We start from the raw sequence: 57671 nt of genomic DNA on the forward strand, positions 1-57671 counted from the left end.
GCGCCTCTAACGGCAGGCTACCGCCAACACCCATCACCTATTCGCAAAATTACCACGCTTTTGGTACGGTTAAACCGACTCCTTGGAAAGGAATAACCTGTTAGATTGGTTGACATGAATATATAATTGTCAGTTAAATCCAATACAACATAGTTTATTGATTATTCCAGTCACAAATACCGCAATTAATAGTGGTAATCAAGGAGATAAATCGTGAATAACCAGCCAAAACGAGTCTCAGAATTTTTTGATAGTGAGTCCGAAACCAGCAATTTACTATGGCAGTATGTTAAATCATTGACTCCAGAAACAGTTAACCAACTATCTAAACCCACTTCCCCTGAAGTTTTTCAGGTGATGGAACGAAATATTATGGGACTTTTGGGCAACCTGCCTCCTGAACACTTTGGTGTCACTATTACCACCAGTCGGGAAAATTTAGGTCGGCTACTAGCCTCTGCTATGGTTAGCGGTTACTTTTTGCGTAACGCTGAACAAAGAATGAGTTTTGATACAGCTTTGCAAGGAACTGAAATCAATAACAGTGATGTTGCTGACTAAAGTAATTAATTAACGCCAGTTAAATAAATTCTGTACCCAAATTTGTTATCTCAATAGCAGAATTTTATTAATTGGTGTTTTTTTTAATTTAATAAATGTTAAAATTTTGTATTGCAAATTTACTAAAAGTGCAAGCTCGACATAAAGAAAATTAGTTTGTCGAGTTTTTTATTAGTTATTAATTATTGAATTTTACTGAATTCCATGCATGAAATATCTACAGTACCTCATAAAATTATTGGTGTTGCCGTTATTTGGAACAACCAAGAGCAAATTTTAATTGATCGTCGTCTTCCTGGAGGGACAATGGGCGGTTTATGGGAATTTCCTGGGGGCAAAATTGAGATAGGTGAAACTATCCAAGAGTGTATTCAAAGAGAAATTTATGAAGAACTGGGTATAGAAATTAAAGTTGGAGAACATCTGATTACGATTGATCATACTTACAAACATTTGCGAGTTACTTTGACTGTGCATCACTGTTACCATTTAACAGGTGTTCCCCAAGCAATAGAATGTGATGAAATCCGTTGGGTAACATGGGATAAATTAGATCAATTTACTTTTCCTGAAGCAAATGTAGAAATTATTGCAGCACTGAAACAATATAAAGATGGCAATTTTTGAGCCTATTCTGCAAGTAACGATGTATGAACCTTATGCAATTGTTACCCACAATTTTCTACAATAATTAATAAAGACTTTTATAAAAGGTGTAAGTAAAAAAATGTCTAAAACCGTTGCTGACGTGATGAGCAGTGATCCTATTGTCGTTCGTCCGGAAACTCCTTTAAAAGAAGCTATCCGAATCTTGGCAGAAAAACGAATTAGTGGTTTACCTGTGATTGATGATGCTGGTAAATTGGTAGGTATTATATCAGAAACAGACTTAATGTGGCAAGAAACTGGTGTGACTCCACCTGCATACATTATGTTTTTGGATAGTGTGATTTATTTACAAAACCCTGGTGCTTATGAACGAGATTTACATAAGGCTTTGGGACAAACTGTGGGAGAGGTAATGAGCAAAAATCCTGTGACTATTTCTCCTGATAAATCCCTCAAAGAAGCTGCAAAAATAATCCAAGAACATAAAGTTCATCGTCTCCCAGTGCTTGACAGTACGGGTAAAGTTATTGGTATTCTGACTCGTGGAGACATTATTCGCGCTATGGCCGCAGAGTAGAAGATTAGGTGACAGGTGACAGTACCTCATGTACCTCGTTCCCAGTCTCTGACTGGGAATGCCATCAAGAGGTTCTACCTCTAAATAGAAGGCAGAGCCTTCTAAAATTCATTCCCATACAGAGTATGGGAACGAGAGAAAAAGATTCGGGAGAGGAGTTTTACCAATTACCAATTACCAATTACCAATTACCAATTTGACAATTTAGGATAATTAAAAATGAGTATTTCTGCTGAATCTGTGAAAGAATTACTTAGTTCTGAGAATTTAAGCGATCGCTTGCGTGCTGTCAATCAAATTCGGGAACTAGAACCGAAAGCAGCTTTGGAACTAATTAAAATTGGCGTTACTGATAGTAATTCCCGTGTCCGTTACTCGGCTGTCAGTCAGATGGATACATTGGGAACCCAGGATTTAGATTTATCTTTGCATATGTTGCGGGATTTACTTAATGATCCGGAAGCGGATGTCCAAGCAGCAGCAGCAGATTGTTTAGGTGCGCTAAAACTACAAGCTGCTTTTGAAGATTTACAGCAGCTTTACCATACAACCCCAGAATGGCTCGTACAATTTAGTATCATCGCTACATTAGGAGAGTTGGGTGATCCTCGTAGCTTTGAACTCCTCAAAGAAGCACTTTCCTCAGATAATGGGTTAATTCAAACTGCTGCTATTAGTTCCCTTGGTGAATTGGGAGATGTAGAAGCAGTTTCCCTCTTAGTTCCTTATGTGACTAATTCAGATTGGCAAGTGCGTTACAGAGTTGTCCAAGCTTTAGCTCGTTTGGGTGGTGCGGAAGCTAAATCTATTTTAGAAACTCTGGTGAATGACGATGTAGAAGCTATTAGTAAAGAAGCGAAAAAAGCTTTGGAATGAATGAAAGGTCAAGATACCCGACTTCTTAAAGAAGTCGGGTATCTTGTTCAAAAAGACCTGGTTGGTAAAATGCTGCACTCCAACCAGATAGAAAATTAAGGTTTTGATATTAGAAACAGTCTTTCAAACTACGCTGTTACAGCTTTGCGACGACGAGCTACGGTCATACCAGCAGCTACTAAACCTAAACCTAACATTGTTGTGGGTTCGGGAGTAGACTTAGCTGTGAAGGCAGCACCAGAGAAGGTCAAACCACTACCCGAAGCACTAGTTAATGTTTCACCATTGTTAAGAAGAGTATTTACAGCGAGAACCGTCGTATTATTTTTTTGGAAAGTTATGTTTCCTGCTCCCTTAGATATCTCCCCAGTAGCACTAGTAAAGAAACCCCACAGTTCAACGTTTATACTAACGTTAGCACCGCTTTGTTCCACCTTATAATCAGAAGATTTTAGAGTAAAGGTATTCAGGCTATCTGTTAAAGAAGCAGTACTCTCAGCTGGTAATATAAGGCCAGGTATAGTAAGGTTTCCGAAGTCTAAAAATGGGTTATCAGCAGTATCACCACTGAAGGAGATGATATTACCTATGTTAGCTGAATTGAAACTCGAAAAGTTGCCGCTCTGAGAGGCAATAGCAACTGGGGTAATTGGCTGAGGCTCAAAGTAGAGAGCATCTTTTGTCAACTTAACTGTACTGCTCGCAAATGGATTAACTGTTGTACCACCATTGAAGCTAAAATCACCTACAAGTGCAGCAGCTTGAGCAGAACCAGCGGAGGTAAATAAACCAGCCGCAGCAATAGGTAATACAGCAGCAGCGCCTAAAAGTTGAGATTTGAAGTTAAACATTGTAATCTAAGGCTCCTATCAAAAATTTACTTACAAAACCGAACATATTTTTTACCGCACAGCAATCCTGAAATTATTTAACAGTTCAGGAAATACCCTTAAGCCCTAAGTGGGAATCATCTTTAATGTAGAAAGTAGAGTGGGATTGCTGTCTTGAATAACACATTAAGTAGTGTTACCGCTTTTTTTGTTCATCTTGCATTCCCTACACTGTGATAATTACATAATTACTTAGAGTATGCAAGATATACTGAAGCATCTTGATAGAATCTTCATTATTAGTCTGGGTGTTTTTGCTTCCTGAGCCTAAGTTATAAGTGTGTAATTTTATGGTAATGTCCTTGCATCTTGGGAGTTTCAAGTCAGTAGAGAGAACCTATCACTGATTGACATTTTTTCAGCCAACAGTTGCTATTACACATTGCCAGAAGAAAAATAAAAAAGGATAGAAGGCTTATTGTATTTGCTTTCTATCCTTTTATTAGGTTTTAGTTATTGCTGCTGTACCGTACTAGCTTGCCTATTTTATAAACCTATGATTTTTGTATGAACTTATGATGAAGATGTATTCCTTGGCAGCAGGAGTACGGAACTAAATTCTAACCACCGTATACCTGAGGCCATGTTGTCCACACAAAAACTATCACTGCACTAACAGCGAGAATACCTTGAATTAAATTCCCTACCAGCGTTCCTACTGTAATTCCTATCCCAGCTTTCACCGCAAGTCCTAAGTCACGACAGTAAATATACTCACCAATAATTGCACCTAAAAGTGGTCCCAGTAGAATTCCTAATAATGGACCGCCAAAGGGTAACGCTGGTAATAATCCGAAAAATCCCAGTAACAATCCCACCACAGCGCCAATTTGCCCCCATTTACTAGCGCCGGCTTGTTTTGCTCCCAAGTAACCAGCTAAGAAGTCTACTCCCATACTCAAAAGTAGAACAATAATTGTGACTATCAGGGGAATTTTAATCGCTGCAAAGGAACTGCTGACAATTCCCCAAATAATAATGGCAATTAAAATCAAGCTGCTTCCAGGGATAGCGGGAACTACAGCACCAATAATACCTACAACCATGACGGCTACTAGCAGCCAGTAAATAATTTGCATAATTTGTAATTGCGCGTAGTCAGGACTTTAGTCCTTATTTTCTCAGCACTAAAGTGCTTACTACAAAACCTGAAAACTAACTACTCCCGAAGTGTAACAGCTAATTTATCGGCAATACCCGCAATCCATTTCTCATCTTGCTTTGTATAACTACGGGGAGCATTTGCACCTAAAATCAATACACCTTGAGCGCCGATAGGTTGACAAATTACACCTTGTGTGTTTTCTGGTAAATAATCAAATTCTATTTTGCCTGGATAGACATACAAAGCAACTAAATAAATTGGCTTTTGTGTTTCCAGGACTCTTTTTAAGATAGCTCCTGGTATAACTTCAGATTTAGGAGCCAGAATACCGCGACGTAACAGAACTTTACCTTGATAGTAAACGATGAGCGATCGCGTCACTGTATTAGTTAATAATAAATGCGATGCCCAAGCTAGTTCTGTTTTCACGGTTTCTGGTAAATCTGCCGCTAAGAAAAAACCTTCTTCTCCAATCAGTTCTACTGTATCAGGTGTACGAGGCTGTACCTGTTGCCAAATTAAACCCGTTAAAATTAACACCGCACTCAGAATCACCCCCAGCACATCACCACGCGCTTGGGAATTAGTGAGTTCTGGTGTCAAAAACCGATTAATCAACAAAAGTACAGCGCCTAAACCCCCAACGACTAGGGGTAAACGCCGCAAAACTCGATTGGGATCAGATTTAGTCATTAGTCATTAGTCATTGGTCATTAGTCATTAGCCATTGGGGAAGAATATTTATTTTTCCCCCTGCCCCCTGCCCCCTGCCCTAGTTGATCCCGCTACAGTTTTGATTGGAGAAGTAGGGTTAGGTGGACAAGTGCGATCAGTGTCCCAAATGGAATTGCGGTTAAAAGAAGCAGCCAAATTAGGCTTTAAAAGAGCGATCGTTCCCAAAGGAACAAAATTCCCCGATTTGAATATCGAGATTTTGCCAGTATCCAAAGTAATAGATGCGATCATCGCCGCTATCCCCCATCAGGAACTGACAGAAGAAGATTTAGAACCAGATGAAGAGGATGAGTAACCGCAGATGCACTCCCAGCGATCACAATGGATCAGACATGATAAATTATACAAAATAATGATGAGTATAAAACCTTGTGTGTAACAGCTTACCATCGGCCGCAGGAAAGACGGTTTACCATTCAGTATATTCTTATGCCTGATGATGACCGTCGTTCCATTCTACCCAAGCCCAAAGACAGACCTTAAGAAGATCCCTGCTTTTCTCTGTCACCTGTCACCTGTCACCTTCTTCACTCTTCTCCTGCTTCCAGTATGCGTTGAAAGAGATAACCAGTACCTCTGGCTGTGAGAATCAATTCTGGGTTACTGGGATCATCTTCCAATTTTGCCCGCAACCGGGAGATATGCACATCTACCACGCGAGTATCTACGTGACGTTCGGGTGTGTATCCCCAAACTTCTTGCAAAATTTCTGAACGGGAAAAAGCTTCTCCAGAGCGACTTACTAACAACTCTAATAAGCTAAATTCCATACCAGTCAAGCGAATGCGCTCGTCACCTTTGTAGACTTGGCGTTTATTGGTATCAATTCTGATATTCCCAACATGAATTACCCCAGAACTGGGAATACCAGTGGCACCGGTTTTGTCTACCCGTCGCAACACTGAACGAATTCGCGCTTCTAGCTCTTTAGGGGAGAATGGTTTAACTACATAGTCATCAGCACCTAATTCCAATCCCGTGATCCGATCGGCTACATCTCCCAAAGCTGTTAGCATGATAATGGGGACATCTGATTCCTTACGTAATTCTTGACAAACACCATAGCCATCCAGCTTTGGCATCATCACGTCCAATACTACTAAGTCTGGTTCAGTTTTGCGAAAAGTTTCTAAAGCTTCTTCACCGTCGCCAGCAGTTACTACATCGTAGCCAATCATGGAAAGGCGCGTTTCCAAAATCCGGCGAATGCTGGCTTCGTCGTCTACTACCAGGATTTTTTCTTTATGACTTTCCAAGTTTCCCTAGGCTCCCTAACTAAAATCTTACATGATGAATTTTTAATACCATAATATTAAGATATCATTCCATCAACTGATTAAAAAAAAGCCGTAACTACTACTATGATTGAACTTCTGTTTTTTATAAAACTTAAGGAACAATTAAGATTTTTTAAGAAAAATTAAGCATGGCAAAGCCAAAAACCATTTTCATTTGCAGTAATTGTGCATCAGAGTTCTCCCAATGGTTTGGAAAGTGTTCTAATTGTGACACTTATGACTCTTTGATAGAACAAAATGCCAGCCCTTTTGGGGTAGATGTACCTAATCGGGGGGGAGTTGGTAATTGGCACGCTGCTCAAACTCATGCTAAATCTACTAACAAATCAGCTAAACCAGCTAAAGCAAGAGCCTCGCTGACTTTCGATCAAATTAGCGATCGCCAAATTGCTCGTTGGGAATCTGGTTATGGAGAATTAGATCGGGTACTGGGTGGTGGGGTTGTCCCTGGTTCGATGGTGCTTATTGGCGGTGATCCAGGAATTGGTAAATCGACTCTGTTATTACAAGTATCCAATCAATTGGCGCAAAAATACCGCATCCTCTACGTCACTGGGGAAGAATCAGGACAGCAAGTAAAATTACGTGCTTCGCGTTTGGGAATGTCAAAACCCTTAACTGTAATTACTGAGGAAAAGCAAAGTGAAGAAACAGGGGAAACAGAAACTAAAGATTTAAAGGAAATTACTGAAGTAGAAATCGATCCCGACAGTATTGGTGCAGACTTATATGTCTTACCAGAAACGGATTTAGAAGAAATATTGCGGGAAATAGACTCTCTCAAACCGAATGTGGCAGTGATTGATAGTATCCAAACTGTATTTTTTCCAGCTTTGACATCTGCACCAGGTTCAGTGGCACAGGTAAGGGAATGTACCGCAGCCTTGATGAAAGTGGCAAAACATGAAGATGTCACCATGTTAATTGTCGGACACGTCACCAAAGAAGGCGCGATCGCAGGGCCAAAAGTTTTAGAACATTTAGTTGATACAGTATTGTATTTTGAAGGCGATCGCTTTGCCTCCCACCGATTATTAAGAACAGTAAAAAATCGTTTCGGAGCAACACACGAAATTGGTATATTTGAAATGGTATCTGAAGGATTAAGAGAAGTAGCCAATCCTTCCGAGCTATTTTTAGGCAATCGTGATGACCCCGCACCTGGTACAGCCATAGTCGTAGCTTGCGAAGGAACGCGGCCGATAGTTGTAGAATTACAAGCTTTAGTCAGTCCTACTAGTTACCCTTCTCCCCGTCGGGCTGGAACCGGCGTAGATTATAACCGCTTAGTGCAAATTCTCGCCGTACTTGAAAAGCGAGTAGGAATACCAATGTCGAAATTAGATTCTTATGTAGCATCTGCTGGGGGTTTGAATGTAGAAGAACCGGCAGTAGACTTAGGAATAGCGATCGCTATTGTTGCTAGTTTCCGAGACAGAATAGTTGATCCCGCTACAGTTTTGATTGGAGAAGTAGGGTTAGGTGGACAAGTGCGATCAGTGTCCCAAATGGAATTGCGGTTAAAAGAAGCAGCCAAATTAGGCTTTAAAAGAGCGATCGTTCCCAAAGGAACAAAATTCCCCGATTTGAATATCGAGATTTTGCCAGTATCCAAAGTAATAGATGCGATCATCGCCGCTATCCCCCATCAGGAACTGACAGAAGAAGATTTAGAACCAGATGAAGAGGATGAGTAACCGCAGATGCACTCCCAGCGATCACAATGGATCAGACATGATAAATTATACAAAATAATGATGAGTATAAAACCTTGTGTGTAACAGCTTACCATCGGCCGCAGGAAAGACGGTTTACCATTCAGTATATTCTTATGCCTGATGATGACCGTCGTTCCATTCTACCCAAGCCCAAAGACAGACCTTAAGAAGAAATAAATCAGCAGCTTAGGGGGTTGGTGTTGTTGTTGGTGTAGCAGTTGGTGTTGGTGTAGCAGTTGGTGTTGGTGTATCAGTTGGTGTTGGTGTAGCAGTTGGTGTTGGTGTAGCAGTTGGTGTTGGTGTAGCAGTTGGTGTTGGTGTAGCAGTTGGTGTTGGTGTAGCAGTTGGTGTTGGTGTAGCAGTTGGTGTTGGTGTAGCAGTTGGTGTTGGTGTAGCAGTTGGTGTTGGTGTAGCAGTTGGTGTTGGTGTAGCAGTTGGTGTTGGTGTAGCAGTTGGTTTAACTGTTGGTCTAATCAACGTCCACCAGTTTTGCGGGTAGATATTCGTAATCCTCAACAGGATACTGGTTTAGATGATTGTGAGCGGATGAGCCGTGCTTTAGAAGCCGAATTAGATGTGGCCGAGATCATTCCAGATGCTTATATGTTAGAAGTATCCAGCCCTGGTATTTCGCGGGAACTGGTAACTGACAGGGAATTTATTTCCTTTAAGGGATTTCCTGTAGTTATCTCCACTTCTCCACCCCACAACGGACAACAAGAGTGGATTGGTCACTTAATTCGCCGAGATGAAACAACAGTTTACTTAAACCAAAAAGGTCGTGTAATTGGAATTCCCCGTTCCCTAATTACCAGGGTTTAACTGTTGGTTTAGCAGTCGGTTTAACTGTTGGTGTTGTTGGTAGGCCGATAACTGTCTTAGCCTCTTCATTCAACTTTTGACGAAGTGCTAAATCAGCAATACCAGTTTCCGTTAATTGATTTTTTTTCTGATACTCCTTCACTAATTCTTCCAGCCGAGTGCTGTAAAATTGATCGCGGGTCAGAAGAGGATTAGGCTTCAGCACAGCATTCAAATTCCCTTGAAGAATTTGCACAATGTTAGCTGCAAAAGCCTGGGTTTGTGGGCCTGCTTTACCATCAACATTTAACTTGTAACCTTTTTGAAACTCGCTAATTGCTTTTTTAGTTTCCTCATCGGTCAATGAATCATTTGTTACTTTGACCTTATAGCCCAAGCCACGCAATACAGCCCGAAATTCCTGCGGCTTGTAATTACGCTGAAGGACAGCAAACGCTGTACCTGAAATCACAGTGCTAACTGTTAAGACACAGATAACAGCAATAGTTGCCTTTGATTTTCCCAAATCACACCACATTTTCATAACTCCTTTGGATGAAATCAGCAAAATAGAAATACTAACAGAAGTATCTTAAGTTTCTATAAGCTGTTATTTTTCAAATATTCATGAATTTTGATTAATTAGAATCTGATTGATTATGAACAACTATGAATCAATTTTTGTTTGACATCTATCAATAGTCGGATATTTTATTGGCAGCGCTAAAAAAATAAAGATCGTGAGTTGTCTATACTTAGTAAATATAAATGCGTAAATTAAAATCCCCCAAGCAACGGAATCTATGGTTTGAAAGGTTAATGGCAATTACTGCCACGGTTAACTTAGGTTTAGTTTTGTTTGATTTAAGTTACGTACAATGGAGGGATTTCTATTACCGAAGAATTCCCCAAATTACTCAGATTTATGACCCTATTAAAGGTATTGAACCCCATCGAGACACAAAAAAATATCTGGAAACAGTAGCTGTATTAGAAAAACAGATCAGCCAAACTGGGCTAAACTCACCTGAGGTAAAAATCCAGCTAGAGGAAATAACCCGTCTTAGCAGGGAGATGATTGATAGTAATCCCTTTTTGGGTGCAGGTAAGAGTGGATCTCTGGAAAAAATTAAAAACCGGATGCGGGAACGTATCGGCCAGGAATCTGCAAAACGAGCCTTTGCTACTTTTTGGAGTCCGGGGTATTTATCTAAAAATGGTTGGATTCAAGAAATTAGTTTTTTCAACCAGCAAATTCGCCCTTCAATGGCTACTAATTATTACCGTAAAATTGAGGAAAATGGGGATTTTTCAGATGCTTTTTGGTTAATTGATTTACCGTTTGTAGTAATATTTGGCTTGGAATTGCTAGGACGTACTTTTTATATCAAGCGTCAAAATCCGCATTTAAGCCTGTTAGAAGCGATTTTGTGGCGTTGGTACGATTTATTTTTACTAATTCCTGTTTGGCGCTGGTTGCGAGTTTTACCAGTAATAATTCGTCTAGATCAAGCCCAGTTAATTGATCTACATTTAGTGAGGCGACAAATCCATCAAGGTATAGTGGCCAATTTTGCTGAAGAAATCACAGAAATAGTGGTGGTACGAGTAATAAATCAAGTCCAGGGTTCAATTCAGCGGGGTGATCTTACTCGGTGGCTTTTGCAGCCAGAAAAAGAGCGTGCCTACATAGATATTAATAATATAAATGAAGTGGAAGCGATCGCTGGACTTTTGGTACAAACCATCGTCAATCAAGTATTACCCAAAATTCAGCCAGAAATTAATGCCATTTTGCGTCACAACATCGAAACCGCTTTCCAGCAAGTACCGCTTTATCGTAATCTGCTGATGCTGCCAGGAGTCACACAGGCACAAACCCAGCTAAGTGAGCAACTAGCAACTCAGATCACCACTAATCTATATATAGCCTTAGTTAGTGCCATTAAAGATCCAGTAGCATCCAAACTTTCAAGTCAGTTAATAGAAAAATTTACTACTGTTCTTGGCTCTGAAATCAAGGAAAAACACGTACTCAGAGAAATGCAAAGTTTACTTAATGACTTTTTAGAGGAAGTCAAAATTAACTACGTTCAACGCTTATCCCAAGAAGATATTGACCAAATTATCGAGCAAACACGACAAATGCGATGCCTGCGGCCTTAGCCTTGCGATCGCCAGCATCTGTTCAGACAACTGATAACTGATAACTGAAAAAAATACGCTACACTCATGTTAGGGGCGAACCAACATTGGTTCGTCACAAGACTTCTTGGAAGATATCCCTATCGCAGGAAGTGGGTCGAAGCCCACTTTTTTTATTGAATTCTCGCATGACTCATCCCTTAGTACCACAAATTATTGACCTGGCCACACCAGTAGCAGAAGAACTCGGATTGGAAATTGTAGGCGTAGTTTTTCACACTAATCAACGTCCACCAGTTTTGCGGGTAGATATTCGTAATCCTCAACAGGATACTGGTTTAGATGATTGTGAGCGGATGAGCCGTGCTTTAGAAGCCGAATTAGATGTGGCCGAGATCATTCCAGATGCTTATATGTTAGAAGTATCCAGCCCTGGTATTTCGCGGGAACTGGTAACTGACAGGGAATTTATTTCCTTTAAGGGATTTCCTGTAGTTATCTCCACTTCTCCACCCCACAACGGACAACAAGAGTGGATTGGTCACTTAATTCGCCGAGATGAAACAACAGTTTACTTAAACCAAAAAGGTCGTGTAATTGGAATTCCCCGTTCCCTAATTACCAGGGTGCAGATTGATGAGCGTGAGTAATCAATTTTAGATTTTAGCTTAGGGGTTTTAGATAAAAATGTAAGAGGATATTTTAAAAGTTATTGGTGATGTATCAAATACTTTTAACTTCCCTGAAATCCTTTTAAAAAGGGTGATAAGGAGAAGATTATTACCCCTTGATAAAAGGGGGTTTACTGGGATATTGATACAACTTAATACTGTATAAACATCCTTGTAAAAAGCAAAATCTAAAATCCAAAATTGTCCTGGTTACTTACATGAAAATTAAGGAGCTTGCTTATGTCAATGGTCACTTTACCTGGATTAAAAGATTTAATTGAAAAAATTAGCCAAGATCGAAATTTACCTCGTTTGGCAGTTCAATCAGCTATTAGAGAAGCACTACTTAAAGGTTATGAACGCTATCGTCGCGCCCAAAATTTAGAGCGCAAACAATTCGATGAAGACTATTTTGATAATTTTGAAGTAGAACTTGATATTGATGGAGAAGGATTTCGCGTTCTTTCTACTAAAACCATCGTTGAAGCAGTTAACAACTCCGACCATCAAATTTCCCTAGAAGAAGTACAACAAGTAGCTCCAGAAGCTCAATCAGGAGACTCAGTTGTACTGGATGTCACCCCAGACCAAGGAGAATTTGGGCGCATGGCAGCCATGCAAACCAAGCAAGTATTGGCACAAAAATTGCGAGATCAACAGCGCCAAATGGTGCAAGAAGAGTTCCAAGATTTGGAAGGAACCGTTTTGCAAGCCAGAGTGCTGCGGTTTGAGCGCCAATCTGTAATTTTGGCAGTGGCCAGTGGTTTTGGTCAGCCAGAAGTAGAAGCTGAATTACCAAAGCGGGAACAATTACCTAACGATAATTATCGGGCGAATGCCACATTTAAGGTATACCTCAAAAAAGTTTCCCAAGGTCAGCAACGTGGCCCACAGTTGTTAGTGTCGCGTGCCGATGCGGGTTTGGTAGTTTATTTATTTGCCAACGAAGTACCGGAAATTGAAGATGAAGTAGTTAGAATTGTGGCCGTAGCGAGAGAAGCTAATCCTCCTTCCCGTTACGTAGGTCCTCGGACTAAAATTGCAGTAGATACCCTAGATCGTGATGTAGACCCAGTTGGGGCTTGTATTGGCGCTAGGGGATCACGAATTCAAGTTGTAGTCAATGAATTGCGGGGGGAAAAAATAGATGTAATTCGCTGGTCTCCTGACCCAGCTACCTACATCGCCAACGCCTTAAGTCCAGCCAGAGTCGATGAAGTACGGCTGATGGACCCAGAAACACGCCAAACCCACGTACTGGTAGCTGAAGATCAACTGAGTTTAGCTATTGGTAAAGAAGGACAAAATGTCCGATTAGCTGCCCGCTTGACCGGTTGGAAAATCGATATTAAAGATAAAGCTAAATATGACGATGTAGCAGAGGATGCTAAATTTATGGCTGTCAGGGCAAAATATCAACCGGAGGATGATGAAAATGATATGGAGGAACTAGAGGATGAAAATAAATACGAATTAGAATTAGAGGAACATAATTTTAATACCAGAGAGGAAGATTAATCCCATAGCAGTTACCAGATAGGTGAAGACAAGAAAAGCATTTGTCAGGTGTCAAGATAGACAAAAGTTCATCTTTAACAACCACAAACAGCTGACCTGACGGAATATAAACCCGATGAAACCAAATTATCGGCGTTGTATTAGTTGTCGCCGAGTAGGATTAAAAGAAGAGTTTTGGCGGATAGTCCGCGTCTTTCCATCTGGAAAGGTACAATTAGATCAGGGCATGGGGCGTTCTGCCTATATTTGTCCCCAAACTGGCTGCCTACAAGCGGCTCAGAAGAAAAATAGATTAGGGCGATCGCTACATGGAACAGTGCCAGAAACACTGTATCAAACATTGTGGCAGCGTCTAACCGAAAACAATACCCAAAATCAAATTTAATTGGAACAACTTGACAACGGTAATCCAAGCGAGCAATTGTGATGAAAGCCGAACAATTCGCACTCTCATCACACCCTCTGGTATCGTTGGGGTTAGTGCCAAAATAGTAAATGGGTGTAAAAGGCCAGCGGCTCTCCAAAATTAGAGAGGGACGACGAAGCAATACTCCCAACAAGTTTTACTTGATTGTGTTGTGGAAGACTCAGAATCAGCAAAACAAGAACCATTAGCATGGCGACCTGGTAGCGCTAAAGCGCAGTTCGGCATCGAGGGTTTCCACAAGAGTTTTTTGAAAAAAAAATTTTTGTGGATGCCCATCAACCACCACTCCAGGTGGGGATGCCAGCAATAAACCGAAACATCTCTCTTTCCTAATTGGAGGCACCGGCAACATCACCAAGGGCAACCTAAAAAACAGTGATCAAAGGATGGAGATGTCACAAACCAGGCAACCATCCGCTAAAACTGTAAATTAAAGGGGAAAGAGTGGATGAACAACGGCAAAGTTAGAATCTACGAATTATCAAAGGAATTGAATTTGGATAACAAAGAGCTATTAGCAATTTGCGACCAGCTCAACATCGCGGTCAAAAGCCATAGCAGCACGATTTCAGAATCTGAGGCTGAACAGATTCGCACAGCTGCGGAAAAACTGGCAACAACGAGTGTCACGCCGAAAAAGGAACAAGGTACAAACAGCCATAAACCAAATTCACCCCAACCTGGCGGACGTAACCGACCTGCTGCATCACATAAACAGCAAATTTTGGAAATTCGCAAACCCAAAATATTGAGAAACACTACCTCCAACGCCCCAGAGGCGTCAGTTGCTAACAATACCCAAGTTGCTTCGTCTGAAGTCAATTCTCCCTCACCTCCACGGCCTTTCGCTACACCAGTCTCACCCATGAAGCCGACGGCACCAACTCGACCCGTACCCCGGAATCAATCGGAGACTCCGCAGAAACCTAGTATCGCGGAACCGGATCAGACACCTAATCCAAATCCGGTACCGGAAAAAATAGCAGCGGAAAAACCAGAAAAAGTAGTTTCCCCCAGACAAAAACCAGAGAAAGCCCCAAAACCACAACTAGTAGGTCCACCGGCAAGACCTTTGGAGGAAGCTGAGTCTGCTAGTGAGCAGCTATCTCAGGGAGAAAAACCGATCCTAAAACGGGATCGAGACCAACCTAAGCCAAAAGTTGGTAAGCCAACCACAGACCAAGCCCCACAAGCACCACAAAGGCAGACCCGTTCAAGTCCATCACCGCTAAAACCGGAGCATAGGGCAAGTAGACCATCTGCACCGGGAACATCAACGGATGTGCAACGACCAAGACCAGCACGTCCTGGTGAATCACCTGTAGCGCCGACTGCCACTCCACCAAGACACATGGTAGGAGCAGGGGCGAAGAAAGAAGGGTTAGATGACGCGCCAATCGCACCTGATCTCCTCGATTTAAAACGCCCAACACCACCTCGCCTAGCTAAAGGTGGGAAAAAGTGGCAGGAAGAGGAAATAATTGACGAGATTAAAGAGAAGGCTAAGATTGGGCCTAAAGGCAAGCGAGTCAAGCCCATCCTCGATGATGATTTTGAAGAAGACGACTTACTGGATGAAGAGGGTCTGGAAATTCCAGCAACCGTCCAGGTCAGCCTTTCCATAGCTCGTCCTCCTAAGCCCAAGTCTACTCGACCGACACAGCAACCAACATTAGTTGCTGCCGCACCAACTACGAGAAATAAAAAATCTGGTTCTCACCGCGACCAAAACCGTCGTCAACAAGAAGTAGAGGTCAAACGCGATCGCCCAGAAAAACTGGTCGTCACAGGACCGCTGACAGTACAAGAGTTGGCTGAGGGCTTGGCTGTTGCCGATACAGAGATTGTGAAAATCCTGTTTATGAAGGGCATGGCCGTAAGTATCACCCAAAATCTGGATATTCCGACAATTACTCTGGTAGCCAAAGAACTAGAAGTAGAAGTCGAAATCGCCGAACCAGAAGCCGAAGCCCGGAAGGTCACAGAAATGATCGACGTGGCAGACCTGGAACACTTGATTCGCCGTCCGCCAGTAGTGACGATTATGGGTCACGTAGACCACGGTAAAACCACCCTACTCGACTCAATTCGCAAAACCAAGGTCGCGGCTGGTGAAGCAGGCGGTATTACACAGCACATTGGTGCATACCATGTGGATGTGGAACATGAGGGCAAACCACAACAAATCGTCTTTCTAGATACTCCTGGACACGAAGCTTTCACAGCTATGCGAGCCAGAGGAGCGCGGGTGACAGACATTGCTGTACTGGTAGTTGCTGCCGATGATGGTGTTCGTCCCCAAACTATTGAAGCTATTAGCCATGCTCAAGCAGCGGGAGTTCCCATGGTTGTAGCAATCAACAAGATTGACAAGGAAGGCGCACAGCCAGAGCGCGTCAAACAAGAACTCACCAATTATGGTCTGACAGCAGAAGACTGGGGCGGTGAGACAATCATGGTTCCCGTCAGCGCTATCAAGGGCGAAAATCTGGATACCCTGCTGGAAATGATCTTGCTGGTAGCTGAGGTAGGAGAACTATCTGCTAACCCAGATCGTGTGGCTAAGGGAACAGTAATTGAGGCTCATTTGGATAAAGCCAAGGGTGCAGTTGCTACCCTGCTGATTCAGAACGGGACTCTCCACGTTGGCGATATGTTGGTAGCTGGCTCGGCATTTGGTAAAGTCCGGGCAATGGTTAATGACAGAGGCAAACGTGTAGAAATTGCTAGTCCTTCCTTTGCTGTTGAGGTACTGGGTTTAAGTGATGTCCCAGCGGCTGGGGATGACTTCGAGGTCTTCCAGAACGAAAAAGAAGCACGAGCCTTAGCAAGCGATCGCGCCGACAAACAACGCCAATCTCGCTTGTTACAGGGACGTGTAACCCTCACAACTTTATCGGCTCAAGCACAAGAAGGCGAGTTGAAAGAACTCAACTTGATCCTGAAGGGAGATGTTCAAGGTTCCGTAGAAGCCATTATCGGCTCTCTCAAGCAAATTCCACAAAACGAAGTCCAAATTCGGATGCTGTTGGCTACTGCGGGCGAAATCACAGAAACAGATATCGACTTAGCTGCTGCTAGTAACGCCGTCATCATTGGCTTCAACACCACCTACGCCAGTGGCGCTAGACAAGCCGCTGATGAAGCAGGTGTGGATGTGCGGGAATACAACATCATCTACAAACTCTTGGAAGATATCCAAGGGGCCCTTGAAGGTCTTCTCGAACCAGAGTTGGTGGAAGAATCCTTGGGACAAGCAGAAGTACGTGCCGTCATCCTCATCGGTCGTGGTGCAGTTGCAGGTTGTTATGTTCAATCTGGTAAGGTCGTTCGTAATTCCAAACTGCGAGTACGTCGTGGTAATAAAGTGATCTACGAAGGCGTTCTTGACTCCCTCAAACGGATTAAAGAAGATGCCCGTGAGGTTAACTCTGGTTATGAATGCGGTATCAACATTGATAAATTCCATGACTGGGCTGAAGGTGACATCATCGAAGCTTATCAGATGGTAACCAAGCGTCGTACTTTAACACTCACTAAGTAGTGTTGAGTAGAGAGTGCTGAGTGCTGAGTGAATTCAAGAGTGTTGGGTTGAAGCTATTTTTGGTTCAACACTCAAAAACAGAAAACTCAGCACTCATGACTCATATAAAAAAAACTCACTGTTTAATTAACAACAAGTTATACCAGTTTAGATTTTGGATTTTGGATTTTGGATTTTGCAAGAGTTGCTACATCAGCTTTTGCTGCTTCCATTGATCTCAATCATTTTTTAAATTGGGATTATTTTTGCAAATTCCTCTGAGTGTAATGCCAGTTTTAGTGACTAATGACACAGAATTTGCTGCTATAGAACCGTTATCTTTAGAAAAGATTAAGTAACAATTTACCACTTTTAGGCTACGCAAGAATCACATCTTGTTTTCTTAGATAGATTTTAGGTTTGGTTTGCACTGTTCATATCTTTCCCCGAATCGATAAAACAAATCATCAATCCCAAATCTCAAATCCAAAACTGTTGGACTCGGAAAGTTCAATCTGTGAGAAGTGAACTGTTAGGATTTATAAAGCGTATGGTGGGGGACTTAAACCCAGTCATGGAACTGATAACTGATAACTGTTAAAAATGAGGAATGAGGGACTATGGCTCAAATTTCAGCTTCTAGCACCGGCCAATTTTCTCGTGATACTCAAATTTGGCACAACCTTAAATATGTAATCTCTGCTACTTCTGGTTTCCAAAGCTGGCAACTAGAGTGTAACGCTCAATTACAGGGTCTGCGCCTAGAACAACAAGTCCAAAAGTATTTACGAGAAACTTTAGAAACTTTAGCTTATTAAAAACACAGTAAATCATTGGAGACTTGTTTGTTGAAACCGCGTGGAGTTAATAAGAACCTATTTCCCACCGCTTCACGCGCAATATTCCCTGAGAAAATTTCACAATAATCAAAAAAATATTTTTTTCATCCTATCCGGTGCAGATAAATCTCCAGTCTCACGGCTGTGGCTAACTTCATACCAGGGAACTCTTAACAGCCTTGAAAGTCTCTCTGTGTCTGAATTTTATAATTTTTGTATAACAATTAACAGGCTGTGCAACTGCCATAACTGAACCATATTGTTTTTTAATAACAATTTCCGCTGATGAAGTGCTGATCATTCGGTATAGTTGGGCATGGGTTTTACAGCTACATATCTGTTGCCTTAAACTGTGTTTAAAGTACCGTAATTAAGCAAATCAGAAAAATAAACATGAAATATAGGGGTTTTCACATCTCTACTCTATCCTTGCCCACAAGTCTCACCGCTTTGCTAGTTATTACAGCTGGTTCTCTGCTAATTCCTAGTCAGGTGAATGCTGGTGCTACCCCAACCTTAACGGCGCAGGTTCCAGTAAATGCAACAGTGATTTATGTTAATCCAGTCAATGGTGCAAATACTGCTGGTGCTGGGACTACGACTGCACCCTACAAAACCATCACCTTCGCCCTTTCTCAAGCTCAACCCGGTGCAATTATTCAACTGGCTCCTGGAAGTTACACCAAAGAGTCTGGAGAAAACTTCCCGCTACTACTCAAACCAGGAGTAACACTGCAAGGGAACGAGTCTACTAAAGGTGAAGGAACATTGATTATCGGCGGTGGTTATTACACAAGTCGTACCTTTGCTAGACAAGATATTACAATTCTTGCTGATAATAACACTACTATTACGGGTGTTGCTATTACCAACCCCAATCAGAGGGGTACTGCTGTGTGGGTAGAGTCGAGTAATCCCACTATTAAAAACAGTACTTTTGCTAACAGCGCCAGAGAGGGGATTTTTGTTACAGGTACAGGAAATCCCAAAATTGAAAATAACGTCTTTGTGAAAAATCAAGGCAATGGGATTTCCATAGCTAAATCTGCCCAAGGATTAATTCGCAATAATTTATTTCAGGATACGGGTTTTGGTTTGGCTATTGGTGGTACTTCCACACCTCTAGTCACAGAAAATAAAATCGTCCAAAACAAAGACGGCATTTTTATCTCAGAATCTGCTCAACCCTCACTGCGTAAAAATGTAATTCAGAATAATACGCGAGATGGAATTGTCGTCACTGTCAATGCTCTCCCCAACCTCGGTACTAATGAGAATCCTGGTAATAATCTCATCCGTGATAACGTTCGTTATGACTTGAACAATTCCACCAAATCGCAAAGGATTCTTGCTGTTGGTAACGACATTAATGAAAAGAAAATTTTTGGTGCAGTAAATTTTGTGGCTGCAATTGTTGAACCACCAGCAGGACAACCCACAGGACAACCCACAGGTCAACCTACTACTTTTAAGGATGTGCCTACAGGTTACTGGGCAAAAGCCTATATAGAAGCTTTGGCTTCCCAAAATATTATTGCAGGCTTCCCAAATGGTAGTTTTAAACCAAATGAGCCTGTAACTCGCGCTCAATTCGCCACCATTATCACTAAAGCTTTAACACCCATCTCTAAACGCCCAGCAATTAATTTCAAGGATGTAAAAAGCAATTTTTGGGCTTATGGGGCAATTCAATCAGCTTATGAAAGTCAATTTGTCTCTGGCTATCCCGATGGTAATTTTAGACCACAACAGGAAATTCCCAGAGTGCAGGCATTAGTTGCTCTCGCTAATGGTTTGAACTTCGTTGCTAAAAATAACACTGTTCTCAGTTTTTACACTGATGCTGCTCAAATCCCCAATTATGCGGCTGGACCAGTTGCTGCGGCTACTCAACGGCAATTAGTGATTAACTATCCCACCGTTAAACAACTTGATCCTAATCGTCAGGCTACCAGAGCAGAAATTGCTGCCTTTGTTTACCAGGCACTCGTCAATGCTGGCAGGGCCCAACCAATTCCCTCTCCCTATTTAGTCACGGCTCAATAGACTGAGTTGGGAAACCAAAAGTGCCAGACTAAAAACCAAATTTTAGTCTGGTGCTGAATATATAGCAGGTGACAGGGAACAGGTGACAGGTGACAGTGCTAAAACTCTTTTGGTGTCTAAGTTTTAGCATTGGTAGATGTCCTAACCGCCTTGTCCGTTGCTATATTTTAATTTTTATCAGCTACAACGGTGGTTGACGACGTTTGTCCCATTTCCAAAAAAGTATCATCAGAGCGACTATTCCTAATTGCAGTGCGAAGTTAGGTAAAGTACTGTCAATATTTCTACCCGCGAGTAATTGAAAAAAGAATACAAATGCACCAATAAAACCGGAAGCGCCAACACCTATATAGACAAATTGCCGCAAACCACGATAAGGTGCTACCGATTCTGCTTTCAGGCGGGCATATTGTTCAGTATTAATACGATTTTTAGGATTTGGGTCTACCATAAGTAAATAATGCTATAATCTTAAATTGTGTACGCCGATGTGGCTCAGTGGTAGAGCAGCTGATTCGTAATCAGCAGGCCGTGGGTTCAAATCCCATCATCGGCTTTAATTATGCTAAAAATTCAGTGTTTATCGATTGTCAAGTTATTTGACTGCGATATCATTTTATTTACCCTTATTAAACGCTCTCCGGAAGAGATGGTGAAATTAGCCCATTGCTTCTATTTTTTAAATATTCTTATTCTACAGCAGAATTCAGGAGTCAGGAGTCAGGAGTAAAACTGGCGAATGTGTCTAGGTTTCAATTTTGATTCTGTACCTCATTGATCTGCAATCTGCTGTATTTCGAGTCAAATCCACGATGATCTTATTGAAATGCAGGATGATGATTTATTATTTCGTTCCATAATTACTTCAATAGATAGTTTATTATAAAGTGTAACGAGGTCATCAGAATTAAGTAAAAGTAATTGCGCCAGAAGATTTTGTAGAAGAAGGTGAATACAAATATTCTCAAAGGGAAATTTTCATACCTACAACATATAATAAGATGAAGCAATCTTTCCAGAAGGACAAAAAACTTACAACTAAGTCGATACAGGATGAAGATTTTGCTGAATGTGTATCATGGTGGCGGAATTGAGAAGAAAATCAAAATGCTTGTAAGTATAATTTTAGGGAATTTTATCATCAAACTAGAGCAGATGCACAACCTTTTTGGGATGCTGGTAATAAAACTGATATATTAGAGAAAAATCGGCGAGTTGCTGAAAATACGTCTGAGATTAAAGCAAGTTTGGAGCAGTGACAATGTTAGGTTTACTAGAAAAATTTAGTCGCTGGGAAGAATTAACGAGTCAATCAGCATTAGATAATGTTGATTCTGACCAAATTTTACTGATGAATGGGATTAACTGGAATATATATGAGACGCTGTTACAGCAATTTGAAAATACTTCTCATTATCGCTTTAAATATTTAGAAGGTACTTTAGAAATAATGTCTCCTAGTCGTCGCCATGAGTTTGATAAAAAGCTAATTGCTTTATTATTAGAAACCTATTTTATAGAAAAAAATATTGATTTTTATCCTTTAGGATCAACTACTTTTAGAAAGGAAGCATCCGCTAGAGGTATTGAACCAGATGAATGTTATTGTTTTGATTCTGAAAAATCTGTTCCTGATCTGGCTATTGAGGTAGTTGTCACCAGTGGAGGAATTGATGATTTATTAATTTATCAAGGTTTGGGTGTACCGGAAGTTTGGTTTTGGAAGAATCATCAATTTTCGTTATATTTTCTGCGGGGTGATAAGTATGAGAAAATATCAAAAAGTGAATTTTTACCCGATTTAGATTTAACTCTGTTGGCAAGTTTGGTTTTGTCTGGTGAAAAACCAAAAGATTTAATCTCAAAGTTCCGTAAAAGCATCTGTAAGGACAATTCATAAGTTGCCTCTACAAATATACAAAAAATATGAATCAAGTTATCCTTTATTTACATGAGAATAAATACTAGTTAAATCTGAAAAAATAGATAAATATTAACCCTACAGAAAAATATAAAAAAGTAACTGTCAAAATGCAGACTACAAAGCCCAACACACCTCAGATACCAACATTTACCACCGTTGAAGAAGAACGGTTACACCGCCAACAACGCCTAGCAGCAGCATTTCGCCTATTTTCCCGATTTGGGTTTGATGAAGGTGTTGCAGGTCATATAACTGCACGTGACCCGGAAAACCCAGAACACTTTTGGGTCAATCCCTTCGGAATGCACTTTGGTTTAATTAGAGTCAGCGACTTGATCTTAGTTAACCATGAAGGTGAAGTAATTCACGGCAACCGTCCAGTCAATCGAGCAGCTTTTGCCATTCATTCTCAGGTTCATGCGGCTCGTCCCGACGTAATAGCCGCAGCCCATGCCCATTCTATCTACGGCAAAAGCTGGTCTAGTCTTGGTCGTCTCCTTGACCCACTCACCCAAGATGCTTGTGCATTTTACCAAAACCATAGCCTGTTTGATGACTATACAGGCGTTGTCCTCGACCCAAAAGAAGGACGGCGTATTGCCCAAACTTTAGGTAATAATAAAGCCATGATTCTCAAAAACCACGGCTTATTGACAGTCGGTCACTCAATTGATGAAGCGGCTTGGTGGTTTATCACAATGGAACGTTCTTGTCAAGCTCAATTATTAGCGGAAGCGGCTGGGCAACCTAGCCCTATCAAACCAGAGTATGCTAGTTTGACCCAGAGCCAGGTGGGTTCCCGTGAATTAGGTTGGTTTAGCTTTCAACCTTTGTATGAGATGATTGTCCGACAAGAACCCGATTTGCTAAATTAATCACCTTTTTTTGCGCTTTATAATTCCGCTTGCTCCCAAAGCCCCAAATGCCAACATTCCTAATGCGGCTGAAGGTTCAGGAACAGATTGTTGATAATCAGGTTTTTTGACTGGAAAGTAGGGCTAAAGCCCTGACTACGAGCCAATTTGAAACTTTGTTACTTCATTTCACATAGTTTAATTTCTTTTCGCCTACTTATTTAGGGGAAAGCTTTGTGGCGGCGTATAAATCTCCGTTAAAAAACTTAATTAGGGCTTAATTATGAATAATTACGAATTATTTTAATTTCAAGGCTTCAGTCGCTGACATTCCCTCACCCTGAGTCCCGAAATACCACAAAGCTGCACCAGCTTCAGCACGAGTTACAGGTTTCTTGGGTTGAAATAATGTTGTATAGCCAAATACTCGCCGAATATTAGCTTGTTCAGCATTTTGGAAATCAGCCAAAACGGCTCTTAACGCCTTGGGGTCAATTTTTTCTGTATCTTGAAAACCCCAAGTTTGCTTGACTGCTTCTAAGTTAGCCGCAGGTAAAGCTTGACGGGTATCTAAAGGCACTTTCCAAAGTAGTAATTGTTCTCTTGTTAAGGGTGCATCAGGACGAAATAAAATTGCTGTCGCATCTCCAGACAACTGACTAGGAATCAATCCAGCTTCTGCTAAACCCTGAATTGCGGGAAAATCAGGATCTTTAGATAAAATATCTCTAAAAGCGGGTTGGTTACTTTCTGATGCCAAACGAATTTGTTTAGCGGGATTATTGCTATACAGGGCATTATTGGCAGCAACTAGCCAACGAGCGTATTCTCTGCGAGTAATAATTTTATTGGGTTCAAGCTGGTTGGTTGTAGCGGTGGAGTTGCTTTTAGAAGTCTGGGAATCTATAGACAATACACCTAATGTTGCTAAATCTTGAATGTGTTGTCGCCATTCTGGTGGTACTTTATTCAAGTCGGTAAATTCTTGAGGTTCAGAGGTGTCAGATTGGCTTGTTGGCTGCTTGACTACATTGATATTGGGTGTTGTCGGACCAATAAATTGAGAATCTCCGGGTTGGGGAACTGCGCTAGAATTTGTATTTGGTTGAGTTTGTGCAGTATCTGTATTATTAAGTACGTATTCAATTAGTAATTCAGTTGCTGTTTGCGGTTGATTGGGTACGGCGTTGGTAACTAATTTTGGTTGAATTGTTACCTTCAATAGCAAATTATTACGTTGTACTTCAAAAGCACCATTGACATCATCTTGTGGTTGTTGTAAAATTTGCCAGCCATTTCCTTGAAACTGAGTACGGTAAAAGCTGGCAATAACATTGCTGGGATCAGAACTTTGCCAGCGAGTTAAGATTTTATTTTCTGAACTACTGCCAGGTTTAACTTCTTCAAGTTTGGCATTGGCATAGATGGGAATATCTTTGGGAAAGTTAGCAGGTAACTGAACTGTTGATGCTGTGGGAAATTCCTTAGTCTTCGCTTCGCCAAAAACAGTAGGATCAGTTTGCAGCCGAGAATCTGCCGCCAAAGAATTCTCTAAATTTTTAGCGCCTGGGCTGTTAGCACAAGCTGTTAACGAAGAGAGTACAATGGCTAAACTTAGAAAGACAACTGGACGTTTAGAAGGCAGCACAGGAAATCACAAATTGATTGTTAATTCCTACCCTAGCATTCTTGACTTATGATTAGAAATTAAACTACAGATGTAAAGTGAAATGTCGGAGAATTGCAAACTTGAGTAGCCTCATAGGATAGCTGGAAGTTTGTACAACCTTAAGGCGGAGAAAACGTCCAGTTAGCAGACGTGCAATTCCTTTAAGACGGGCTTGGAATCGCACCCACAGGAATGCTAATTTTTCGTTTTTTTTACCCACTGCATACAGAGGTATAAAAGCAAGTTGATTGTAGAGAAGATCTGCACGATGAGTTTTGCTGAGATTATTTTGGTAATGTTCTGGATTTGGTAAACCTCCGTGTTCCCCGTAATTACGCTGAGGAATATAGTTTTTTAGTTTTCTGGCGCGCAAAAATGAATCGATATTGGAATCCCAAGTAGAGTAGTTAACGGCTCCTACTTTTTCTGTAATTTCATCTGATAGTTCTATCAGGTAACGTGCAGCCTGGGGAGTAACAATATAAGCAACAGCGGAGGTGGAAAAGCCTTCAGCATAACCATCAGGAGAAACAGAATACACTTGAGGCGCACAAGTATATAGCCAACTAATGCCAACATCGGTTTGATTGCGGTTAAAGGGTAAGGGACACTTGCCAAAACCGAGGACTGGGACGAAATCTGCTTCAATAATGATAGTGGGTTGAGTTTGTTGAGTAGCTATTTCCCAAGCCCGACGATGGTTCATGAGGCAGAGATAACTGCGAGAAAAATCTTGATATTCTGGTTTGTGTTCTTGTCTGAGGACTACGCATTCTAATCCTTCTGTAGTTAATACTGCTTCCAACTGCTGAGTAGATTCTTTGTAAGCAATGATCAATACTTTACTGATGCAGTCAACTAGAGAATTTTCATTTAGGGATTTGACTGTATTAAGGGTCATAGGAGTAAAATATGAAAATTATGACTGATAAATTTAAATTTAATTTATACCTGTAGTGATTGTCTATAAACTTATACTGAATAATTATAGTAATCCGTTTTGATTTGTGAACTTATTTGTGTGGGTAGGGAACAGGGAACAGGGAACAGGGAACAGGAAAGAAGGGTTTTAGTGTGTACTGAGTCTTGTTCAATAATTAAATAGGAGTCCTATAGTTATTTTTAACTGTGGAATCTCATCTTGGATATCTTATCTCATGTTCGCTTAATTACTTAACAAAAAATTCACCACGTCAGCACTAATTATGAAATCTTGAACCGAACACGATATCATCACTCACTGGGCTGAGTTGAAAAGTTTTGAGAACTGATATTTCGCAAACTCTTACTCTTTGCGCCTCTGCGGGAAATAAAATCATAAATTTATTCCTTGATGGACTAACTGGAAGTTATCACCAATCATCTTCAATGCTAAACTAGGAGTAAAATCTTCTTTAACCTCACCCACAGAGGGAAAAGGATAACGCTCACTCACACTGGCTTGTAATCTATTCTGGGGAAGACTCAACGTCTGACGGTACGCTGAATCAGGTAATACCCGAAAGATTCCTGTGTTAGGCAGTTGCAAAAACTGAGCGTGGGTTTATTTTTCTTGGGAATCAATGTCGTAAGCAAACCGGTCAAGTGTCGCAGCATCTTTCTGAGGATTGATAAATTTAATATTTTGCGGAAATGCTTTTTGGACTGCTGTCAAGATTTGATTAACGGTTTTGATAGTACTAATAGTTTCTTCCGGTACAGCAATAGCAGGTTGCACAGGCGCTACATAGTTGGCTATAGCTGTTTTTACAGTGCTACCAACTACTGGTAATGGGAATGAAGTTAAGTTTGGTTCCCGACTAGAAAAAGCTGTTGCTGGGTTGCCGAGATGAGGACGCTGCTTTGGTGCAATGGAAAGTACAGAATCTGACTGATGTTCTCCAGAAACCAAGGATAACGGTTTAACTAAGGCTAACTCACCTTGTCGAGACAACAACCGATTTACAACTGGGTACAACTTCCACAATTCCTGGCTAGAAGCGTACAAAGAGCAGTAAATTTGTGATTGGGACTCAGTTAACTGCACAACTACAGAAGACTGTGGAGACAACTCTCCTGTTGGGGTACACAATGTTTTCGGACTTGGGTACTGATCTGCGAGAAAAGTATGCACAGCATGAGTAAAAATGGTTAATGGCCTCCGCACGGATCTGGGCTGCTCAGTGCTTACTCAAGATAAGCAGTTCAATAAATTTGCTGCTGTACAAGCCGCGCAACTGTGGTATAAAAGCTCTCAGATCCTGACTCTGAAGAAAGAACTTCACTCATGTCAGATGAGGCTTAGTATTCCATAGCGAAGGTGCCCTTAGGAATAGAAACGAACGTAAAAGGGAGCAAAATTCCTAAAAAGATTTTGCTCATGTCAAAAACGCAGATCAGATAGGAGTACGAAAAATCTAAAATAGATATTAAATTGAAAGAAAACAACGATCATTGACAACCGTCAGTCTATTTTACTTTCTGTAAAGCGTCGCCAGGTTGTTACCAGTGCTGAAACACGATTACATGCAAGTTTCCCAGGATCAGCCTATCTATTCTGAGGCTCCACTCCAACTGTTACTGTTTGTTGATGGACGGCCACAATCCCGACAACAGGTGCAGCGAATCCGCGCCTACTTAAAAGAATTGGAAGCTGAGTATAGTTTTGAACTTCAAATCATTGATGTCGGGCAGCAACCATATTTGGCGGAACATTTTAAATTGGTAGCCACGCCCGCCTTAATCAAAATCCATCCCGAACCCCAGCAAACCTTAGCTGGAAGTAATATAATAGCCCAATTGAAAACCTGGTGGCCTCGCTGGCAAACTGCTGTAGACGCATTCTTAAAGTTACAGGAAGACTTACAAGAACGTATAGATGAGAATGTCCGGGGGACATCACCTAAATCTACAATCCGTTCCGTCGCCATTTCTGCTGAATTGATCAAACTTTCAGACGAAATTTTTCACCTGAAACAGGAAAAAGAGAAACTTCAAGAACAGCTACAGTTTAAAGATCGAGTGATTGCAATTTTGGCGCATGATCTCCGTAATCCTTTGACAGCTGTGGCGATCGCTATAGAAACTCTCCAATCTAACTACAATCCTGAAAAAGGTGACTTTCTGCGTCTGAAACCTGCCATGACGGCTTATTTATTAAAACAAGCCCGTAGTCAAACAAAGATTATTGATCGGATGATCGCGGATCTTTTAGAAGTTGGTCGTGGTGATGATACAGAATTTCCAATCACACCGCAAAAACTGGAACTGGGTAAACTTAGTTTTGATGTCTTGGAGGAATTGCGCGATCGCTACATCGCCAAATCGCAAAGAATAGAAACCGATATCCCCCAAGACTTACCCTGTGTATATGCAGATCCAGAACGCATCCGCCAAGTGCTGGTAAATCTTTTGGATAATGCCATTAAATACACTCCTGCTGGGGGCTGTATTAGCTTCGCTGGGCTACACCGCACTACCCAAAAAGTACAGTTTAGTATTGGCGATACTGGCCCTGGTATTCCCCAAGAAAACCGCGATCGCATTTTTGAAAATCATTTCCGTCTGCAACGTGATCAAGGAACAGATGGGTATGGAATTGGTCTGTCTTTATGCCAACGTATTATTCGGGCGCACTATGGTCAAATTTGGGTAGACTCAGCCCCTAATGGTGGAGCATGGTTCCATTTTACTTTACCAGTTTATCCATCTTAGTTATTATTCATTAGTAACAAACTTTAATGAGCAAATTAATAAATGCCAAATCCATTAATGTATCAACAGGATAACTTTGTGGTTCTGGAAACTAACCAACCAGAACAATTTCTGACGACTTCCGAGTTATTAGAAAAGTTAGAAAATATTTTGCAACAACTTAAATTTGAGGACTTACCTCCCGATGTCCAAAAATTTAAGTTGCTATCAGAACAAGCACAATATTTAATTGACACTAGTTGTGAGTTAGATATTGGCCCTGGAAAATATTTTCAGTGGTATGCAGTACGTTTGGAAAAGTAAAGACAGCAGGAGATGGGGAGACGCGGGGAAAGAGAGATAACTCAGGACTCAGGACTCAGGACTTAGGACTTAGGATTGAGTAGTAATTAAAGCTAGTTCAATTTTATCTTCACCTGGCTGTGTAATTTTTACCTCAACGTTAGGAGCAAAGTATTTGGTCATTTTTTCATGTTTTTGATGCCAAATATCTACTGGGATCAGAGGCGAATCAAATTCTAAAATAATACAATAAGACCCATTAACGTCCGTTTCTCGCAAACCTGTGACTAATGGTCTTTCCTCATCGCTAGGACTCAGACCTAAGTAAGCAAGCGCTCTATCTAGGTGAGCTTCTTGACCGTAGCAATATCGCGTAATGTCTTTGCGAATTTTGTTTTGAGTCACAGTTGCTTGTTGCTTCCGTAGCTCCAATACTGAAGCTGTGGTAGTTTGAGAGAAGGGTATTGGCTTCATTTCATTAGCTTTTAGAGCTAAACCTCCTAGAAATAGAGGAAAGCCATAGAAAAATCCGATCAGATTGAGTGTGGCATTATCCACACCATAAGCGATAAAGCCTGTGATGATGAGTATGCCACCCACGGTTAAACCGAGTGATCCTAGAGAAAGATTGCCTAACATAATTTGAGATTATTATAATTTCTACATATATTAGTTTTATCATCATCGGTTATCAGTAATAAGTTGCTGAAGATATTAGATCAGAATTCTGCCCATTTTGCGTTAACTTTAAATTTGAAGATAGTTAAAGATGGGAAAAAACATAATGGATCTTCAGACAATAAAGGAACGAGTTGCGTTAGTTCAAAGTAAGCGTGAGTACCTGCTGAGTCTACTGGAACAACCTAATATAGGGACTTTGAGAGTTGACGTAAATCAAGCTTTAGAAGAATTAGATGACTTAATCGATGAATTTAGACGCAGCATTCCAGAAACAGACATCAATTAAGCCCAACTGGGGCTAAAATTAATCATTTTAATAATTGCGTCGGCAATCCGTAAATTTACGGTTAAACCGACGCTATTTAGTATTAAATAAATTATTTATTAACTAGAATTGCCTTATTTTCATACTGTCAAGAGTCAAGAGTCAGAGTTCAACCCGAAAGCTAACTATTACCAGCACGTTGACCTAGCTGTCTGACTAAAGCAATGAGTTCCGTTGTAGAAGCTTCTTTTTTGCAAACGTCATCAAAGCTAGACATTGCCTTTGTCCGTTGCAAATGGATTTCATCTATAGAAGAGTAAGCTAAGATTTGAGTATTTGGAGACATAGATTTAATATAAGAAGATGCGCTCCAACCATCCATAACTGGCATATGTAAGTCTAAAACAATCACGTCAGGGCGTAAAGTTTTAAACATTTCAATAGCTTCTTGGCCATTACTGGCTAAACCTACTACTTGAATATTCTCTTGGCAAGCAAGAGCTAATTTTAAGCTTATGCGAGTCAGTTCATGATCGTCAACCACTAAGACACGCAAACTAGAAGACGGACAGGACAAAATTAACATTCCCTGCAATAAAAATTATGTACGGTAATTCCTATAGTTTATGGGAATCAGTTTCGGAATTTACTCTATCTTATGGTTGAATAAATGGGGTTTTTATGTGAAAAATCCTTAAAGAATTGCTCAGAAAATAAAGTTTGCCTAAAAAAGTTAATTTAGTACCTTTTTAAGGTATATACAATTTTTTCCGAGACAATTAGATTTTAGATCATGCCGACAGAACGCAATACCATAGACATAAGAGTTTGTTGTGAATTAGTTTCAGGACAATCATCAAAAGCACGCCGTTGAATATAACTACCATCAGATTGTAAATCCCAAGCTTGACGATTATCTGCCAACATAATTCCTAAAATTTCTTGCAAATCTTTAGCAATATCTTGGTCTTTGATTGGGGTAATGACTTCTACCCGTCTGTCTAAATTTCGGCGCATCCAATCAGCACTACCAATATATATTTCTTCTTGACCATTGTTATGGAAGTAAAAAATGCGAGAGTGTTCTAAAAATCGCCCAATGATGCTGATGACGCGAATATTTTCGCTGATGTCTTTGAGTCCTGGACGCAAGCAGCAAATACCACGGATAATCAAATCAATTTGAACTCCTGCGCGGGAGGCTGCATATAAAGTAGCGATAGTTTGCGGATCGACGAGGGCATTCATTTTAGCGACAATGCGACCTGAAAAGCCATTTTTGACATTTTCGATTTCTCGGTTAATTAGTTCAAGAAAGCGATCGCGCATATTCACAGGTGCTACTAATATTTCTCGATAAGATTTTTGGCGAGAGTATCCTGTCAAAAAGTTAAACACATCTGTTAAATCAGCACCCAATTCTTCCCGACAACTAAACAATCCCAAATCTGTATACAGTCGAGCCGTTTTCGGGTTATAGTTCCCTGTCCCAATATGCACATAACGGCGCATTCGGTCTTTTTCGCGTCGCACTACGAGGACAATTTTGCTATGGGTTTTCAGCCCCACTAAACCATAAACAACATGGACACCAACTCTTTCTAAACGCCTTGCCCAGTAAATATTATTTTCTTCATCAAACCGCGCTTTTAATTCCACCAACACAGAAACTTGTTTACCATTTTCAGCCGCAGCAATTAAGGCATTGACGATGGGTGAATCGCCAGAAGTGCGGTAAAGAGTCATTTTAATGGCTAACACATTGGGATCATGGGCAGCACTAGCAATAAAGCGTTCCACCGTCCCGGAAAAAGATTGATAGGGATGATGTACCAACAAATCCTTTTCTCGAATTATAGAAAAAAAGTCTTTTCCTTCTTCCAGTTCCAATACATTTGGATCTACACTTGACTCTTTCAGGCGTTGTAAGCGTGGAGGAACTACAGACTGTCGTGGTGTGTCTTTGAGTTCGGGAACAGGCAAAGCCATAAAATAAATTAAGTCTCGCAATCCCAAAAGACCATCTACTTCGTAAATATCGTTTTCCGTTAATTCCAAATCTTGCAATAACCTGCAACGCACAGATTCTGGAGTTTGGGATTTAATTTCTAATCGTACAGTAGTCCCACCCATACGACGTTTGCGGAGTTCCTGTTCAATTGCCAATAATAAGTCTTCTGCTTCATCTTCTTCTAGTTCTAGGTCAGCATCACGAGTAATGCGGAACGGGTGATATTCTTGAATATTCATCCCCGGAAATAGAGATTCTAAATTATGTGCGATCGCTTGTTCTAATGGTACACCTGACCAGTGAACAGTTTGTTCGTCTTGGCGAATTCCCAAATCTGGAGGTAAAGGCAAAAATCGCGGTAAAACGTTGGGGACTTTGACTCGCGCAAAAAATTCTTCTTCTGTCTCTGGGTTTTTCAGAACTACGGCCAGATTTAAGCTGAGATTAGAAATGTAGGGAAAAGGATGACTAGGATCAACAGCCAGAGGAGTGAGAACCGGAAAAATTTGTTCTTCAAAATAGTTATCTAGATAATTCCGCTGTTTTTGATTCAGTTCTATATAATCTAGAATGTAAATCCCTTGACTTGCTAATAAAGGTTGCAGTACTTGCTCAAACTGTTCATTCTGTTTTGTAACTTGAGGACTGAGTTTGAGGCGAATATCATCTAGCTGTTGCTGCGGTGTGCGACCATCGGGGGTTAATAGATTGACTTTTGCTTCTACCTGTTGCTTTAAAGCCGCAATCCGCACCATGAAGAATTCATCTAAATTAGAACTGAAGATTGCTAAAAATTTCAGGCGTTCTAACAGAGGTGTACGTGGATCACAAGCTTCATGCAACACCCGACTATTAAACTCTAACCAACTTAACTCACGATTTATATAGTATTGTGGATCACTTAGATTAATGTTAGGGTTGCTCTTCTTAGGTTTTGGCATAATTATTTAAAGGCTAGTAGATGTCGCCCATTCAACATGAGGGGACTCTACTAATATAGTAAGTCTTAGTTAAGTAAACTTTAACAGCGAGACTTAATCTGAGAGAAAATCCAGATTTTGCCAAATGCCGGTTGGGTTTTCTCGGAGTTGTCAAAATGTTTCAAGCCACTCGTCGCCGCCTTGCCCTTTGGTATACTGCTGTAACTGCTGTATTGCTTCTACTATTTGCTACTGGGGTGTATTTATATGTACGCAGTACTTTAGTGGAAAGGATCGATGATACCTTAAATCATGTAGTGGAAGTTGTAGAGCGATCGCTCGTCATTGAACCTATTAACCTCCAAAAAGATCAACTCCGAGTCAATGTAGAAGCCAGTTTTCGCAACAATGCTGACACCACAGAAGATGACCACATTGACCTAGAATGGTTTAGCCCTACGGGGAAATTACTTTGGTCAACATTCTCCGAACCTTTAGATATTCCTATTCATAACCATCCCACTGGGGAAACTGTGCGCGTAGAAGGAATGGGAAGATGGGGTGATGACGATCCTCACTCAGGACTGAAAACTCAGGACGGACTAAACGCCCCGCTACCGCTAACAGCACTTCTATTAAGACAAGTTACACAACGGGTAGAAAGGGGAAGACAGGTATTAGGTTATCTGCGTGTGAGTCATCCCTGGTTTGAAGTTACTAAACCTAGCCGTCAGTTGATATTTGATTTAGCTTTGGGTATTGGGTTAATGGTGATTTCCGTAGCAGCTACTGGGTGGTTTCTTTCGGGTAAAGCCATGGAACCAGTGGGGGAATCTTACCAACGTTTGAAACAATTTACTGCTGATGCTTCCCATGAATTGAGAAGTCCGATTGCGTTAATTCAAACTAATGTGCAAGTTGCACTGGCTGATTTAGAGTTAGCAGAAATAGAAGCAGCTACTACTATCAATTATCGACAACAATTAAAAATCGTCGAACGTCTAACTCAGCGTTTAGGAAAGTTAGTCAATGATTTACTTTTTCTGGCACGACAGGATAGTGGTATTAGCAAAGAGGTTTTTTCACCCTGTCCCCTAGATGCTTTGTTGATGGAAGTAGTAGAAGAACAAAAACTTTTAGCTACAGAAAAAGAAATTTCCCTAACTCTCAACTTAGTTGATCCTCCCTTGGAACTCGACCCAGAATTATTGGAAAATAGCTTTACTCTGATCGGAAATTGGGATCAACTGGTGCGGTTATTTACAAATTTAATTGGTAATGCTTTGCAATATACTCCCATAAATGGAAGGGTGAATGTGGAGTTAACACGGCTCGATTCCATAGGAATACGTTACACCAATTCTTATTTACAAATTAAAGTCAGTGATACAGGAGTTGGTATTCCCCCAGAGTCTTTACCACACTTGTTTGACCGTTTTTATCGCGTTGATCCTGCGCGTACACATCAGACTTCTCAGACAGCTACAGCCACCACTACGGGTTCTGGCTTAGGTTTAGCGATCGCACAAGCTATAGTCGAACGTCATCAAGGGCAAATTCAAGTTGATAGTGTCCTTGGTAAAGGTACTACCTTCATTGTCACCTTACCAATCTCTCTTGAGAATTAACTCTTGAAGCAACATTTGTTTCTTGTGATAGATGAAGAGAAAGGTACTAGTAGATTATTATTTATGTTGATGGTTAAAACTCGACAATATCACATCTCATGTAAACTACCATCGGCAGGAATTTGTCAATATTCATTGTTTACTGCTTGGGAATTGTCTGCATTTTAATTTATGTTGAAATTTGAATTGGAGCAAAGCGACTCATGCCAATTACTATCAGAGACAATATTACCTACACCTTACTCAAGAAAATTAAAGAAACTGGGCAAGGAATGCATGAAGTTCACTTTAATCAAACTGATTTTCCTAGTCATCAAATAACAATAGCCGACTTTTTGGGACATTTAGATTACTTAAATCAAAAGCATTATATCAATGCTGAGTTTACTGGTAATGCTTATGCAACTCAAGAAGATGTTCCTGATATTATTCATCCCCAGGAATTTGACTTGCGAATTGCCAATACTCTCGGCGCACCAGATGGACCTTTACCGCATTTGATTACCTTTAAAAAAGCAGAAATAACGCAACAAGGACAAAAGCTATTAGAGAAGATGGAAGCGAATCCTCCACAAGCCTCAGAGGAAAAACCATCAGTAGCTATTGCTGATAAAGATTTGCCATTTTTAGAAAAAGTCATGGCAAAAAGTGGCTTACCAGATATTTTTGATGCCAGAGATATAACTGAAGTCGTCTTCCGGGTAATGCGTGATTTAATGACAACAGAAGCAGCTGACAGAGTAGAAGCAGAACTGCATGAACCAGCTGAAATAACTACAGATAAATCCCTGCAACTAGAAATCGCAGATTTATGGCATGATACCAACCCAATTGTCGCTTTTTTGAGTCGAGTTCGTCCACCTTGGCAAGGACCAGGCATTTTTAAGATTGATAGCGATCGCTTTTTATTTAGAGTTGAAAATGAAGGAGGAATGCCAGCAAATGTAGATAGAGAGGAAGTAGTTAAAGCTATTTTTTCAGCTACTAAAGACGAATTATCACCGGAACGAATTCAAGAAGTTTCTACTTGGCTACCTGATAAAATTCGCCAAATCTGGGAAGAAGCGTAAGAAAAGACTAGAGAAGAATTACCTGTTAGCTGTTACCAATATTTTCAGAAGAGAGAAATAATAATGAATATTCACAAGTGTACTCAATTAATTGGGACTGTTTGTGGTGGATTACTGATTAGTTTACCAGCCATTCCCCAACTAGTTATGGCACAAGCAACTACTACTAAAGTTAATCCATGTCCCAAAATTTTCTACGAAGAACCACATAATAATCGGGTATTAGTTCCCGCAGGATGTCCTCCCAATGCTTTAACTCAGCAATTCATGAGACAAGGACTAATTACCCCAAATCAAAGCGGTTTAAGTGTTGGTGGTGAATCATCTCGAGTACTTAATCCCAATCCTGGTATTTTTAATGAAAGTCCTTATAATCTTTCTCAACGAAATTCTCAGCCAGTAAGCGCTACAATCCCCCAAGAACAAGCAGTAGAAACCCGTCCCCCTGACAGTGGGTTACAACCACCAGCACCAGAACAAAGACAAGAACCGAGTACAAGAATTGCGCTGGCAGATGGTAAAGCAAATATCATGTTAATTAATGATACCGGAGCAGATGTTACTTATCAAGTGATTGGTGATACAGCCCCACGCGTATTAGCAGGGAAGTCAAGCACGAATTTAACAGGTTTAAGCACACCTGTAACGGTGACATTTCAGCGGGAAGACAGAGGATTACTAATGGTGACTCCTAAAGCTGCTGAGGAAGCAGGAACCTTAGAAGTGACATTGACAGAAACAACTGATGTCAGCCAGGATAAAAATGCAATGAGAATTCAAGCAAATGGTTCAGTTTTCTTGAATTAGTATTTGATTAGTTGTAATACCTTTCTAAAAGCCCCCGGACTTATCCGTGGGGTGAATGAAAAATCCTGTTATCCCAAATTAATATGAAGCTGCATAGAATAAAATATCAAGAATAATCGACCGCAGATAAACGCAGATAAACACAGATAAAGATGAATGAATCAATGGATTTCGGAATTCTGTGCAGCGTCACATAAAATTGGTATTAGAGGATGTTTGAAAAGTTGCAAATTATACTCTAAACCCCTCTCCAAACCTCTCCCCCACAGGGAGAGAGGCTTTGATTCTTACTCCCCTTCCCTGGTAGGGAAGGGGTTGGGGGTTAGGTTCTGAGACTTTTGATGTTACCAAAAATACTTTTAAAACATCCTCTTAGAGGATTACAAATTACTAATCACGAAGAAACTTAACGTCCCTGCAATTCATTAATTCTATATAGCAATTTTGCTTCTTGTTTAATGTCGTCTAAATTTCGCGCTAGTGAAAGCGCCTGTTGATAAAAATTACGCGCTTTGCCATAATTCCCTATTTTTTCATAAAGTTCACCAGAGGAAATAAAATATTTAAATTCTTCTGTAGGACTGTTTAAGAATTTGGCAATATTCAAACGTTGTTCTAACAATTCAAACGCCCGTTCATAGCGACCAACTGCGGAATGAGCCGTAACTAAACCATCAATTGCTCGTAATTCGTTAGGACGATCAAAATTGATTTTAGCTAACCGCATTGCGGCTCCATAATTACCTATGGTGTTTTCATAGTCTCCTACGATAAGATAGGCTTCACCTAAATTATTCAAAGTATTGACTTCACCAATAACATTACCAGTTTGACGGCGAAATATTAAGGCAGTTTCTGCTAATTTGATTGCTTGGTTATAATCCCCTAATCTGGCAGTTACTAAACTTAAATTACTTAAAGAAAGTCCTTGTCCTTCAATGTTTCCTAAATTGCGAGCAATTACCAGTGCATCATTAATAGTTTGTCCTGCGGCTTTTGGTTCACCTTTTTGTAACAACAGAGTTCCCAGATTATTTAAAGCAAAAATCTGATTTTGAAAATCTTGATTATCACGAGCTATTCCTACCCGACGACGTAAAACATCTTCAGCTTCTTGGATATTACCTAATTTGATATAAGCACTAGCTAGTAAATCGTAAGTTACACCTTGAGCATTTATATCACGGATTGAGTGATAAATCTCCAGTGCTTGTAATCCTGATTCAATTGTTTTATCTGCATATCCTGAAGCATATTGTTGCCTACCTAAACGCACCAATCTATCTGCTTCTTCTCTTAATGGTAGTTCCGCAGAATTATTTAAAGGACGCTGGATTTGTTTGGTAATATCAATAGCATTAGCTGCTGTAGAACTGAGCAAACAAGCAAATAGCAAAACATAAAAACTGCCATGTTTTAATTTATTAACTTGCTGTTTGGCTAGATTAGAATTTAAGTTTAAAATGGTATGCCCTGATAAAAAATTCCCCTGTTTCATAACACTTATCCGTGAAATTTTGGATTACTCTAGAAGCTTTAAGAAAAAGTTGTTGAATTTAATCTAGTACACAAAGGTGTAAGTTAAGCAACGATTAAAAATTAATAAAAAGCTTATATAGTTTGCTTTTTTAATTTTCAATTTTTAATTTTTAATTCCCAGAAAGCGGTACTAGCTAAGTTAGGACTGAGTTAAATTTTCGCCTAAGTAAATAGCGCGAATATCCGCAGGTAATTTGTCTTCTAGCATACGATAACCTTCTTGGAGAAAATTGGCTACTTCTCCCGGAGAAATGTTTTCTCCTTCAGCTTGTAGATAAGCTGCAATTCTAGTTTCACTCCAGTGGAAGGTTTGCGCCATCAGCACTATTAAGCGCAAGACTGGTTGTAGTTGATCTAATGCTTGTTCTACATAACACCATAATGGCGGCGAAGTAGCCTGGAGAGAATAATGAATTGCTTCAGTTGGCGGTAATGTAATTTCATTAATGCAAAAAGCAGTGATATTGATTAACCAGTTTTGCAGGGTTAAATCTTGTTTTCCTGTTTCTGGGTTGGTTAAATCGAGTCCACCGAGTTCATAATAGATATGTCGCCAGGTGAGAGCAAACAGATAATCGGCTTGCACAGGCGATCGCGCCGAATGTTGAATCAAGGTGTAGACTATAGGGCTATAGCGGCAAAAAATCACCGTAAAAAACTTGCCACTATCTGGATAGCACTGAAATAGCCTCAGTAGTTCCTGGTCACTGTGATGAAACAGCGACTTAACCAGGGGGTGATTAGCTTCGGGAAAGTGAGGAATTTGCACAAGCCTTTAAATAGTAGTGGTTAAAATATACAGGTTAATGGTCATTGGTCATTAGTCATTAGTCATTGGTCATTAGTCATTGGTCATTAGTCATTGGTCATTGGTCATTGGTAATCGGTAAACTTCCTTCTGTCACCTGTTCCCTATTCCCTGTTCCCTGTTCCCTATTCCCTGCCTCAAACTATGAGATAAACTAAAAACAAGAACTTAATGTTAGTGTTAATCGACAATACTAAACGCGGCTCCCTCATATAATATTCGTTTGTTCATGGTTATAGCAGCTAGTTTGATACCGTTCCTGGTTAGTCATTTTACTCTAGGCTCGTTTTTACCGTCTTTGCCGTTGGATAGCCTTTTCTCTACCCAAGGCATTATGGTTATGCTGTTGGCGGCTTATGCTGGGGCTATGTGGATGTTTCTCACCAGCGCCCCCAAGGTACATACTGTCATGGTGTCGGATTTGGAAATTGCCCGACAGTTGTATGAAGGGTTACTAGATTTGCCAGCGGCGGAAGTACCTTTGCACTATTACTACAACTACGAACAAACCATTGGTGCGACAGGGATAGACCCGCTGTATATGTCTGCCAGTCCCAGTTGGTCAAATAAAGCGATGAGTAATGCCAATGATGGGTTGTGGTATCAATTAAAGAAAAATACTCAACTGCATATCATTACTGGTGCGAGTATAGGTACTAAAAATCAGCAACGCCACGTTTGTTTTGACCGCGAATGTCTGGAATTGATTTTAATGCGTGTGGAAACGCGGGGTTTGAAGTTTAAGATTCGTAATCAAAAGCCTTTGAATTTTTTGGTGAAGGATTATGAAGGGCGTGTGATTGAATTGGCTGAAGTCGCAGCGTAGAGGCTGGGTATTTCTGCTCTCATTTATTTGTAATTGGGGTGTGTTGGGGTTTTTCCTGATACACCTTTAAATTTTTTATTAATGAACCGCGTTCGCGGTAGCGTCCCGTAGGGATAGGCGCGTTCGCGGTAGCGTCCCGTAGCAAAGGAAGAAGGGAAGAAAGAAGGGAAGAAAGATGTTGTCCTCAGTTGAATATCTCGTTCCTAGTCTCTGACTGGGAATGACTACAGGGAGGTTCTACCTCCCATCTAATCATCACCTTCATGTATTTCCAAATTAACAGAAGGCAGAGCCTTCTAACTGCATTCTCAGGTAGAACCTGAGAACGAGGTAACTAAAATATTTAATTTGGTGGATAAAGTCCTATTATTTTAATTCCCTGTTTCTCGTTTTCTGCTAGTTCTAAATTCAATATCAGCAGTTTTTCTAAAATGTCATCTTCTGGTTGAAATTTATAAGCTTCCATTACCAGTTTATCTAATTGTTGATGTAGTTGATAAAGTTGGCTACTGGGTTCATTAAAGAATTTATTATATAGTGTCGTGATTCCCCATTGTTTAGATTCCATTTGTTGAGTCCGATATTGATGTAGTTCTTCGGCTTTGGCGCAAATTTTTCCTACTATTTTAATATCTGCTGTTTGCGGAAATGGGAATGTTTCAAAACAGGTATTATGAGTATATGCTATATCTGCTTGTAAAGTTGATTTTTGAGCGTTCATCCATTCACGATGTACTTTAGATGTGAGAATACCAAATATATAAAAATCATCTGATGCAACTACCACAGATTTATCTCCTGGTAGCCAATTTAAAGGTGCGGGAATAAATATAGCCCATTTGGAAACTCTGGGAACTGCAAAGTAAAATGATAGAGATGAGATAGCATTTCTCATTGCTGGTCTTTTTTCACCATATTTCCACCAATTAATTCTGGTAACATCCCTACGGTTTTTATCTCTTTGTGGTTTAACAGCTTTTTTAATATATTTAAAAGGTAATTGATAATCACTAGCACCCTCAATACTTATATCATTAAAATCAATAATCCATCTTTCTGGTTTACCATGAGGATTTTTAGCTAAATTTGCACCCATTGAAAATAATTTTAAAATTTCTTGATTTTTAGAATCTGCTTTTATCCAGTCTATAACTTGTTTTTCAGTTACTATAAAACCTTCACCAACAGGAATTACACCTTGAAAGCATTTATTGATATTTGCTTTTAACCGCACAGCTTGAGAAACATCAATACTAGATTTTAATGCAGAATTTATTTGTGAAATTATTTGATCATCTAAATAATAATTTTCTGGTTTCTGCTTACACCAATTAACAATACTCACATGAACTTTCGCTTCACCAGACCAAGGTTGTGTAGAAATAGCCTCATGAATATAACCGCCATTTTGAGTAATATAATCTAAAGTGGCAACTCTACTTTTACCCTGACTAATAGAATTAGTCGCAACTAAACCAACTCTACCTTTTTCATCAATTTTATCGTGAGCTAATCTAAACCAATAAGCACAAAAATCAACTGAATCTTTTACTTCTGTGAAAGTTTGAAAAATTCTATCTATATATTTATCTCCTAAATTTAATCTCATGTTCTTACCACCCAAAAAAGGCGGATTTCCAATAATAGCATCAGCTTTTACCCATTCACTAAATAAAGCATCCTGACAAACAATATTATTATCCAAACTATCCAAAGGTAACGCAGGTTCAGTTAACTGTAAATTATCAATTGCAATCTTTCGCGCTATCATCAAAGTCACCCGCGCTAATTCCACTGCAAAAGGATTTGTGTCCATCCCATAAAATTGCAAAGGTGTCACCAAACCCATCTGCATTTGTTTATCTTTGGATTTACTTAAATTTTGAATTTTTTCTAACAACAATATTTCAATTCTTTTTAATTCCTGATATGCTAAATAAAGAAAATTACCAGAACCACAAGCAGGATCTAAAACGCGATAACTTTGTAATTCTAATTGCAGTGCAGAAAGTTCTTTAATAGTATTTGCCGCTTCGATTCTATCTTCCCAATAGCGGCTAATTGTGGGGCGAACAATTTTCATAATATCCGCTTCCGATGTATAATGAATACCTCTAGCGTGACGTTCTTTTTTATCTACTGTTCCTTCAAATAAATTCCCAAAAATCGCCGGACGAACTTTACTCCAATTTTCTCGCGCTGAAACATCTAAAAAGTTTAATTCTTCTCTAGTTAATTCTATAGGATGAATAACTGAAAATAACCCACCATTAAAAAAATCTATACCTTGATAACGTCCTGCTGGTGTAATTCTCGGTTGATTCATTTCCCGAAATAAACCACCCAAAACATCATAAGAACTTTCTCCTTTCATGCAATTTTGCACACAGGAAATAAACATATCACGGGGTAAAAGTTGTCTATCTTCTGCAAACATAGCTAACACACACTGCAAAATAAAACGCTGTGCTTTTAACTTTTTAATCCCTCTGTTTTCTAATTCTAATAATAATTCTCCCATGCGACGAGCGGCGCGTTCTGTCACCTCTACTTGGTTATTTTGGAATACAGGGGTTTTTTGCCCTAATTCCATAAATGCCAATGCTCCAGCCCGTTCTGGTAGTTGTTCTAGGTGAATTTTATCTACAGGTGTATCTAATTGAATATCAAAATCAAAAATCCAGAATTGATCAAAATTGCATAAAATTACATATTTAGGACGATTGGGGACTAACCGAGTCCAATAATCAAAAGCTTGGGAATAATGTTTATTTAGGTCTTCTCCCCGTTTTTTCATTTCAATTAAAACGCGGGGTTTCCAAACTAAATCAGCGAATCCTGTTTTGCCAGTTTTACTACTTTTTTTAATAGCTTCTTCATAAGTTGCACCAGCTTCTAAAGCACCTTCATGACCAAAAGCACGAAAAAAGCAGTCGAGAAATGTTTGTGCTTCCTTGCGTTCTTGTCCGGTGATATGTTGTTGGCAGAATTGCACGAATTTAGATAAACTTTCTGGTGTAGATGATGCCATAGTCGTGAGTTAAAATATTTTATTTTATAGTATTTTATACAATGATATAGCGGTATGCACTTGAATAAGATACATCATAGTCCCCTCCTCGCTTGCGGGGAGGGGGTTGGGGGTGGGGTTCTTGTATCTCACTCAACCGACAACCGCTATAGCATTTAATTTTTGGTTCATCATAATTACTAAATTACCACCTTAAAAAATAATCCTGCTGTTATTATTGCCAGGTGCAGAAATACAATCGAATCCCCACAACTGGCACAATTTATTATTGCCACTCCCTAACTTTGTTTATGACTATCAAGTAACGCATGATGAGAAAAAATTCCCTTCTGTTTCAAATTAGTAAATTCAATAGCAGCATTGATTAAATCCTGTTGTTCTGCGTTTAAATTCAGGACTTCTAAAGCTTGATTTAGGTTACTACCAATATGTAATTCATGAGCAAGTTGTGTCCGTTGCAAAGAATCCAAAACTGCCAAAATCTCTTGATTTCTTCGTTGTCGTATAGCTTGGAGTTTTTGCCGTTCCTGGGGAGTCAAATCATCAATAGAAAATGCAATAATGTCGCTAGTATCTTCGCCGTATGAAGTGAATATTACTTGAGGAGAAGTAAAAAAGTTATTTGCTGATGCCGCAGTAACTCCGGGAAATAAAAAATTACAAGCAACAACTAGCAATAACACCAACAACCGTTTTGTCAATTTAATCATCATGTTGAGAAAAACCTAAATCAGATTCAAGGCTGGGGCATAGTTAAGCCCTTATCATTTTCCTACTTATTAGGTAATACCATTTTTCAGAAAAATTGATACATATCATTTCTCCTAGCCCTTGTATGTTAGCGGCTTGAATTACTTTTATATGTTTCAAATTTAAAGTAAATAGGCATAAACTAATTAGGGGCTGAACAAATTTTACCAATGACTAATGACCAATAACCAGCCTTCAGACTGTCTCTATATTGGGGGTGGGGTGGGGGAGATAATGTTTTCTCTATGACTAAACTCAGGAATTGATAATAAAGAAAAATATATAAGACACATTAATATTATGTTCTTTTATATTTCCCGACTCAACGCTATCATCAAGGTCATTGCCAGAGGTGATAGTCATGAGTGAACAAGTATTAGAAACAGCAGCATTGACCACCGTTACTCAAGATAGCGAAATCGATTTAGAGAGGGCTTTTCAAGAATCTCACATCCAAGACATCCTGGATAAGTTAGACCAGGAGTTAGTCGGCTTAAAGTCCGTCAAAAACAAAATCAAGGAAATGGCAGCTTTGTTGCTGGTTGACCGTATCCGTAAAAGTCTGGGTTTAACTGCCGGTGCGCCTAGTTTACATATGACATTTTTAGGCAATCCAGGCATGGGTAAAACTACTGTAGCAATGCGGATGGCAGAAATTCTTTATCGCCTAGAATATATCCGTAAAGAACACGTCATGTTAGTGACGCGAGATGATTTAGTTGGGCAGGGAATGGGGCAAACTGCACCAAAAACTAGAGAAGTTTTAAACAATGCAATGGGCGGAGTTTTATTAATCGATGAAGCTTATACTTTATACCGCCCAGATTATCCAGGAGATTTTGGTTTAGAAGCAATTGAAATTCTCATGCAGGTGATGGAAAATCAGCGAGATGATTTAGTTGTCATTCTGGCTGGTTATAAAGACCACATGGAGAGATTTTTTCACAGTAATCCGGGTATGAATTCCCGCATTGGTATACACATTGAATTTAACGATTATGGCGTTGATAGTTTAATGACTATTGCCCAATCTCTAGTCAAATCACAAAACTATTGTTTTAGTCCAGATGCAGAAAAAGCCTTCCGTGAATATTTAATTAAACGGAAGACCATGCCCCATTTTGCCAATGCTCGCAGTGTCCGCAATGCCATAGACAGAGCGCGTTTACGTCAAGCTAATCGTTTACTGAGCAGTGGCAAAAAATTAAATAAACAAGATTTAATTACTATCGAAGCAGTAGATATTCTCGCTAGTCGAGTCTTCAGAGAAGGTGTTCCCGACTGCGAACCAGAAAGTTGATTAATAATCAGATCCCCGACTTCTTTAAGAAGTCGGGGATCTTAGATCTCACTCTGATCTTTTCATCTTGTCAATTTCTCGTTGCAATTCTTCAATTTGCTGCCGCAGTTTATCGGCTTCATTTTGGGGAGTTTCAACTTTGACATTTACTGCTCCGGTAGCTGGTGTTTGCTGATAGTTACCTTGGCGAATTTGCTGATATTCTTCTGATACTGCCCAACTCCGTAAATAATGCAACCTCTCTACAGGGAAAGGGTGAGTCAGCATTACTCCTTGAGCGCCGTTATACATCAGAAATTTATATACTTGATTAAGTCCATCATCGTCCAGTGCTTGATATTTTTCAGACTGCTGGATAAATTCTTGTAAACTACATTCATTGGCATATTTGTTACTACCACCAGAGATTTTCATCATTGATGACATCACTGGGTTTAAATCATCCATCACTAGCAAAGCTGCGCGATCTGCGCTTAATTCAGCTTTGCGTCGCCATTCAAAAAAGGCATAAATCAAAGCTTGACTAACGAAGTTTCCTATGCCGAAGGTTAATTCACCAATAACGGAAGCGGCACTCATCGCCCACATCGCCATTTGAATTAAAATGGTATGACCACATTTAATATGCCCTAGTTCATGGGCCAGCACTGCCCGAATCTCGGCTTCGTTAAGTAAGTCTAGTATCCCTGTATTGACGACTATGTAAGGATTCTCTTGCCCTAAAGCATAGCTATTGGCTTGGGGATTTTGTGAAATAAATAGTGCAGGTTCGGGGTAAATGTCCAAATCTCGCACACATTCCCGAAAAATCTGGTAAATAGTGGAATATTGGCGAGGCCCCACTTGGATGGTGTTGCCCATTAGATAAACTAATTGAGGGCGTTCATAAATAAATTCCACAAATTTACGAGCGATTAAATCAAATCCCGGTAAGCTGCGTAGGGCTTGCTCGGCTTGACGATCCAGTGGATGTCTGAAGGCTTCGCTGGAAATTCCTGTGTAAGTTGGCATAATTTAGGGAATAGGGGACAGGGAACAGGGGGACGCGGGGACGCGGGGATTGGCTTTTCTCCAATGACCAATGACTAATGACCAATGACCAATGACTAATTACCAATTACCAATCACCCCTGACTAATGACAACATAATAGAAATGAGGCAGTTCGGAAAAAGTCACTTGTTATGAGATGAAAAGCGCGTGATTGAGGCAGAAGTTCATTTGTCACTACATAACTTCCTGCGATCGCAGGCGGGGTTTCCTTCTTGGCCCCATCATTTGACGATGGCCAGGTTGGTAGCACGCGCCTTGCGCTTGGGACGTAGTGCTTTAATTCAAGTAGGGGCAGTGTGTGGTTATCAAGGGCGATATCGCACAAGTTTTGTCGCCTCTGCTTTGATGTGGCATGGTCCTGTAATCATTGTTGCCACAGAAACGGTACAGCAACGCTTGCTGTTAGTAGAAATTCCCCGGTTACAGCAATGGCTACCAGCGAACAAACCGATTAGAAGTGGTGACGCTTGGCCTAACCCTGAGTTTCAAGGGCTGCTGTTAACTTCCCCAGAAGCTTGGTTAAAAGGTCAATTGGCTACTCAAAATCCATTTCCCCCACATATTCCCACAATTATTGATGGTGTTGACGATTTGGAAGATTGGGTGCGTCATCAGCTGACTAAAGATATTCAACCTCATGATTGGGAGCAATTGATGCTGGCTTGTCCCTATGAAACTGAGGTAATTCGTGAAGCCAGGATAAAACTGACACATGAACTATTCCAGCATCCAGAAAATCCCTATGAGTGTTATCTGATTTCTCAGACAGAAATCGAAATTTTACAAAGTCTGTATTCTAGTTTGGAGTCTATCAGCGACTTACCAAAGACTTGGCAAGAATTTTGGCAGACATTCCAAAACTTTACAGATGATTTTCTCTCTATCTCCCCTGCTTCCCCTCCACTATTCTGGGCTACTATTGACCGTCGTCAAGGTTTATTTTCTTTACATTATGCCCCGATTGAGTTAGGAAAAATTCTCGCTCCTATTTGGCAGCGGCAACCTGTGGTTTTAGTTGGCAGTGCTTTAGAATCGGAAACAGAGGCTCCTCTATTTCGTCAGCGTTTGGGATTGGAGGATGTAACTTGCTTGAAGTTCTCATCTGATAGTCAAGGGGAAGCTATTCAACTTTATGTACCCTATAAGTTGCCTCTACCCAATACACCAGAATTTCAAGCAGCATTTATTCACAAAGTCCGCACTTTGGTTTGTTTGAGTGCTACCGCACCGGGACTAACGGTGGTGTTAGTAGGAGATGTGCCACTTAAGTCAAGAGTGGGGGCAATTTTGGCTTCGGAATTTGGCTCGCGGGTGCAGGTAGAAAAAACTTGTTTGGATGAAAATGGTATTTTAGTAACTGGTTGGGAATATTGGCGGGAGCATCAAACTGTTTTACCTGCACCCCGGTTGTTAATGATTGCGACTTTACCTTTACCATCTCTGGAAAATCCTTTAGTGGCTGGTAGGGTGGCTCATTACAAGCGATCGCACCAAGACTGGTTTCGTCTTTATTTGTTACCCACGGCTTTGAATGAATTGCAAAGAGCGATCGCTCCTGTACGCGAAAATCAAGGTATTGTAGCTTTACTTGATAGTCGTGTGGTGAACCGCAGCTACGGCGCTCAAATTCTCGCTTCCCTCAGTCCTCTAGCCCGCTTGAACTATCTCGATCCTAGTCTGTTTTCTCAGACTAATGAGCAAGATCCTGACTGAGGTATAATAACGAACAAAAGATCAGCCCAACAGCTATGATCAACTCAAATCGTCGCGATTTCAGACGAGAGATGAAATTTCTCCACAAGATCCAGATATCACGATGTCTGGGAACATATACTAAGAACCTAAATTGAATTTTGAATTGCTAATTATGGGTGAAGCAAAACGTCGGAAAACCACACTTGGTGAACAATACGGTCAAGACACTCCCATCTTACCCTGGGTTCCCATTACTAAATCTCAAGCTGAATTATTTGTGAGTTTAACTACTCGTGGGGCGTGGATAGGTATTACCCTAATGGTTGTAGCCTGGGTCACTATCCGTTTTATCGGACCTGCTTTCGGTTGGTGGCAAATAGTAGATTAACAATCTCCGTTTTTGTATACGCGGAGATTTTGACTACTTTTACTCTTTGACCAGGCTTCTCTAGGAGACGCTACGCGAAAGCCTACACATAGTTTACCAGAGATGTGATATAGCAGGTGACAGGTGATAGGTGACAGGTGACAGTGTGAGAAATGTTTTGGTGTATAGGTTTTATCAATGGCTTACGCCGTGCGTTAGCACTACAGTTGTTAACCGTGTTATCCGAACCATCTTGGCAGTTGCGACAGCGGTTTCTGCTCTTATGAGGTGCATCTTAGCCCCCTCATCGCTTGCGGGGAGGGGGTTGGGGGTGGGGTTCATGTACCTCATAACACCGGGAAGTGCTGTATATCAAGTTTGTTTAATTACTCATAATTCCAAACTCTCCACGTCCCCGCGTCCCCGCGTCTCCCGTCAATCCTACCCTTTTTGTGCTGAGGAAAATTAATGTTATATTTTAACTCAGCACTGTTTCCGTAATGTAAAGAAGAATTTCACTACACTATAGATAGAAGCAAAAATCCGAAAAGTCGCGCTAGAGTAAATGAATACCTTGAATCATGCTTCAAACTGCCTATAAAACTGTAATATCGAGCTTTTCCGTAGTTGACTAGCACCAGATTTGAGTTACGCTGAAGGCGGATTGCTGTAAGTAAGAGGCGAAAATGAGATAAATGTCTAAAGACAATGTTAATTTTAGGGATTATACCTGAAATTATAATCTTGCAAATTGAATAGTTTGATACGACATATATGATCGTTATCCACTACCCTAAGCAAGGTGGCCAATTAAAGACTTTACTGTTCTTTAGTAATTGTAATGAATAGTTTACAATATCAAAGAATGGCAAAATCTAAAGAAAATATAAAAGAGACTCAAATGACTGTGGTGTCTGGAGGAAAAAAGTGTTTCTGAGACTAGCACATCAACATAGACAATTTGTCCAAGACTTGGTAATGAACCTGCAAGCCTTGGCGATAGTATTAGAGCGGAGCGGCTATTTGGCTTCCTGCTATACCTGTGGCGACCAAATGAATAGTGCTTCATTTATGGTGAGCTTGGGAGACAGCCACCTAATCCGCTTTCTAGTATCAGATTACGGAATTACTTGGACTGAAATGCGGGATGACCGCGAGCTAATGAAATTAGAAGGTGCAGAGGCAATTAACCAATTGCAGGAACTAGCAAATCTTGTCAAGCAATCCATGCAAACTTCAACAAGTAATAAAACCCTTGCCAAGAAAAGCTAAGTTGTTAAAATCGATGGCAAATGGGTTGTACTTGTTGGTAATTGGGAAAAAGGTAATAGTGACTTGATTCGTGAACACCTATTACCTATTCACCATTACCAGAAAAAGACGGTTTTTTTACTGATTTGTCAAGTGTTTTTCAGCGTCTGCTAAAATCTAATGGGGAGGAATTAAACCTATTACCCATTAATCAGAAAAATTATTCGGTAGCTTGTAAAAGTTGCTACTCAAAAGATTTAAGATGTCTGAAGAAACACCAAATCAACCACAACTACCACCAATTAGCGCCATTGACAGGGTGACAAAAGCGGAATTTGATAATTGGTTTGAATATCCTGTCCGAGTGCAACCTCACCACACCGATTATGGAGGCATTGTTTGGCATGGTACTTATTTAACTTGGATGGAAGAAGCGCGGGTAGAATGTTTGCGCTCCATCGGAATTGAATTTGCTGATTTAGTAGCTTTAGGCTGTGATTTGCCTGTTGTAGAATTGACGGTACGCTATCATCGGTCACTTCAATTAGGAATGATGGCACTGGTAAAAACCCGTATGGCTGAAGTAACGGGTGTCAGAATTAATTGGGATTATAAGATTGTTTCCACTGATGAGCAGCAATTATATCTGACTGCCCAAGTGACGCTAGTTGCATTAGACCGTGAAAGAGGTAAAATTATGCGTCAGCTACCTCCTACATTTAAAGATGCATTGGCTAAGATTACTACATCACATAAGTAATCTATTAAAAATTTAAAATTAATACTCCTGAACTGGGATTAATTACGTACAGATGTTTGGGAAATATTTTGAGTAATTTCAGCTAGTTTCTGCCAAATATCTTGGGGTGTAATTCCAAAACCAAAGTATAATAAAACCACTATCGCTGCAAAAGTAACAGCAGTTTTGATGGTGGTTTTTACTAATTTCCAAAGTATAACAAATATTATCCAAGCGACTATTAAAGTAATGATCATAATATTACATCCTTGAAAATCTATGCTGTCAAATTAAGCTATTTATTATAGGCGAAAATGTCAAAATAATGTAGTTGATTCATGAAAATTTTATTAAACTTTTATTGTGATTGTAAGTTAAGTTAAATACAAAAATCAAAACTTTTGAAAATCATGAAAATTATTTCCCTGAGACTGAAGAATCATTTTTTAGGTTGGGATTTTGATGAAGTTGATTTTGGATATTGAAATTTAAAAATCATTTAACATCAACATAAATCTCTTTACCATATTTCTTATATTCATCATCAAGATTGTATAAGATATTGCGAATTTGTTGACGAATTTCTCTAGCAGGTTCTAAACAATCTCGTTGATAATCTTGTAAAGTTAATTGTAAGTGGGGATAAAGGATTTTTAAAAAACCTGATGCTGTTTTAAGAATTGCTTTTTCATCTCTAACTGTAATAGTTTGATGAGCAAATTGAGTATGTTGTTCAGCATATTGATAAAAACGATTATCTCTTCTTAAAGATAATAATGCTTCTCCGAAAAAGTCCATTTTTAAAACGATTTGATTAGCGATCATATCTCTTTGAAATTTGGGAATTTCCCAACCGGGTAGAATACCAGAGAAGCGATCTAAAAATGCGGTTTCTGAGAAAAAATTACGTAAATTCTTCATTAAATTATATCTATTTTTTGGACGTTGATCTTCATCTAGTTCAATGTTACCTAATAATACTAAAGAACAATCACTAGCAATCGGAATATCAGAAAACCCTGAACGATTATAACTTCCATTAGCAAGATAAGTTTTTAATGGCCCAATAATTTCATCAGGATTGTCAAATGTTAAACTTTGAATTTCATCTAAAACAACTACATCATAACGTCCTAATAAACCAACTTCTTTAGTTTTTCCATCAATAAATAATTTAGCAGGAGTGATTTTACCTCCACTGACTACAGAAACTTTATTATTAATATTTTCATAAACAAAACTTTTTCCTGTTCCTTTAGGTGCTAATTCCATAATATGATAATTAGATTCGACTAAGGGAATTAACCTAGTTAACATCCATGTTTTTGAGCGATAGTTATAATTTGGATGTTCAGGATTATAACCCATAGAACAAAACATTAAATCTCGCCATTGTTCTGTGGTAAAATGAGAACGACATTCTGCATATTCTTGTAGATCAACTTCCGATGATTGGAAAGGATCAAAATCAGTAACAGATACTTTAAAATTACCGTTGACATTGCTTTTCAGACGCAAAGTAATTTTACCCCATACTCCTTGTCTGAGTAATCTTTGATAACGTTCTACAATATCTGTGGAAATTTCACAGTCTGAAAAATTTAAAGCGGGAATATTTGCTAAAGGTTCAGGAATTTGTTTAGAGTTTGAGTCTAATTTTATTCTTACTTGTAATAGTGCAATTAATTTATGGGTTTGTCCTTGAATAAGTTTAAATTTAATCACTTCTTGATCATCTTTTTTAGGAAAAGCTTTCTGCAGGAAATCATTAACTTTATTTAATTCTAAATCGTTTAAATTTCCCATTCCAGGAACAATTTTATCTATTAACCACTCAAGGACAAAACTAGGAATACCTAAATTATTTAGTCCATTTGAGCGTTTTTTATCAATACTTAATGATTGAAATACTTGATTAACTAAATCATGAACAGAATTAGAAGTCATCTAAACCTCCTTGAAAACCACTATTATAGATTTGTTGAATGGTAACGAATGATTCTGAATCAATTTTTGATTCTCCTGAATCATCATGATTAAACCTAAAGGTTAGTTTACCACTTAATCGCTTTGTGATTTTATTTTTGTCTGGTGGTAATTTAGGATATTCACTAATTATCATTGGATGAATAATTTTATCATGAGGAGGAATAGTAAACTCTGGAAGTTCTACATTTTGAAAATTGGGTAACTCATTAATAGTTAAATGCAGATTATTCAAAGTTATGGTATCATAGTTATGAATTATAATGGTTAATTCTCCTGGTTTTAAACCTTCACATTTACCTACACAATTAACTATTACAGTTTCAGTAAAAATGTTAGTCAGTTCTTTAGGTTCTTTTTGAAAAACGGCAATATTAATGTTAACATCCTGTTCATTATTTAGTCGTGGTTGTTTTTTCTCAATAATTAAATCTAATTTATTCCATACTCTTAACCATTCTTCTGTCCAATTACAAAGTGCTTTACCTTTAATCCAATAATGATCATGTTCCAGGGTAAAATGTTTTAACCATTCTACTTCTGTAGTAATGAGAGTATAGTTATGATAGGGTTGATATAATCCAGTAGGATCTAAAATAACTTTAATCATTAATTTTCCCCTGGATTATATAGGTATTCTGCTAATTTTATATATAATTTTTGTTGTCTTTCAGAAGAAAGTTGTTGAAATAAAGTGATGATTTGATTTTCGATTTGGTTTTCTTGACATTCCTTTTTTTGACTTTCGTTTTGAATCTCTGTCAATTTATGCTTAATTCTTTCTAATGTTAAATTCGCATCATCTTGTTTTTTGATGGTAGTTTCTTCTGGATGGGTATTTTCTAAGATAATATGATTTAATTGTTCTATTATTTGCTGAATCTGTTCTGAAAATTCTGGTTTAGTAAAACGGTTTTGTTGTTGACTAACTTCATTGTATAATTCCAGTGCTTGATTTTTGGTTATTCCTCTGAGTCTTTCTTCCCAAATTGCGATTTCTTGGACTAAATTTTGAGATTTAGTTTCAATGTCATTAATTATTTGCTGATAACGTGATTCTTGTTTGACAACTTCATTAGTTAACTTTTCAATCTCATTAATAGTATCAATGTAATCCTGTTGAGTTGCATTATTACTCAGAGTTTTATAAAGAATTTCAATTTTATCTAAAGATAGTTTAATTTCTGATTGATATTGAATATCAGTTAGTTTCCTATTAGCAACTTTAAGAGAGTAATTTAAGGTATCGAGTAAATGTTGCGGTAAGGAAACTTGAGTAATTTTTTCAATTGCTGTTTGAACTTCAACTTGATAACCTCCAAGTTCTTGTTCTGTTTTCAAAGATTCGGATTTTTCACCTAATTGTTCAACAACTTCATTAATTTTATCTAGGACATTTTTTAAAGCATTAGTGTGACGTTGCTTTTGTTGTTGAGTAGCATAAATAATATCTGATATACCAGATAATACTGATGATTTCGAGTTATTTACTAAATTAAAAGTTTTTGGTTTTTCTAATTGTATTTGCAGATGAGGATAAATATTTATCAACGTTTCTAGGTTGACATCATCAGATAAATTTTCTGCTGTTTCTATTGGTTTAAACCAAGCATCAATTTTTTTGATTCCCGCTAATATTTGTTCTCTTTTAGGTTTTATCGCTTGCAATTGTATTTGATCAGGATCAGCAGAATTGATAAATAGATCAATTTTTTCAATTAATTTTTGTGCTTGGTTATAATCGCATCTTTCTGGTATGTCTGGACATATAACTGGTTGACTACGAATTAACTGAGGTTTTTTCCCAGAGTTTAAAATCCATTCATTGACAAAATCTTTAGGTTTATCAAATACATTAGTTGTTACCCAATCTTTGATGGGTTTTTCTTCAATTAATACTTGTTCTTTCTTAGTTTTGGGAATACCAAAGTTTCCTTTTAGCGTTACTTCAGCACGATGATAAGATATCCATCCTACAAATAGCATTGTAAAGGTATATTCATTATACCCAAAGGGAGGTTTAGATAATTCTTGAAAAATTTTATCTATATTAATAGATGTTTTTTGTTTATTTCCTAATGCTGTTAGTTCATCTATTTTATTCCATGCTGTTATCACATTTTTATTAGTGGGAATTTGCACAGAATATACAGAATATTTTTGAGAAGCTGTTTTAAATAATCCCCAACTATTAACAAATACTTGAGTAATTAAAGTTTGATCAGATTGATTTAAAAAGTTATTTGTACTGGAATTATTGTCCAATAAATATCTAGATAAAGATCCAATTATTCTGTTTCCAGTTGAATTTTTTAAAGCAATTTTATCACATCTACCAAGAGGTGGTACAAAACAATAAAGATTTTGTAACAGATGACTAACAATAGCTTCTGGATCTTGTTTTTCAGCAGTGGTTAATTTATCTAATTGAAAACAATGATAAGTACAAGAATTAATTACTTCTTGAATTTCTCTTTTGATTTTATCTTGCAATGCTTTACTTAATTGTTGTAAAGCTGTTCCCGCTTCCTGTTTTTCAGCAGTGGTTTTTCTTCTGATAATGTCTAGTTTTAATAAATCAACACAAATCTCTCGCACGGGTTTATTAGGAATAGCAACAGCAATACTATCTTTATGTTTAGATTGAGAAATTAGCTGATTTACTTTGGTGCGAATATATTGTATTTCTTCAATAGTCTCCGCTAAAACATAAGCAAAAATTCCTTTTCCTGCTGAGTTTTCTATAGTTTTGTAACCGGATAAAGCTTGTTCAAATTCTACTATGCTATAAAATTTATATTCAAAAAACCATTCATCATTTAAAAGTTGATTATTGTCCATAAAAGCTGTTCCTTCAATTTTATCAGATTGCAGATAAGTTATAACTTCTTTTTGACAATGGTTAACAGCTAAATTAACTGAAATTTTATCAGCTTGTTTACTTGTTTCTTCTGCTATTTCTTGACTAATTTCTAGTAAGTTACTACCAGCATAAAAACGGTAGGTATTATCTCCAGAATTGAAGTAAATAATTTTTCTGTCTTGGGTGAGTTTATCTAAAGTTTCTTTTGTTTGTTTTTCTGATAAACCTGTTAATTCACTAAGAATAACATCATGTTTTTCTGATTCTGGTTTATACAGTTTATTTTGACTGACATAAAATAGAAAGATAGCTTTTAAAACAACAATTTCATTTTCTGTTGCAGATGCAGCTATGGTATCATACGCTTTTTGATATTCTGAATAATGATGATAAAATTCTGGTTGAGAAAAGTTATTTTCAAAAGCATCAACTAAAGAAATTGCAGGAAGATAGTTTAATTTACCATTTTTTTCTACTGGTTGAGAGTTAATAAAGTTTTTTACATCTTCTTTGATATATTGAATTGCTGTTCTACCTTGAGTGAAATCTAAGTTACAAAGCAAATAAATATTCAAAGGATGAAGGGGAAAACAACCAATAGTTAAAGTGTTATTAAATTCCTGTAAGCTCCAACCTCTTTCTCGATAAATATTAATTCTCTGTTCATGAGATGTTCTACTATCAGCTAATAGTGTATTATTCCAAGTTTGAAAAAATTGATTCCATAAATTACTATTAATTTGTTGTTCTAATAAACCTTTAATTACTAATTCTAAACTAGAAATCGGTTCATAAGTACTTTCAGCAATTTCTAGACGAGAAGCAAGTTTTTTGTAACCATCTGCTGATTGAATTGGAACTGATTTTAGTGGTCTAATTTGAGTAAAACAAACTAAAGCTAGTTTACTTTTATTGTTTTCACAAATATTAGTAATGCTTTGTAATGTAAGTCCTCCTGAATTAAACGAATCCTTAGCCCACGCTTGTAAATACGCATTTAGTTCATCAAATAAAATTAAAATTCCTGCATATTTTGCATTTTCTCCAGAACATAATTTATTGATTAATTCTGCTAATATTTCTTCGATTTTCAAATCTGTATCAAAGTCAATTGCAAATCCTTTATTTAGTTGTCTGCTAATTTCTTTAACAGTAGAAATTACGCGATAATTATCTTTCTCTAATGAATCAATAACACTGTAAAAATCTCCAAATTGGTTTCCTGTTGTTTCTAAGAAATGATTAACTTGATTAATTTGTTCTTCGGTTAAATTGTATAAATATTCCAGGGGTTTTTGACAAAGTTGTTGTGCTAATGAATTGGTAACACCTTCATTTTCTAATGTTTGACGCAGAGATTTTAAGAATGTTTGTCTTAAATCGATTCCGTCATCGCCACTAATACAAATTACTAAATGTTTAGGATTACGTCGTTTATAAGCTGTTAATTCTTCTAATTTTTCTATATCATTTCCCGATGCAATTTTAATTTGATTTAATATTCCTTGAATTTCAGAACTATCTAATAATTGTTTAAAATAGTTAGCTGCAACTAAAGCAAAATGAGATTTACCTTTACCATAATCTTGAACAAATAAATGAATGTTTGAACTATTTGGACTTTGATAGCTTTTTTGAATTTTATCCAATACATCTAATGTGGAATGATTAAAAACAAATCCTTGACATAAAAGTAAGTTTTTTTTAGCATCAGCCATCATACCAAAGTTAACGGCATTAGCTACCATTCCTGATTCATTAATTTTTACTATTTGATTAAGTTGCATAGTTTTATATCCCTGGTATATGATTTATATCGTTTAGGGTTTGGGCTAAAGCCCAACTACGGACTTGATACGTTTTTTATCCCAATTAGGTGGAATAAATTTAGTAGGGAGTAAAATCCATAAAATGCTGTCTAAATGTCTTATATCTCCCAGCTTTTTCCAAAATAAACTAATAGGAGATGAGGGTTTACTATAAAGATAGGATATTAAAATATCTAAGTCTTTTAAGATCAGAACTTTTTTACTATTATTAGCACAAATTTCTTTAATAGCATCTAATTCATCATCTAAATTTTCATTCAAAATTAGATATTTTTGTTTGCTGTTAATACGACTAATTAAGTTATCACGATAACTGATAATTTGAGCGTTATTGTTAAATGCAATCTGAACAATTTCGGCATTATGAGGATTATCCCACAATATTAAATGAGGGTAATCTGTTGGTTTTGCATCTTGAAGTGATAAATTATTGATTGTTACCATAAGCTTTTTCTAATAATTTGATAGGTTGATCCCAACGACAAATAATTTGATAGGGTGCAACGGTGCGTCTTTGTTCTATAATTCCCAAAGATTCCATCCTATTCAGATGTTGTTGTAAAGTTTCAGATTGAATACCTAAAACCGGGATAATTCCCATCTTTTGAGAGAAAATATCATCAGTTAATACAGAAGTTTCCTGATTAAAATCTCGTTCCCAAAGTTTAGCCAGGAAATAACCAATTAAATAATCATTAGGAAGTTTTGTTTTTCCGGTTTGATATTTGTCGGTTTTAATTTCTTGGATAATTTGACAATTAGCTAATGCTTGTGGTTCAGTATAAGCTCTTAAAATATATTTGAATCTTTCAGGAATTACTTTAGCAGGTTCTTCAAATATAGAAATACTATTTTGAAATAAATCATTTTTACTAAAAGTTGGATTTTCAGGGAGAAAAGTATAAATAAAATAAGTCCATCCTCCCCATTCCGCCGGGTTTTCTGGTATTTGCTTTAAACCTTCATTACCAAAGCTTAAATAAAAGTGCATTAACCAATCTGTAATATTTGATTTTAAAGAAAAATCATATTTTAAAACTATTTTTCCTTCTGGGCTGAGATAATTATCTTTAACTAAACCTGCTCTAGTTGCCCAACTTTTAATTTTGCCAACTTTGGCATTACCTAAACCTGTTTTTGTCATCAGGTTTTCTAAAGTATCTTTTAAACCTTTTTCTTCTGAAGCTGCTTCTAGTATTCTTTTAATTTCTTCTTTTTTGAGGGAGAAGTTACCGTTGAAATGCAGTTGCATTTTAGCCATAGTCTATCCAGTATTCGGTAATATGATATTTTCAGTGATATTACTTAAAAAAATGGTTGCACTCGCAAATAAAAACTGCTATTTGTATTTGGGTTTAACTGCGGTGGCAATATTTTCAGTCTTGTTTAAGTGCTGACTGTATTATAGTGTATATAATGACGTTTTAGTAATCTGAGATCCCCGAATTTTCTTTGTTGCTGTCAAAAAATTTTCAGCTAATGTCAGAAGTCG

Annotated in this window: 53 protein-coding genes, 1 tRNA gene and 3 pseudogenes; 32 read left to right on the plus strand and 25 right to left on the minus strand. The window is 38.7% G+C overall.

Annotation, left to right across the window (positions count from 1 at the left end; translation table 11 throughout):
- Positions 1-213 precede the first annotated feature (213 nt).
- The 4 genes from A9Y75_RS03895 (at position 214) to A9Y75_RS03910 (ending at position 2623) form a co-directional block, all read left to right on the plus strand.
- Positions 214-561, plus strand: a complete 348-nt coding sequence (locus tag A9Y75_RS03895) for a DUF760 domain-containing protein (protein ID WP_071188240.1) — start codon at positions 214-216, stop codon at positions 559-561.
- A 204-nt stretch (positions 562-765) separates the two neighbouring features.
- Complete coding sequence (gene mutT, locus A9Y75_RS03900; RefSeq protein ID WP_143046353.1) at positions 766-1188, plus strand: 8-oxo-dGTP diphosphatase MutT; 423 nt, start codon at positions 766-768, stop codon at positions 1186-1188.
- Positions 1189-1288: 100 nt separating this feature from the next.
- On the plus strand, positions 1289-1747 hold the full coding sequence (locus A9Y75_RS03905) for a CBS domain-containing protein (protein ID WP_071188242.1): 459 nt from the start codon (positions 1289-1291) through the stop codon (positions 1745-1747).
- Positions 1748-1966: 219 nt separating this feature from the next.
- Positions 1967-2623 carry a phycobilisome degradation protein NblB gene (locus A9Y75_RS03910; protein ID WP_071188243.1) on the plus strand — a complete coding sequence of 219 codons (657 nt, stop codon included), beginning with the start codon at positions 1967-1969 and terminating at the stop codon, positions 2621-2623.
- A gap of 128 nt (positions 2624-2751) precedes the next feature.
- On the opposite strand, the gene A9Y75_RS03915 is transcribed toward A9Y75_RS03910, so the two are convergent.
- The 3 genes from A9Y75_RS03915 to A9Y75_RS03925 form a co-directional block, all read right to left on the minus strand.
- Positions 2752-3474, minus strand: coding sequence for a PEP-CTERM sorting domain-containing protein (locus A9Y75_RS03915; RefSeq protein WP_071188244.1), 723 nt, complete (start codon positions 3472-3474; stop codon positions 2752-2754).
- Between the two features lie 599 nt (positions 3475-4073).
- Positions 4074-4592, minus strand: a complete 519-nt coding sequence (locus A9Y75_RS03920) for a DUF456 family protein (protein ID WP_071188245.1) — start codon at positions 4590-4592, stop codon at positions 4074-4076.
- A gap of 80 nt (positions 4593-4672) precedes the next feature.
- Positions 4673-5311, minus strand: coding sequence for a cofactor assembly of complex C subunit B (locus tag A9Y75_RS03925; RefSeq protein WP_071188246.1), 639 nt, complete (start codon positions 5309-5311; stop codon positions 4673-4675).
- A 79-nt stretch (positions 5312-5390) separates the two neighbouring features.
- Between A9Y75_RS03925 and A9Y75_RS03930 the strand changes: the two are divergent.
- A pseudogene (locus A9Y75_RS03930) lies at positions 5391-5648 on the plus strand (DNA repair protein RadA); the annotation flags it as partial.
- A gap of 232 nt (positions 5649-5880) precedes the next feature.
- On the opposite strand, the gene A9Y75_RS03935 reads toward A9Y75_RS03930, so the two are convergent.
- Positions 5881-6609 (minus strand): response regulator transcription factor, encoded by a 729-nt coding sequence (locus tag A9Y75_RS03935; protein WP_071188248.1) that lies wholly within the window; start codon positions 6607-6609, stop codon positions 5881-5883.
- Between the two features lie 170 nt (positions 6610-6779).
- On the opposite strand from A9Y75_RS03935, the gene radA reads away from it, so the two are divergent.
- Positions 6780-8348: a DNA repair protein RadA gene (gene radA, locus A9Y75_RS03940; RefSeq protein ID WP_071188249.1), complete on the plus strand. Its 1569-nt coding sequence runs from the start codon at positions 6780-6782 to the stop codon at positions 8346-8348.
- Positions 8349-8555: 207 nt separating this feature from the next.
- On the opposite strand, the gene A9Y75_RS26120 is transcribed toward radA, so the two are convergent.
- Entirely contained in the window at positions 8556-8846 is a 291-nt protein-coding gene (locus tag A9Y75_RS26120) for a hypothetical protein (protein WP_177176097.1), read from the minus strand.
- On the opposite strand from A9Y75_RS26120, the pseudogene rimP (A9Y75_RS03945) reads away from it, so the two are divergent.
- Positions 8838-9191, plus strand: a pseudogene (gene rimP, locus A9Y75_RS03945) (ribosome maturation factor RimP); the annotation flags it as partial. The gene A9Y75_RS26120 and the pseudogene rimP (A9Y75_RS03945) overlap by 9 nt on opposite strands.
- Here rimP (A9Y75_RS03945) and A9Y75_RS03950 read toward each other — a convergent pair.
- On the minus strand, positions 9178-9708 hold the full coding sequence (locus A9Y75_RS03950; RefSeq protein WP_071188250.1) for a peptidoglycan-binding protein: 531 nt from the start codon (positions 9706-9708) through the stop codon (positions 9178-9180). The pseudogene rimP (A9Y75_RS03945) and the gene A9Y75_RS03950 sit on opposite strands and share 14 nt — an antisense overlap.
- A gap of 230 nt (positions 9709-9938) precedes the next feature.
- Between A9Y75_RS03950 and A9Y75_RS03955 the strand changes: the two genes are divergently transcribed.
- From A9Y75_RS03955 to A9Y75_RS03985, 8 genes and pseudogenes are all read left to right on the plus strand, one after another.
- On the plus strand, positions 9939-11336 hold the full coding sequence (locus A9Y75_RS03955; protein ID WP_071188251.1) for a hypothetical protein: 1398 nt from the start codon (positions 9939-9941) through the stop codon (positions 11334-11336).
- A 167-nt stretch (positions 11337-11503) separates the two neighbouring features.
- Entirely contained in the window at positions 11504-11965 is a 462-nt protein-coding gene (gene rimP, locus A9Y75_RS03960) for a ribosome maturation factor RimP (protein WP_071188252.1), read from the plus strand.
- A 261-nt stretch (positions 11966-12226) separates the two neighbouring features.
- A complete protein-coding gene (gene nusA / locus A9Y75_RS03965) occupies positions 12227-13504 on the plus strand; it encodes a transcription termination factor NusA (RefSeq protein ID WP_177176098.1) in 1278 nt (425 codons plus the stop codon).
- Between the two features lie 115 nt (positions 13505-13619).
- A complete protein-coding gene (locus A9Y75_RS03970) occupies positions 13620-13889 on the plus strand; it encodes a YlxR family protein (RefSeq protein WP_071188254.1) in 270 nt (89 codons plus the stop codon).
- A gap of 490 nt (positions 13890-14379) precedes the next feature.
- Complete coding sequence (gene infB / locus A9Y75_RS03975) at positions 14380-17475, plus strand: translation initiation factor IF-2 (RefSeq protein WP_071188255.1); 3096 nt, start codon at positions 14380-14382, stop codon at positions 17473-17475.
- Between the two features lie 239 nt (positions 17476-17714).
- A pseudogene (locus A9Y75_RS29305) lies at positions 17715-17810 on the plus strand (low-complexity tail membrane protein); the annotation flags it as partial.
- A gap of 264 nt (positions 17811-18074) precedes the next feature.
- Positions 18075-18272: a hypothetical protein gene (locus tag A9Y75_RS03980; protein WP_071188256.1), complete on the plus strand. Its 198-nt coding sequence runs from the start codon at positions 18075-18077 to the stop codon at positions 18270-18272.
- Positions 18273-18686: 414 nt separating this feature from the next.
- Positions 18687-20339: a DUF1565 domain-containing protein gene (locus A9Y75_RS03985; protein ID WP_071188257.1), complete on the plus strand. Its 1653-nt coding sequence runs from the start codon at positions 18687-18689 to the stop codon at positions 20337-20339.
- 181 nt (positions 20340-20520) lie between these two features.
- On the opposite strand, the gene A9Y75_RS03990 is transcribed toward A9Y75_RS03985, so the two are convergent.
- Positions 20521-20790: a DUF3493 domain-containing protein gene (locus A9Y75_RS03990; protein ID WP_071188258.1), complete on the minus strand. Its 270-nt coding sequence runs from the start codon at positions 20788-20790 to the stop codon at positions 20521-20523.
- A 33-nt stretch (positions 20791-20823) separates the two neighbouring features.
- Here A9Y75_RS03990 and A9Y75_RS03995 point away from each other — a divergent pair.
- The 4 genes from A9Y75_RS03995 to A9Y75_RS04005 all read left to right on the plus strand — a co-directional run bounded on the left by A9Y75_RS03995 (position 20824) and on the right by A9Y75_RS04005 (position 23138).
- A tRNA-Thr gene (locus tag A9Y75_RS03995) sits at positions 20824-20895 on the plus strand.
- Between the two features lie 6 nt (positions 20896-20901).
- Positions 20902-21069, plus strand: a complete 168-nt coding sequence (locus A9Y75_RS28225) for a hypothetical protein (RefSeq protein ID WP_177176099.1) — start codon at positions 20902-20904, stop codon at positions 21067-21069.
- Positions 21070-21600: 531 nt separating this feature from the next.
- Positions 21601-22239: a Uma2 family endonuclease gene (locus tag A9Y75_RS04000; protein WP_071188259.1), complete on the plus strand. Its 639-nt coding sequence runs from the start codon at positions 21601-21603 to the stop codon at positions 22237-22239.
- A gap of 131 nt (positions 22240-22370) precedes the next feature.
- Entirely contained in the window at positions 22371-23138 is a 768-nt protein-coding gene (locus A9Y75_RS04005; protein WP_071188260.1) for a class II aldolase/adducin family protein, read from the plus strand.
- Between the two features lie 277 nt (positions 23139-23415).
- On the opposite strand, the gene A9Y75_RS04010 is transcribed toward A9Y75_RS04005, so the two are convergent.
- The 4 genes from A9Y75_RS04010 to A9Y75_RS29315 form a co-directional block, all read right to left on the minus strand.
- On the minus strand, positions 23416-24765 hold the full coding sequence (locus A9Y75_RS04010; RefSeq protein WP_071188261.1) for an S-layer homology domain-containing protein: 1350 nt from the start codon (positions 24763-24765) through the stop codon (positions 23416-23418).
- 64 nt (positions 24766-24829) lie between these two features.
- Complete coding sequence (locus A9Y75_RS04015; protein ID WP_071188262.1) at positions 24830-25687, minus strand: LPS biosynthesis glycosyltransferase; 858 nt, start codon at positions 25685-25687, stop codon at positions 24830-24832.
- A 414-nt stretch (positions 25688-26101) separates the two neighbouring features.
- Positions 26102-26314 carry a hypothetical protein gene (locus A9Y75_RS29310; protein WP_236721322.1) on the minus strand — a complete coding sequence of 71 codons (213 nt, stop codon included), beginning with the start codon at positions 26312-26314 and terminating at the stop codon, positions 26102-26104.
- Positions 26315-26329: 15 nt separating this feature from the next.
- Positions 26330-26932 (minus strand): hypothetical protein, encoded by a 603-nt coding sequence (locus A9Y75_RS29315; protein ID WP_236721323.1) that lies wholly within the window; start codon positions 26930-26932, stop codon positions 26330-26332.
- A gap of 341 nt (positions 26933-27273) precedes the next feature.
- Between A9Y75_RS29315 and A9Y75_RS04025 the strand changes: the two genes are divergently transcribed.
- Entirely contained in the window at positions 27274-28479 is a 1206-nt protein-coding gene (locus A9Y75_RS04025; RefSeq protein WP_177176100.1) for a histidine kinase, read from the plus strand.
- 42 nt (positions 28480-28521) lie between these two features.
- The gene (locus A9Y75_RS04030; protein ID WP_071188264.1) at positions 28522-28782 is read left to right on the plus strand and encodes a chlororespiratory reduction protein 7; all 261 of its coding nucleotides are present in this window, start codon (positions 28522-28524) and stop codon (positions 28780-28782) included.
- Positions 28783-28851: 69 nt separating this feature from the next.
- Here the strand turns inward: A9Y75_RS04030 and A9Y75_RS04035 are convergent, their stop codons facing one another.
- Positions 28852-29400 (minus strand): DUF2854 domain-containing protein, encoded by a 549-nt coding sequence (locus A9Y75_RS04035; protein WP_071188265.1) that lies wholly within the window; start codon positions 29398-29400, stop codon positions 28852-28854.
- A 145-nt stretch (positions 29401-29545) separates the two neighbouring features.
- Between A9Y75_RS04035 and A9Y75_RS04040 the strand changes: the two genes are divergently transcribed.
- The gene (locus A9Y75_RS04040; RefSeq protein ID WP_071188266.1) at positions 29546-29728 is read left to right on the plus strand and encodes a hypothetical protein; all 183 of its coding nucleotides are present in this window, start codon (positions 29546-29548) and stop codon (positions 29726-29728) included.
- Between the two features lie 160 nt (positions 29729-29888).
- Here the strand turns inward: A9Y75_RS04040 and A9Y75_RS04045 are convergent, their stop codons facing one another.
- On the minus strand, positions 29889-30293 hold the full coding sequence (locus A9Y75_RS04045) for a response regulator transcription factor (RefSeq protein WP_071188267.1): 405 nt from the start codon (positions 30291-30293) through the stop codon (positions 29889-29891).
- A gap of 200 nt (positions 30294-30493) precedes the next feature.
- Positions 30494-32659, minus strand: a complete 2166-nt coding sequence (gene ppk1 / locus A9Y75_RS04050) for a polyphosphate kinase 1 (protein ID WP_071188268.1) — start codon at positions 32657-32659, stop codon at positions 30494-30496.
- A gap of 155 nt (positions 32660-32814) precedes the next feature.
- On the opposite strand from ppk1, the gene A9Y75_RS04055 reads away from it, so the two are divergent.
- The 3 genes from A9Y75_RS04055 (at position 32815) to A9Y75_RS04065 (ending at position 36143) form a co-directional block, all read left to right on the plus strand.
- Positions 32815-34266: a HAMP domain-containing sensor histidine kinase gene (locus A9Y75_RS04055; protein ID WP_071188269.1), complete on the plus strand. Its 1452-nt coding sequence runs from the start codon at positions 32815-32817 to the stop codon at positions 34264-34266.
- A gap of 554 nt (positions 34267-34820) precedes the next feature.
- Entirely contained in the window at positions 34821-35336 is a 516-nt protein-coding gene (locus tag A9Y75_RS30355; RefSeq protein WP_201788392.1) for a DUF2267 domain-containing protein, read from the plus strand.
- Positions 35337-35399: 63 nt separating this feature from the next.
- The gene (locus A9Y75_RS04065) at positions 35400-36143 is read left to right on the plus strand and encodes a hypothetical protein (RefSeq protein ID WP_071188271.1); all 744 of its coding nucleotides are present in this window, start codon (positions 35400-35402) and stop codon (positions 36141-36143) included.
- Between the two features lie 406 nt (positions 36144-36549).
- On the opposite strand, the gene A9Y75_RS04070 is transcribed toward A9Y75_RS04065, so the two are convergent.
- Positions 36550-37641: a tetratricopeptide repeat protein gene (locus A9Y75_RS04070; RefSeq protein ID WP_071188272.1), complete on the minus strand. Its 1092-nt coding sequence runs from the start codon at positions 37639-37641 to the stop codon at positions 36550-36552.
- A 180-nt stretch (positions 37642-37821) separates the two neighbouring features.
- A complete protein-coding gene (locus tag A9Y75_RS04075; protein ID WP_071188273.1) occupies positions 37822-38451 on the minus strand; it encodes an RNA polymerase subunit sigma-70 in 630 nt (209 codons plus the stop codon).
- 65 nt (positions 38452-38516) lie between these two features.
- Here A9Y75_RS04075 and A9Y75_RS30040 point away from each other — a divergent pair, with 65 nt between their 5' ends.
- Positions 38517-38648, plus strand: coding sequence for a hypothetical protein (locus tag A9Y75_RS30040; RefSeq protein WP_269086261.1), 132 nt, complete (start codon positions 38517-38519; stop codon positions 38646-38648).
- A gap of 71 nt (positions 38649-38719) precedes the next feature.
- On the plus strand, positions 38720-39316 hold the full coding sequence (locus tag A9Y75_RS04080) for a glyoxalase-like domain protein (protein WP_071188274.1): 597 nt from the start codon (positions 38720-38722) through the stop codon (positions 39314-39316).
- Between the two features lie 343 nt (positions 39317-39659).
- Here A9Y75_RS04080 and A9Y75_RS04085 read toward each other — a convergent pair whose 3' ends face one another.
- Both A9Y75_RS04085 and A9Y75_RS04090 read right to left on the minus strand, forming a co-directional pair.
- On the minus strand, positions 39660-42347 hold the full coding sequence (locus A9Y75_RS04085) for a DNA methyltransferase (RefSeq protein WP_071188275.1): 2688 nt from the start codon (positions 42345-42347) through the stop codon (positions 39660-39662).
- Positions 42348-42625: 278 nt separating this feature from the next.
- The gene (locus tag A9Y75_RS04090; RefSeq protein WP_071188276.1) at positions 42626-43060 is read right to left on the minus strand and encodes a hypothetical protein; all 435 of its coding nucleotides are present in this window, start codon (positions 43058-43060) and stop codon (positions 42626-42628) included.
- Between the two features lie 398 nt (positions 43061-43458).
- Here A9Y75_RS04090 and A9Y75_RS04095 point away from each other — a divergent pair, with 398 nt between their 5' ends.
- On the plus strand, positions 43459-44397 hold the full coding sequence (locus A9Y75_RS04095; RefSeq protein WP_071188277.1) for an AAA family ATPase: 939 nt from the start codon (positions 43459-43461) through the stop codon (positions 44395-44397).
- 48 nt (positions 44398-44445) lie between these two features.
- Here A9Y75_RS04095 and A9Y75_RS04100 read toward each other — a convergent pair whose 3' ends face one another.
- On the minus strand, positions 44446-45408 hold the full coding sequence (locus A9Y75_RS04100; protein WP_071188278.1) for a M48 family metallopeptidase: 963 nt from the start codon (positions 45406-45408) through the stop codon (positions 44446-44448).
- 188 nt (positions 45409-45596) lie between these two features.
- Between A9Y75_RS04100 and A9Y75_RS04105 the strand changes: the two genes are divergently transcribed.
- The 4 genes from A9Y75_RS04105 (at position 45597) to A9Y75_RS04120 (ending at position 49522) form a co-directional block, all read left to right on the plus strand.
- A complete protein-coding gene (locus A9Y75_RS04105; protein WP_071188279.1) occupies positions 45597-47162 on the plus strand; it encodes an ATP-dependent DNA helicase in 1566 nt (521 codons plus the stop codon).
- Positions 47163-47316: 154 nt separating this feature from the next.
- Positions 47317-47532: a DUF2839 domain-containing protein gene (locus tag A9Y75_RS04110; RefSeq protein WP_071188280.1), complete on the plus strand. Its 216-nt coding sequence runs from the start codon at positions 47317-47319 to the stop codon at positions 47530-47532.
- A gap of 906 nt (positions 47533-48438) precedes the next feature.
- The gene (locus tag A9Y75_RS04115) at positions 48439-48783 is read left to right on the plus strand and encodes a DUF1815 family protein (protein ID WP_071188281.1); all 345 of its coding nucleotides are present in this window, start codon (positions 48439-48441) and stop codon (positions 48781-48783) included.
- Between the two features lie 241 nt (positions 48784-49024).
- Positions 49025-49522: a thioesterase family protein gene (locus A9Y75_RS04120; RefSeq protein ID WP_071188282.1), complete on the plus strand. Its 498-nt coding sequence runs from the start codon at positions 49025-49027 to the stop codon at positions 49520-49522.
- Positions 49523-49560: 38 nt separating this feature from the next.
- Here the strand turns inward: A9Y75_RS04120 and A9Y75_RS04125 are convergent, their stop codons facing one another.
- The 6 genes from A9Y75_RS04125 to A9Y75_RS04150 form a co-directional block, all read right to left on the minus strand.
- Positions 49561-49758 carry a hypothetical protein gene (locus tag A9Y75_RS04125; protein ID WP_071188283.1) on the minus strand — a complete coding sequence of 66 codons (198 nt, stop codon included), beginning with the start codon at positions 49756-49758 and terminating at the stop codon, positions 49561-49563.
- Between the two features lie 238 nt (positions 49759-49996).
- Positions 49997-51448: a BREX system Lon protease-like protein BrxL gene (brxL, locus tag A9Y75_RS04130; RefSeq protein WP_071188284.1), complete on the minus strand. Its 1452-nt coding sequence runs from the start codon at positions 51446-51448 to the stop codon at positions 49997-49999.
- Complete coding sequence (locus A9Y75_RS04135) at positions 51438-52097, minus strand: hypothetical protein (RefSeq protein WP_071188285.1); 660 nt, start codon at positions 52095-52097, stop codon at positions 51438-51440. The genes brxL and A9Y75_RS04135 overlap by 11 nt, the downstream gene beginning before the upstream one ends.
- A complete protein-coding gene (locus A9Y75_RS04140; RefSeq protein ID WP_071188286.1) occupies positions 52097-56137 on the minus strand; it encodes a hypothetical protein in 4041 nt (1346 codons plus the stop codon). Before A9Y75_RS04140 ends, A9Y75_RS04135 begins: the two co-directional genes overlap by 1 nt.
- Before the next feature lie 45 nt (positions 56138-56182).
- Entirely contained in the window at positions 56183-56623 is a 441-nt protein-coding gene (locus A9Y75_RS04145; RefSeq protein ID WP_071188287.1) for a hypothetical protein, read from the minus strand.
- Entirely contained in the window at positions 56607-57440 is an 834-nt protein-coding gene (locus tag A9Y75_RS04150; RefSeq protein WP_071188288.1) for a DUF4007 family protein, read from the minus strand. The genes A9Y75_RS04145 and A9Y75_RS04150 overlap by 17 nt, the downstream gene beginning before the upstream one ends.
- Between the last annotated feature and the right edge of the window lie 231 nt (positions 57441-57671).

The sequence above is a fragment of the Trichormus sp. NMC-1 genome, assembly GCF_001858025.1.
Lineage (GTDB): Bacteria > Cyanobacteriota > Cyanobacteriia > Cyanobacteriales > Nostocaceae > Anabaena.

Bases quoted from the DNA above. Each gene is read 5' to 3' on its own strand.
- mutT (WP_143046353.1), top strand. From the start codon at position 766: ATGCATGAAATATCTACAGTACCTCATAAAATTATTGGTGTTGCCGTT.
- A9Y75_RS03905 (WP_071188242.1), top strand. From the start codon at position 1,289: ATGTCTAAAACCGTTGCTGACGTGATGAGCAGTGATCCTATTGTCGTT.
- A9Y75_RS03910 (WP_071188243.1), top strand. From the start codon at position 1,967: ATGAGTATTTCTGCTGAATCTGTGAAAGAATTACTTAGTTCTGAGAAT.
- A9Y75_RS03915 (WP_071188244.1), bottom strand. From the start codon at position 3,474: ATGTTTAACTTCAAATCTCAACTTTTAGGCGCTGCTGCTGTATTACCT.
- A9Y75_RS03920 (WP_071188245.1), bottom strand. From the start codon at position 4,592: ATGCAAATTATTTACTGGCTGCTAGTAGCCGTCATGGTTGTAGGTATT.
- A9Y75_RS03925 (WP_071188246.1), bottom strand. From the start codon at position 5,311: ATGACTAAATCTGATCCCAATCGAGTTTTGCGGCGTTTACCCCTAGTC.
- radA (WP_071188249.1), top strand. From the start codon at position 6,780: ATGGCAAAGCCAAAAACCATTTTCATTTGCAGTAATTGTGCATCAGAG.
- A9Y75_RS03950 (WP_071188250.1), bottom strand. From the start codon at position 9,708: ATGTGGTGTGATTTGGGAAAATCAAAGGCAACTATTGCTGTTATCTGT.
- A9Y75_RS03955 (WP_071188251.1), top strand. From the start codon at position 9,939: ATGCGTAAATTAAAATCCCCCAAGCAACGGAATCTATGGTTTGAAAGG.
- rimP (WP_071188252.1), top strand. From the start codon at position 11,504: ATGACTCATCCCTTAGTACCACAAATTATTGACCTGGCCACACCAGTA.
- nusA (WP_177176098.1), top strand. From the start codon at position 12,227: ATGTCAATGGTCACTTTACCTGGATTAAAAGATTTAATTGAAAAAATT.
- A9Y75_RS03970 (WP_071188254.1), top strand. From the start codon at position 13,620: ATGAAACCAAATTATCGGCGTTGTATTAGTTGTCGCCGAGTAGGATTA.
- infB (WP_071188255.1), top strand. From the start codon at position 14,380: ATGAACAACGGCAAAGTTAGAATCTACGAATTATCAAAGGAATTGAAT.
- A9Y75_RS03980 (WP_071188256.1), top strand. From the start codon at position 18,075: ATGGCTCAAATTTCAGCTTCTAGCACCGGCCAATTTTCTCGTGATACT.
- A9Y75_RS03985 (WP_071188257.1), top strand. From the start codon at position 18,687: ATGAAATATAGGGGTTTTCACATCTCTACTCTATCCTTGCCCACAAGT.
- A9Y75_RS03990 (WP_071188258.1), bottom strand. From the start codon at position 20,790: ATGGTAGACCCAAATCCTAAAAATCGTATTAATACTGAACAATATGCC.
- A9Y75_RS28225 (WP_177176099.1), top strand. From the start codon at position 20,902: ATGCTAAAAATTCAGTGTTTATCGATTGTCAAGTTATTTGACTGCGAT.
- A9Y75_RS04000 (WP_071188259.1), top strand. From the start codon at position 21,601: ATGTTAGGTTTACTAGAAAAATTTAGTCGCTGGGAAGAATTAACGAGT.
- A9Y75_RS04005 (WP_071188260.1), top strand. From the start codon at position 22,371: ATGCAGACTACAAAGCCCAACACACCTCAGATACCAACATTTACCACC.
- A9Y75_RS04015 (WP_071188262.1), bottom strand. From the start codon at position 25,687: ATGACCCTTAATACAGTCAAATCCCTAAATGAAAATTCTCTAGTTGAC.
- A9Y75_RS04030 (WP_071188264.1), top strand. From the start codon at position 28,522: ATGCCAAATCCATTAATGTATCAACAGGATAACTTTGTGGTTCTGGAA.
- A9Y75_RS04035 (WP_071188265.1), bottom strand. From the start codon at position 29,400: ATGTTAGGCAATCTTTCTCTAGGATCACTCGGTTTAACCGTGGGTGGC.
- A9Y75_RS04040 (WP_071188266.1), top strand. From the start codon at position 29,546: ATGGATCTTCAGACAATAAAGGAACGAGTTGCGTTAGTTCAAAGTAAG.
- A9Y75_RS04045 (WP_071188267.1), bottom strand. From the start codon at position 30,293: ATGTTAATTTTGTCCTGTCCGTCTTCTAGTTTGCGTGTCTTAGTGGTT.
- ppk1 (WP_071188268.1), bottom strand. From the start codon at position 32,659: ATGCCAAAACCTAAGAAGAGCAACCCTAACATTAATCTAAGTGATCCA.
- A9Y75_RS04055 (WP_071188269.1), top strand. From the start codon at position 32,815: ATGTTTCAAGCCACTCGTCGCCGCCTTGCCCTTTGGTATACTGCTGTA.
- A9Y75_RS30355 (WP_201788392.1), top strand. From the start codon at position 34,821: ATGGAAGCGAATCCTCCACAAGCCTCAGAGGAAAAACCATCAGTAGCT.
- A9Y75_RS04065 (WP_071188271.1), top strand. From the start codon at position 35,400: ATGAATATTCACAAGTGTACTCAATTAATTGGGACTGTTTGTGGTGGA.
- A9Y75_RS04070 (WP_071188272.1), bottom strand. From the start codon at position 37,641: ATGAAACAGGGGAATTTTTTATCAGGGCATACCATTTTAAACTTAAAT.
- A9Y75_RS04080 (WP_071188274.1), top strand. From the start codon at position 38,720: ATGGTTATAGCAGCTAGTTTGATACCGTTCCTGGTTAGTCATTTTACT.
- A9Y75_RS04085 (WP_071188275.1), bottom strand. From the start codon at position 42,347: ATGGCATCATCTACACCAGAAAGTTTATCTAAATTCGTGCAATTCTGC.
- A9Y75_RS04090 (WP_071188276.1), bottom strand. From the start codon at position 43,060: ATGATGATTAAATTGACAAAACGGTTGTTGGTGTTATTGCTAGTTGTT.
- A9Y75_RS04095 (WP_071188277.1), top strand. From the start codon at position 43,459: ATGAGTGAACAAGTATTAGAAACAGCAGCATTGACCACCGTTACTCAA.
- A9Y75_RS04100 (WP_071188278.1), bottom strand. From the start codon at position 45,408: ATGCCAACTTACACAGGAATTTCCAGCGAAGCCTTCAGACATCCACTG.
- A9Y75_RS04110 (WP_071188280.1), top strand. From the start codon at position 47,317: ATGGGTGAAGCAAAACGTCGGAAAACCACACTTGGTGAACAATACGGT.
- A9Y75_RS04120 (WP_071188282.1), top strand. From the start codon at position 49,025: ATGTCTGAAGAAACACCAAATCAACCACAACTACCACCAATTAGCGCC.
- A9Y75_RS04125 (WP_071188283.1), bottom strand. From the start codon at position 49,758: ATGATCATTACTTTAATAGTCGCTTGGATAATATTTGTTATACTTTGG.
- brxL (WP_071188284.1), bottom strand. From the start codon at position 51,448: ATGACTTCTAATTCTGTTCATGATTTAGTTAATCAAGTATTTCAATCA.
- A9Y75_RS04135 (WP_071188285.1), bottom strand. From the start codon at position 52,097: ATGATTAAAGTTATTTTAGATCCTACTGGATTATATCAACCCTATCAT.
- A9Y75_RS04140 (WP_071188286.1), bottom strand. From the start codon at position 56,137: ATGCAACTTAATCAAATAGTAAAAATTAATGAATCAGGAATGGTAGCT.
- A9Y75_RS04145 (WP_071188287.1), bottom strand. From the start codon at position 56,623: ATGGTAACAATCAATAATTTATCACTTCAAGATGCAAAACCAACAGAT.
- A9Y75_RS04150 (WP_071188288.1), bottom strand. From the start codon at position 57,440: ATGGCTAAAATGCAACTGCATTTCAACGGTAACTTCTCCCTCAAAAAA.